Below are 57,671 nucleotides of genomic sequence, written 5' to 3'. Positions count from 1 at the left end.
CTTGTATTTTTGGCTGCACTGGGAGCGCCACTGGCCGTGGAAGGATGACACCTTGCCACCGCCCCTGGCCGGCGAGCCGTTGATCAGCATCCTGATCCCGTGCTTCAACGAAGGCGATAACGTCGCCGACACCATTCACGCGGCGCTGGGCCAGCATTATCCGAACATCGAAGTCATCGCCATCAACGACGGCTCCAAGGACAACACTGCCCAGATGCTCGATCAGCTGGCGGCTGAAGACCCGCGCCTGCGCGTCTTGCACCTGGCAGAAAACCAGGGCAAGGCCGTGGCCCTGCGCATGGGCGCCATCGCGGCGCGCAGCGAATACCTGGTGTGCATCGACGGTGACGCGCTGCTGGCGCCGAACACCTGTGCTTACCTGGTGGCGCCGATGCTGGACAACGCCCGCCTCGGCGCGGTGACCGGCAACCCACGCATCCGCACCCGCTCGACCCTGGTGGGCCGAGTCCAGGTTGGCGAGTTCTCCTCGATCATCGGCCTGATCAAGCGCACTCAACGGGTGTTCGGGCGGATCTTCACCGTGTCCGGCGTCATCGTCGCGTTCCGGCGTACCGCCCTGCACCGGGTTGGCTACTGGAGCCCGGACATGATCACCGAAGACATCGACATCAGCTGGAAGCTGCAACTGGATCACTGGAGCATCTTCTACGAGCCGCGCGCGCTGTGCTGGATCCTCATGCCCGAAACCCTGCGTGGCCTGTGGCGGCAACGGTTGCGCTGGGCCCAGGGTGGCGCGGAAGTGCTGTTCAAGAACATCCGTGGCATCTGGCAATACCGCCACCGCTACCTGTGGCCGCTGTTGTTCGAATATTGCCTGTCCACCGGTTGGGCGTTCACGTTCTTGCTGTCGGTGATTTTCTGGGGCGCCGGCAAATTCGTCGAGATGCCTGCGGCCATCGCCGTGGATCACCTGATGCCGCCGGCCTTCACCGGGTTGCTGCTGGCGGTGGTGTGCCTGCTGCAGTTCGCGGTGAGCATCCTGATCGATCGGCGCTACGAAAAAGGCCTGTGGCACATCATGTTCTGGGTGGTCTGGTATCCGTTGGTGTTCTGGCTGATCAGCCTCTTCACCACCCTGGTGAGTTTTCCAAAAGTGCTGTTCGGGCAGCATCAGAAGCGTGCGCGCTGGGTCAGTCCGGATCGCGGTATCAAACCGTTCGATGATCAGGAAGAGGAAGTGATCCGATGAAAATTATCAGGACCCGGCAACGGCCTTTTCTGGTGCTCATCGATGCGTTTTTTACCGTGCTGGCGTGGGTGGGGCTGTTGTATTTGCTGGCCAATGGGCTGTGGCCGCTGTTCGCGAGCCAGGCCGGTTCGCGCCCGGGAGGGTCCCTGTTCGATACCCTGGGGACCTTGCAGGTCTATGGCTGGATCGCGTTGGTCAACGCGGTGCTATTGATTACCTGGGCGCGTTACCAACAGCGCAAAAGCCGCAGCTTCGCCCAGCGTCGGTTGCCGGCCCCGGTAGTGAATGACCAGGGCTTGAGCGCCAGTTTCAAGTTGACCGACGAGCGCCTGGACACGCTGCGCCAGCCTGGCTCGAAGATCATCCATAACAACCAGGACGGCGACATCAGCCACGTCGTGGCGCATTTCCACTTGCTCAGCCCCGACTTGCAACCACCTCCCTTGGCACCGCTGGAGCGGCCCCGCGTGATTCACCTGCCGGCCGATCAGTCCGTGCATTGACGCCATCGCGAGCAGGCTCGCTCCCACAGGGGATTTGGGGGATGTGAGATGGGTCTACGACGAGAAGTCCCGGATCAGCCGCCATGCCTCGTCCACCGGCAACGGTTGTTTCATGCGCTGGGCCAACGCCGCCATGGCCCTGCCTTCATCACAGGCCACGGCGGCGGCAACGAGGCCGTCCTTGCCCAGCAGGGCGATAAAGGGCGGATGCTCGGGCGTGCCCTTGAATTCCACTTCGTCCCAGTGCTCGGCGTGGCCAAGATAGTCGTAGCGTTTGCCAAAGTGATAGGTCCAGAAAAACGGCACGTCCAGATAGTGCTCGTCGCCGCCGAGCATGTTCGCAGCGGCAATGCGCGCCTGTTGCTGGGCCAGGCACCAATGCTCGATGCGCTGGGGCTGGCCGTTGAGGGGGAAGGTGGCGATATCACCGACAGCCCATAAGCCGTCAGTCACTCGCATGCCCGCGTCGACGGACAGTGACTGGTCCTGTTCCCGTGGCAAGCCGGCAAAGGCCTCGGTAGCCGGGCGCACCCCGACGCCAATGATCACCAGGTCCGCGGCAACGCGCTGACCGTTAGCCAGCACCACGGCTTCGACCTTGCCCGCGCCCTCGATACGCGCCGCTTCGCCGCCGGTGTGGTACACCACACCATTGGCCCGGTGTCGGGCCAGGATGGCCTGGCCAACGCTCTCGCTCAATTGTGCGGCGAACGGCACCGGATGCCGGGCCAGGACGGTGACGTCCAGCTCGCGCTTGCGCAGGGACGAGGCCACCTCCATGGCGATGAAACTGTCGCCGATGATCACCGCCTGTTGCCCGGGCCGGGCCGTGTCGAGAATCTGCCGGGCGTGGGCGATCGAACGCAGCACGAAGACCTGTGGCAAATCGATACCGGGCAACGCCGGCGTCTTGGGTACCCCGCCAGTGGCAATCAGCGCGGCGTCGTAGTCCAGATGCCGGCCATCGGCGAGCTGGATTTGCCGAGCGTCGGGGTCCAAATGGGTGACCTCGCCATGGAGCCTTTCGATGCGTTGCTGGGTGAAATAGGTTTCATCGCGCAGCGGCGCCGTCTCGTTGACCGCCATGTCGCCGGCCAATACATACTTGCTCAGCACCGTACGGTCGTAGCCGGCTTCGGCCTCGCGGTCGATCATCAGGATTCGTCCGCCAAAACCTTTCTCGCGCAAGGCCGCCGCGCAAGCCGTGCCGGCAGCACCGGCGCCGATGATGACAAACGTGCGCGGGTCATCGGCCGGCGGGACTTTATCGGTTGGCAGTGGTTGGTCGTCGACCCAGACGTCACCGTCCCGGACCTCGACGTGATAGCGCGCCAGGCTGTCGAGGGCTGGCGGTTCACACAGTGCGCCGTCTTCAGCCCGGAACGCGGCCTTGTGCCACGGGCAAATCAACCTTCCATGGCACACCGCGCCCTTGGCCAGTGGTGCGCCGGCATGCGGGCATTTGCCCTGGAAGGCGCGTACCTGTACGCCGGAGCGCAACAGCAGGATGGACGTGTCGTCGATTTTGACTTCGAGGCCGCGGTCTTCACGAACGTCGGCGAAACGGGCGACTTGATGCAGAGACATGGTCATTCTCCGGCAGGCGTTTCCCTTTGGAGTCCCAGGGCCGGAACGAGTTTCAGCGTAATTGTCACTGCACCCTTGGCGAAGCTGCGGCTATAGTTCGCAAGCCGTCCATGGCCAGACACGCACAAGGTGCCCAGGTATGACCCGATTGAACTCTCTTTCCCCTTGGCTGGCGGCCGTCGCCCTGGTGCTGTGCGCACAAGGAGTTGTCCAGGCCGAGGAGCGTTTTACCCTCAGCATCCCCGGTGTGTCGGACGACCGCCTCTTCACGGCGGCAGCAGCCAGTGATGCCAACACCTGTGGTGGCAAGAACATTTCTCCGGCCTTGAGCTGGAACGCCGGCCCGCCCGGCACCCTCAGCTACGCCATCGTCATGTTGGACCCGGACGGTCAAAGGGGCCAAGGTGTCGACCACTGGATCCACTACGGCATCAAGGCCACAACGCGGCAGATTCCGGCGGGCGCCGGTACCAAGTCCTCCTTGGAAGGCATGAGCGGTATCAACAGCAAGAACACCCACGGCTACATCGGTCCTTGCCCGCCTGTCGGCGACAGCGCTCACCACTACCTGATCCAGCTTTTCGCCCTGGACCTGCCGCCGGAAGCCCTGCCAGCCGACCTCACCCGCGTCCAACTGATGGAAAAAATCAAAGGCCACGTCCTGCGCAACAGCAGCGTAGTGCGCCGCTATCACCGCTGACTCGAACAGCACAAACCCCCTGTGGCCAGGGAGCTTGCTCCCGCTGGGCGTGAAGCAGCCCCCCACAGTGGCGCTGACGCCCCGACGCAACATTGGCATCACGCGCCAAAAGCGAGCACTATCGAGCCCCTGTTCACTCATGCCGGAGGATGGCGATGACGCAGAAACCCGACGGCATCGCCCGCCTCCTGAACTGCCCCACCAAGGGCGACGAGATACGCCGGGCCATCGCCCAGAGCCGCAAGGATTTCCTGCCTGTCGACGAGGCCGAAGACGCCGAGCCAGGCCAGCCACCGGTTCAACCGGTGGACCATGATCGCGACGACTGAGCCGTCGCCCTCTCTCAAACTTATTGTTCAACTCTGCCTATGACTGCCACCCCTGTTCTACCCGGTGACCGATTCAGCCGATCCGATTACAAGACCCTGGGCCTGGCCGCCTTGGGAGGCGCGCTGGAGATCTACGATTTCATCATCTTCGTCTTCTTCGCCCTGACCCTCAGCCAGTTGTTCTTCCCGCCGGAAATGCCCGATTGGCTGCGCTTGCTGCAAAGCTTCGGGATTTTCGCCACCGGCTACCTGGCCCGGCCCCTGGGCGGCATTCTCATGGCGCACTTCGCCGATCGCCTGGGACGCAAGCGCGTGTTCAGCCTGAGCATCCTGATGATGGCCTTGCCGTGCCTGCTCATCGGCGTGATGCCGACCTACGCGCAAATCGGTTATTTCGCGCCGTTGTTGCTGCTGGCACTGCGCATCCTGCAGGGCGCGGCGGTGGGTGGTGAGGTGCCCAGCGCCTGGGTGTTCGTGGCCGAACATGCACCGCTGCACCATCGCGGCTATGCCCTGGGTTTCCTCCAGGCCGGCCTGACCTTCGGCTACTTGCTGGGCGCCTTGACCGCAACGGCGCTGGCGCGGATCTACACGCCGGCAGAGATTCTCGATTACGCCTGGCGCCTGCCGTTCCTGTTGGGTGGGGTCTTCGGCGTGATCGGCGTCTGGCTGCGTCGCTGGCTGAGCGAAACGCCGATCTTCATGGCCCTGCAAGCCAATCGCGAAGGCGCTGCGGAACTGCCGTTGCGCACGGTCCTGCGCGACCATCGCCAGGCCTTATTGCCTGCCGCGATCCTGACCTGTGTGCTGACCTCGGCCGTGGTGGTGTTCGTGGTCATCACCCCGACCGTGATGCAAAAAAGCTTCGGCATGACCCCCAGCCATACGTTCGCCCTGAGCAGCCTGGGCATCGTCTTCCTGAACATCGGCTGTGTCCTGGCCGGCCTCATCGTCGACCGCATCGGCGCCTGGCGCACCGTCATGCTCTACAGCCTGCTGCTGCCTGTGGGCATTGCCGTGCTCTACGCCAGCCTGATCAGCGGCAGCGCCTGGCTGGGCCTGGCCTACGCCGTGGCGGGCCTGGGTTGCGGCGTGGTTGGTGCGGTGCCTTCGGTCATGGTTAGCCTGTTCCCGCCGAAGATCCGCGTGTCCGGCATCTCGCTCACCTACAACATCGCCTATGCCCTGTGGGCCAGCATGACGCCGCTGATGCTGATCGCCTTGGTGCCGTGGAGCCCATGGGTGTGCGTAGTCTATTGCGGTGTGATGGGCGCGGTGGGCGTGGCCGCGGCGGCGTATTTTCCCGGGCGGCATGGGAAGGCTGCGCAGCCGTCATTGGCCTGTGAGTCCTGACCCGGCTGTTTAAAGACGCTCGCGCAAAAAATCCACAAAGGCCCGGGTTCGTGCCGAGCGTCGTCGATCTTGACTGAACACGGCGCTGATGGGCAGCGCCAGTGGCTGGTAATCGGCAAGCACGGTGCAGACGGTTCCCTGGCGAACATCGGCCGCGAACAACCACTGCGGTGACAGCGAAACGCCCAGCCCCGACAGCACCATTTCCCGGATTGCCTCGCTGCTGTTGCAGGTGACGTTGCCCTTGATCGTGACGCTGTACTGGCGGCCATCCAGGTCGAACCGCCAGACGTCGTAATGCTCCAGCAGCGTGAACGCCAAACAGTTATGGCCGGCCAGATCAGCCGGTGCGAGGGGCGTGCCATGCTGTTGCAGATAGGCGGGGGAGGCGTACACCCGGCGCGGGCTGTCGCCGAGGGAGATCGCTACCAGCCCTTCGCTTTTCACCACGCCAATGCGAATGGCCAGGTCGATGTTCTCCTTCAATACATCCTCGTTCTGATCGCTTAGCCTCAAGTCGATCCGAAGCTGTGGGTGACGCGCGAGGAACTCGCCCACCAAGGGTGCAATGCACAAGCGGCCGAAACTGACGGGCGCCGCCACGCGCAGAAGGCCGGCGATCTGTTCCTGCCCACTGGCGAAACTGAGCCGTGCGGCGTCCAGGCTGGCGAGTATGTCCTTGCTTTCGGCGTAGAAGCGCTGCCCCTGGTCGGTCAGCGCGAGATGGCGGGTGCTGCGGGCGAACAGCGCCCCGCCCAGATGTTGCTCCAACGCACGGATCTGCTTGCTCACCGCCGGTTGGCCCAGGTTCAGTTCCCTGGCGACGGCCGAGAACGAGCCGCGCTCCACCACCCGCACGAACACCTGCATTGCGTCGAACAGATCCATCAGGATTTGATCTCTGTCTGGAATAAATCCTATCCATTGTTGCTCACTTATCGGAATGCGTCTTCCCTCGCACTATGAGCCTGCCCACTCATTGGAGGTTTACCGTCATGAACAACACCATGTCCGCCGCCGTTGCCGAAACCGCTCAGGCTGCGCTGATTGTCCGTTCCATCTCCCGGCCCATTCCCGGCAAAGGTCAGGTATTGATCAAGGTGCATGCCGCCGGAATCAACCCGCTGGACACCAAGATCGCGGCGGGAGGCGGGGCCCACGCACGCCAGCCGCTGCCCGCCGTGTTGGGGATTGACCTGGCCGGAACGGTGGTTGAACGGGGAGAGGGCGTGAATGACTTCGCGCCTGGCGACGAGGTGTTCGGCATGGCCGGCGGGATCGGCGGGGCCCAAGGCGCGCTGGCCGAATACATCGCGGTCGATGCCCGCCTGATTGCGCCCAAGCCTCGCTCACTGAGCATGCGCGAAGCGGCCGCCTTGCCGCTGGCATTCATTACGGCCTGGGAAGGCTTGGTCGATCGGGCCAACGTTCGGGCCGGGCAACAGGTGCTGATTCATGGCGGGGCGGGCGGCGTCGGTCAAATGGCCGTGCAAATCGCCAAGGCCCGGGGCGCCGAGGTCTACGCCACGGGCTCGGCCGACAGCCAGGCTTTCATCCGCGAACTGGGCGCGTCAGCCATCGACTATCGAACCCAGGACACTGACAGCTACGTGCGCCAATACACCGATGGCGAAGGCTTCGACATCGTCTACGACACCGTGGGCGGCCCGACCCTGGATGCGTCCTTCAACGCGGTAAAGACCTACACCGGCCATGTGCTCAGTTGTCTCGGCTGGGGCCAACACAGCCTCGCGCCGTTGTCGTTCCGAGGGGCGAGCTATTCCGGGGTGTTTACGTTGATGCCGCTGCTGACTGGCAAGGGGCGAGAGCATCATGGTCAGATCTTGCGGGAGGCCGCCGCTCTGGTGGAGTCAGGGCAACTGCGGATCAAGCTGGATCAGCGCCGGTTTGGCCTGGAGCAAGTCAATGAGGCCTTTGCCCAGGTAGCCGAGGGGCGTGGGGCGGGGAAAACGGTAGTGGACATTGGGATTGAGTGAGACGGGACCGCACTCCGTCAGGGCCAAACAACTTGAGCGCTCATTCAAACCCCGTAGAATGCAGCCGCCATTATGCCGCTACCTCTCAAGGACGAATTCAAACATGCGAGTTTTTACCCTCTTGCTGGCTCTCTGCCTTATGGCAGGTTGCGCTTCCAAGCCCGACTACTACATTTCCCCTGCGCCGGTGGCGATCCCCGAGACCGCCACCTATTGGATCGACACGTTCAACGTTGAAGTCGTCGGCAAAAACGAACGCTTTCTGCCCGACGAAAAAGTCCGTGACCAGTTGCACACCGACCTGATCGTCCGTCTGCTCGACGGCAATCGCTATGCCTCCAGCAAGGAAACCGCTGACTATCTGCTGGACGTCAACGCCGTCTATGCGCGCCGTATTCAGGACACCCAAGGTGGTTTCATGAACAAGATCGTCGCTGACGGTACGTATCTGGCCAGTGTCGATTTCAATTATCAGGTCAAGGTGAGGAAGGCCGATGTCGAGGTGCTGCACTTTGCCCAGGCCCGCCAGGGGCTGATGCCGGGTGGGGCAATCGGGCAACTTGAGGTCCTGAAAGGCATGACGGGGGCGCTGACGAACAGAGGCAACTCCAATGTCGAAGACTATTACACCGGCCATTTGAGCGGATTCATCGCCGATGATCTGCGGGGCATTCCGTCCCGCTGACAATACCTGCTGCAACGGGCTGGCCACTTTGGGGGTGGCCAGCCCGGTTTTTTTCAGCGCGCCAAAAAAATTTCCTGGTCGTTAACCCGAACCTCGTGTGCCTTGCGTCTGACCCTGTGTAGGAATCATTCATTCACGAGGTTCAGCCCATGTTCCGTCCACTTCCCTTTATGCGTCCTGCTGCCCAGGGCTTCGCCGTGACTTTGCTGGTGGCGTTGGCCGGTTGTGGGTTGTCTTCCCGGGAGGCTGCCAAGCCCTCCGAGCCGGTAGCCGTGGCGCCCAGTGTTGTGCCGCAAGGCGAGATCGCCGAAGTGCGCCAGTCGACGGTCAAGCGCATGCTCATGAAGCCGGCAGCGATGCCCGCTCCTAGCGTGGCGAACGATGCCATCGCCGGGGGGTACCGTGCCGAGCCGCGTGAACAGTACGAAAAACTGCCGGACAACCCGATTCACAGCGTGGCCGAAACGCCGGTCTCGACCTTCAGCGTGGATGTCGACACCGGCAGCTATGCCAATGTGCGACGTTTGCTCAATCAAGGCAGCCTGCCCCCCGAAGGTGCCGTGCGGCTGGAGGAAATGGTCAATTATTTTCCGTATAGCTATGCCCTGCCCACTGACGGCTCACCCTTTGGCGTGACCACCGAGGTGGCCCCATCGCCGTGGAACCCTCACACCCGCTTGCTGCGCATCGGCATCAAGGCCAGCGACCGCGCCGTGGCGGATCTGGCGCCGGCCAACCTGGTCTTCCTGGTGGACGTTTCCGGATCCATGGACCGTCGCGAAGGGCTGCCGCTGGTCAAGAGCACGCTGAAGCTGCTGGTGGACCAACTGCGTGACCAGGACCGGGTGTCCCTGGTGGTCTATGCCGGTGAATCCCGGGTGGTGCTCAAGCCCACCTCGGGGCGCGACAAGGTGACCATCCGCAACGCCATCGATCAACTCGACGCCGGTGGTTCCACCGCGGGCGCCTCGGGTATCGAACTGGCCTACCAGATGGCTCGGGAAAGCTTTATCGACAAAGGCATCAACCGGATCCTGCTGGCCACCGATGGCGACTTCAACGTCGGTGTCAGTGATTTCGACAGCCTCAAGCAGATGGCGGTGGACCAGCGTAAAAGCGGCGTCTCCCTGACGACGCTGGGCTTCGGTGTGGATAACTACAATGAACACCTGATGGAGCAATTGGCTGACGCCGGTGACGGCAACTACGCCTACATCGACAACCTGCTCGAAGCGCGCAAGGTCTTGGTGGACCAGCTCAGTTCCACCCTGGCGGTGGTGGCGCGGGATGTGAAGTTGCAGGTGGAGTTCAACCCCGCCCAGGTCAGTGAGTATCGCCTGCTCGGTTATGAAAACCGCGCGTTGAAGCGTGAGGACTTCAACAACGACAAGGTCGACGCGGGCGAGATCGGTGCCGGGCATACGGTGACGGCCTTGTATGAAATTGTCCCGAAGGGCCAGCCGGGCTGGTTGGAGCCGCTGCGCTATGCCAGCACGCCCCAGTCGGAGGGTAAATCAGGCGAATTGGCGATGTTGCGCGTACGCTACAAACCCGCTGAGGGCGGTAGCAGTCGATTGATCGAGCATCCGATTGCGGGCGTGCAGGACGAAGACAAGGCCAGCGATGACCTGCGCTTCTCGGCCGCCGTGGCGGCCTTCGCCCAACAGCTCAAGGGGGACGGGCGCTACACTGGGACGATGAGCTTGAAGGACACCGCGCAATTGGCTCGCTCGGCGCGTGGTGATGATCCGTTTGGGCTGCGTGCCGAGTTTGTGCAGTTGGTGGAGCTTGCCCAGAGCCTCGAGCCTGCGGCCAAGCGCTGATCCTGGCCACGACGGGGATCAAATGTGGGAGCTGGCTTGCCTGTGAAGGCGGCGTGTCAGGCACAGCAGTTTCGCCTGACACGCCGCCTTCGCGGGCAAGCCCGGCTCCCACAGAGTCCTCTGCAATCTGCAAGACCGTGTTCTACATCGAAAGGAGTTCGTCACCGACATGCCCGCTGCGCTTGATTCTCCCAGCGACGAATCGCTGCTGGCCCGCTACCGCAATGGCGATGGGGCTTCTTTCGAAGTCCTCTACGCCCGCCATCGGCAAGGGCTTTACCGGTTCCTGGTGTCCTTGAGCAACAAGGCCGAACTGGCCGAAGAAGTGTTCCAGGACACTTGGCTCAGCCTGATTCGCAGCACCACCCAGCCACAAGGCCGGGCGAGTTTTCGTACCTGGTTGTTCCAGATTGCCCGCAACCGCTTGATCGACCACTGGCGCAAGCAGGGTGTCCACAACCCGTTGCACGACAGCTACGACGAGCAGCTTCACGTCCAACCCGACGACACCAGCAGCCCTGAGCAACAGCTGAGCCTGAGTCGCGATCAGGCGCGTCTCGACGCCGCGTTGCAGGCCTTGCCCGAAGATCAGCGGGAAGTCTTCCTGCTGCGCCTGCACGGCGACCTGGAGCTGCCACAGATTGCCGCCTTGACCGGCGCCCCGCTGGAAACGGTCAAGAGCCGCTTGCGTTACGCCCAGCAGAAATTGCATCGACTGCTGGCCGAGGAGGTACCCGCATGATCGACCCTAAACACACCCCGGCCCCCGATGATGAAATGCTGATCGAGCATTTCCGCCAGCACGCCAGCGCCGAGCCGCCGGCCTCCCTGGACGCCTTCATCCTGGCCGCCGCCCGCCGTGAAGCCCCGACGCCCGCGCCAAGCCTGTGGCAGCGCTGGCTACAGGCCTGCCAACGGCCGCGCTGGCAAATGGCATTCGCCACGGTCGCCGGCGTGGCGCTGATGATCGGCCTGGTGCTGCGTTCGCCCGTGCCTCACGAGGAACTGTCCGCACCCGCTTCGATGGAGTTTTCCGCCGATCGGCAAGCGCCCGCCGTTGCCGCTGCACCACCGCCGGCCATGCCCGCCCCCGCACCGATCACCCGCATGGCGCCCCAGGGCGAACTGGCCCGCGCCCCGGCAAGCCCGATGCAATCGTTGGCGGAAAAGCCTGCGGCGAAAATGAGCAAATCGGCGCCCGCTGCACTGCCATCGCTGGAGCAGGGCCTGATGGAAATCCTGCGTTTGCGCGAGGTGGGTGAGAGCAAGGCGGCTGATGAGAAACTGCTGGCGCTGCATAAGCGCTTTCCCGAGGAGGACTTGCCTGCGCGGTTGGAGGCGTTGCGCAAGCGTTGAGTAAGATCAGCGCCCACAAAAAAGCCCCAGGTCTTGCGACCTGAGGCTTTTGATTCTGAAGATGGTGCACCAGGCGGGATTCGAACCCACGACCCCTGCCTTCGGAGGGCAGTACTCTATCCAGCTGAGCTACTGGTGCGACGCGGGCGCCATGATACTCATATGCATCGCGGGCGTCCATGCTGCTGATTTGCCGGTGTTTTCATAAGGCTGGGCGGGCATCGGCTACGCTGATCAGAAAAAGCGGGCAAATTCGGTTTTTTCGTTCTTTTTTTCGAACAGCCTATTGTCCTTCACCCCTATCGGCCCTAGGATTCGTTTGAGATTTCAAACGCTCTTGTCTGGGTGCTGAACCGCACGTCTGTGCTTTTGTGCGTTATTTCTGTGCTTCAGCCCGGTGAATGATTTCCCTGACGGCAGCCCCCGAGGCGCCTTTCTACAAATCTAATACGCTCCGCGTGCGCGCGGTGCTGTTAAGGAAAGCCGACATGCAGCTTAAAGACACCCAGTTGTTCCGCCAGCAAGCCTTCATCGATGGCGCTTGGGTCGATGCGGACAATGGTCAGACAATCAAGGTCACCAACCCGGCGACGGGCGAAGTGTTGGGCACTGTGCCGAAGATGGGCGCCGCCGAAACCCGTCGGGCGATTGAAGCCGCCGACAAGGCGCTGCCTGCCTGGCGTGCACTGACCGCCAAGGAGCGCGCCAACAAGCTGCGCCGCTGGTACGAATTGCTGATCGAAAACCAGGACGACCTCGGTCGCCTGATGACCCTGGAACAAGGCAAGCCACTGGCCGAAGCCAAGGGCGAAATCGTCTACGCCGCCTCGTTCATCGAATGGTTCGCCGAGGAAGCCAAGCGCATCTACGGTGACGTGATTCCCGGCCACCAACCCGACAAGCGCCTGATCGTGATCAAGCAGCCGATCGGCGTGACCGCGGCCATTACCCCGTGGAACTTCCCGGCCGCGATGATCACCCGCAAGGCCGGCCCAGCCCTGGCTGCCGGTTGCACCATGGTCATCAAGCCAGCGTCGCAAACCCCGTTCTCGGCCCTGGCCCTGGTGGAACTGGCGCACCGTGCCGGCATTCCGCAAGGCGTGTTGAGCGTCGTTACCGGCAGCGCCGGCGACATCGGTGGCGAGCTGACCAGCAACCCGATCGTGCGTAAGCTGTCCTTCACCGGCTCGACCGAGATCGGTCGCCAGTTGATGGCCGAATGTGCCAAGGACATCAAGAAAGTCTCCCTGGAACTGGGCGGCAACGCGCCGTTCATCGTGTTCGACGACGCGGACCTGGATAAGGCCGTCGAAGGCGCGATCATTTCCAAATACCGCAACAACGGCCAGACCTGCGTTTGCGCCAACCGTCTGTACATCCAGGATTCGGTGTACGACGCGTTCGCCGAAAAACTCAAGGCTGCGGTCGCCAAGCTCAAGATCGGCAACGGTCTGGATGATGGCACCACCACCGGTCCCTTGATCGACGGCAAAGCGGTCGCCAAGGTGCAGGAACACATCGCTGATGCCGTCAGCAAAGGCGCGACCGTGCTCTCGGGCGGCAAGGCGATGGAAGGCAATTTCTTCGAGCCGACCATCCTGACCAACGTACCGAAGAACGCCGCCGTGGCGAAGGAAGAAACCTTCGGCCCGCTGGCGCCGCTGTTCCGTTTCAAAGACGAAGCCGAAGTGATCGCGATGTCCAACGACACCGAGTTCGGCCTGGCTTCGTACTTCTATGCCCGCGACCTGGGCCGTGTGTTCCGTGTGGCCGAAGCCCTGGAGTACGGCATGGTCGGCGTCAACACCGGGTTGATTTCCAACGAAGTCGCGCCATTCGGCGGCATCAAGGCTTCGGGCCTGGGCCGTGAAGGCTCCAAGTACGGCATCGAGGATTACCTGGAAATCAAATACCTCTGCCTGGGTATCTGATCTGCTTCAAGCGCAAAGGGCACGAGAGCGCTGTCCCTTTGCGCGTTTCACCCGTTCTGTTTCTTGTGGCCGGAACGCTGCGGCAGTCGATCATCGCATGCTGTCGCAGTTGCCTCCCCGCCATGTATTCCTTGAGCCACGCCGACCGATGAGCGGCGAATGAGGACTGTAATGAGCAAGACTAACGCTGACTTGATGGCCCGCCGTACCGCCGCTGTTCCACGCGGTGTTGGCCAGATTCACCCGATCTTTGCCGAATCGGCGAAGAACGCCACGGTAACCGACGTTGAAGGTCGTGAATTCATCGACTTCGCCGGCGGCATCGCGGTGCTGAACACCGGTCACGTGCACCCGAAAATCATCGCCGCCGTGACCGCACAGTTGAACAAGCTGACCCACACCTGCTTCCAGGTCCTGGCCTACGAGCCGTACGTGGAACTGTGCGAAAAAATCAACGCCAAGGTGCCGGGTGATTTCGCCAAGAAAACCCTGCTGGTGACCACCGGTTCGGAAGCGGTGGAAAACGCCGTGAAAATCGCCCGCGCCGCCACGGGCCGTGCCGGTGTGATCGCGTTCACCGGCGCCTATCACGGTCGTACCATGATGACCTTGGGCCTGACCGGTAAAGTCGTGCCGTACTCGGCCGGCATGGGCTTGATGCCCGGCGGCATCTTCCGCGCGCTGTACCCGAACGAACTGCACGGCGTGAGCATCGACGACTCCATCGCCAGCATCGAGCGTATCTTCAAGAACGACGCCGAGCCGCGTGACATCGCGGCAATCATCATCGAGCCGGTGCAGGGCGAGGGTGGTTTCTACGTAGCGCCGAAGGAATTCATGAAGCGCCTGCGCGCTTTGTGCGACCAGCACGGCATCCTGCTGATCGCTGACGAAGTGCAGACCGGCGCCGGCCGTACCGGCACTTTCTTCGCCATGGAACAGATGGGCGTTGCCGCCGACCTGACCACCTTCGCCAAGTCCATCGCTGGCGGCTTCCCGTTGGCCGGTGTGTGCGGCAAGGCCGAGTATATGGATGCCATCGCACCGGGTGGCCTGGGTGGCACCTACGCCGGTAGCCCGATCGCCTGTGCGGCGGCGCTGGCGGTGATGGAAGTGTTCGAAGAAGAACACCTGTTGGACCGCTGCAAGGCTGTGGGCGAGCGTCTGGTGACCGGCCTGAAGGCGATCCAGAAGAAGTACCCGGTCATCGGTGAAGTGCGTGCCCTGGGCGCGATGATCGCCGTGGAGCTGTTCGAAAACGGCGACACCCACAAGCCGAATGCGGCAGCGGTAGCCCAAGTCGTGGCCAAGGCGCGCGACAAGGGTCTGATCCTGCTGTCCTGCGGCACCTATGGCAACGTTCTGCGGGTGCTGGTGCCGCTGACCGCGCCGGACGAGCAACTGGACAAAGGCCTGGCGATCCTCGAAGAGTGCTTCTCCGAACTCTGAGTCCTGGTTGTGCGCTGATCCACAAAAACCCGCCTTCTGGCGGGTTTTTTCATAATCGGCGAAGCTGCCTGTGGATTTTGAGCTGTCTGGAACGGCCACCAACGTCTAAGGTGCAAGTATGGCAAGGGAGCATGCTGCATGACTGCTGTGGATTTACCCGCTGTACCCCGTGTGTTGATCGCCGAGGCCGATCCGGCGTCCCGCGAGCTGCTTGAGCAGGTGTTGGCGGGTGTGCGCTGCGATGCTCGGGTGGACACCTGTGGCGACGGCAAGCAGGCTTTGGATTTGCTGGCGAAACATCCCTACGACCTGGTAATCGCCGATTGGGAGCTGCCGGGGGTTGATGGCCTGGCGATTCTGCGTGGCCTTCGCCAGCAGCATCGCACGCCGCCGTTGCCGTTCATCCTGATGAGCCGGCGCAACGACAGCGCCAGCGTGCGTGAGGTCTTGCCGCTGGCACCGACCGCGTATCTGACCAAGCCCTTGAACCGGGAAAACCTGACCCAGCGTTTGCAGGGGTTGTTGGTGGGCGGTGAAGAAACCTCCAACGATGCGCCGGTTCCGGGGCCGGGGTTGACCCTGATAACTTTTCTGGAGCGTCGGCGTGATCTGTCCGAAGGCGCGCCGCTGATGACCGATGTGCAGGTGGCGGTCAAGCGCTGTCTCAACCCCACAGGCCTGGATCTGAAACTGCTGGAAGAAGAGATCCGCACCGACCCGCAAATCGCTGGGGTACTGATTGCGGCGGCCAACAGCGCTGCCCAGCATCAGGGCGGCGGCCCGGTGCAGACCGTGGCCCAGGCGCTGCACCAGCTCGGCACCGGGCAAAGCATGAACCTGATCCTCGGCCTGACCCTCAAGCGCTGCGCCCGGCTCACCGTTCCCTGTCTGGCGGACTATGCCAAGCGCTACTGGGAATTATCGCTGCACACCGCCGAGTACGCCCGGATCCTGGCGCGGCTGCTGGATCTGGAACCGGAGCGTTGTTACTGCGCGGGGCTGTTGCATCGCCTGGGCGATCTGGCGCTGCTGCGTTGCCTGGAAGAATGGACGCAGGCGGGTGGCGAATTGGATGAGTTGGAGGAAGTCGGGAACGCCCTCGATCAATACGGCGCCGGCTTCGGCTCGGCGCTGCGCACTCGCTGGCGCCTGCCGCTGGAGTTGCGTGAATTGATCGCGGCGGCCTATAGCCTGGGTGGTGGGGTGTATTCCCGCGAGGCGCTGGTGATGAACATGGCGGCGCAGATGGCGCACCTGCCCGCCCATGAAGGCCTTGAAGAACTCGCTCGTAGCCGTACGGCGCGGTTGCTGAAGATCGGCTTGCCGGAGTTGACGCGGTTGCGCCGTTAGTAGCACCAGCACCTAACCCCTGTGGGAGCGGGCTTTGTGGGAGCAAAGCTTGCTCGCGATGCAGGCAACTCGGGTTCAAGTGGACACCGAGGCGCTGCTATCGCGGGCAAGCCTTGCTCCCACAGTTGATCAGTGGCGGGACAACTCAATCAAGCCGCGATGATACGGTTCTTACCCTTGCGCTTGGCTTCGTACATGGCTGCGTCGGCGCGGGCGAACAGGCTGTCGAGGGACTGGTCTTCGGGGGTAATGCCGGTCAGGCCCTGGCTGACGGTAATGCCGAAATTCTGTTCACCGCAGCGGAACATCAGGCGCTGGATTTCCCGTTGCAACCGCTCGGCCACTTGCAGCGCCATGTCCGGGGGGCAGCCGGGGAACACCGCGGCGAACTCTTCGCCGCCGATCCGCCCGAACAGGTCACCGCGCCGGAGCACGGACCGCCCGCTTTCGGCGATTCTCTGCAACACGGTATCGCCTTCCTGATGGCCGTAGGTGTCGTTGATCACCTTGAAGTCATCGATGTCCAGCAACAGGAACGCCATGGGCATGCCTTGTAGCCGTGCCTGCTCGAACTCACGGTGGGCACATTCGAAAAAATGTCGGCGATTGCTGCTTTGGGTCAGCACGTCGGTGGTCGCCAGGCGCTGCAGTTCGCTTTCCAGCAGCTTCTTTTCGGTGATGTCTTCGGCAATGCCCACCACAATCACCGGTTGCCCTGGCTCGGCCTTGCGGTTGATGAAGCATTTGTCGCTCAGCCAGCGGACCTGGCCGTCGCCGGCGATGATGCGGTATTCGCGGTCTTCGACGGCACCCTTGACCAATACTTCGGCCAGGCTGCGTTCGGCGTACTCCAGATCGTCGGGGTAGATTGCGTCGCGCCATTCGTTGAAGTCAGCCAGGACCAGGCCAGCGGGGCGGCCGAAGATCCGCTCGTAGGCGGGGCTGACATACAGCACTTGGCGGGTTTCCCAGTTGAACGCCCACAGCACGGCATTGACGCTGACCAGCAACGAGCTGAACAACTGCTCACGCTCGCTCAGGCGCGCCACTTCACCCTGGGCATGCATCAGCGCCATGAGCGTCTGGGCTGCCTCGGGCCAATGAGGTAGAGAGTAATCCTGTAGGTTCTTGTCGACCATCGGCACAAATCTCAAAGAGCATGCACTGCTGTTGGTTCGCACGCGCTTTCTCCAAAACCCGCCTGGATGGCGAAGTGCTCTTTGAGATAGGGGATTTGGGGCGAAGTTCCTTTTCAGGCGACGAAGGGCGGGGGATTTAGCGAGTTGAATTATGGGGGCTGAACCTGTGGCGAGGGGATTTATCCCCGCTGGGCTGCGAAGCAGCCCTGAAACCTGATGGCGCGGTGTGTCAGGATCACTTGAATCGACTGTATTGGGGCTGCTGCGCAGCCCAGCGGGGATAAATCCCCTCGCCACAGGAGCCCTTCACCACAGTGATCTTGTCAGGCCTTGGCAGGCCGTAGCGAGTAGGTCTTGAGCTGGTCGGCAAACTCGCGCAAGGACTGGATGCCGCTGGCCTCGGCTTCGCTGACCCATTCCTTGATGGCGGCGAGCATGTCGTGGCCGTTGCTGCTGGTCTTGACCCAGATCTGCTGCAAGGCCAGGCGTTTCTCGTAGATCACCTTCAGCGCCTGGCTGTGTTCGAGCATGTTCTGGATGCGCACATGGTGACGGTCATCCAGCAGGCTGGTTTCCCGCGACAGCAGGCGTTTGGCCCGGTGGAACTGGTGACGCACCGAGTGATCGACCTTCTCCAGTTCCTGCTTGACCAGCGGTGCGATGACCAGCCGGCGGTACTGCGCCATGATCTGGAAACGGTTGTTGAGAATCGCCATGGCCGTGTCCATGTCCAGGTGGCCCTTGCCTTCGACCCGGTGGGCGATCGGCGCAACCCGCTGGACCTTGGCCAGGCGCAGGAAACTGAACACCCGGATCCAGGCCCAGCCCAGGTCGAATTCCCATTTGCGGACCGACAGTTTGGCCGAGTTGGGGTAGGTGTGGTGGTTGTTGTGCAGTTCTTCGCCGCCGATCAGGATGCCCCAGGGCAACAGGTTGGTCGCCGCGTCGCGGCATTCGAAGTTGCGGTAGCCCACGGCATGGCCCAGGCCATTGACCACGCCGGCGGCCCACACGGGAATCCACATCATCTGGATGGCCCAGATAGTGATGCCGATGGTGCCGAACAACAGCAGGTCGATGATGCCCATGATCGCCACACCCAGCAGCGGGAAGCGGCTGTAGAGGTTGCGCTCGATCCAATCGTCGGGGCAGTTCTTGCCGTAGATGCGCAGGGTTTCCGGGTTTTCCGCTTCGGCGCGATACAGCTCGGCGCCTTTGCGCAGCACGGTGGACAAGCCTTTTATGACCGGGCTGTGAGGGTCGTCGACGGTTTCGCATTTGGCGTGGTGCTTGCGGTGGATGGCGGTCCACTCGCGGGTGTTCTGTGCCGTGGTCAGCCACAGCCAGAAACGGAAGAAATGTTTGAGGCCGGCGTTGAGCTCCAGGGAGCGATGCGCCGAATAACGGTGCAGGTAGACCGTGACGGCAATGATCGTGACGTGGGTCAGCAGCAGGGTGACTGCCACCAGTGACCAGGCCGACAAGCCAAGAAAACCTTCGTACCACATAGGCTGTAGGGCCCTCGATAAAGATAGAAACTGCCGTTGCATTATCACCAGCCCTACAGATAAAACCAGTCGGCCTTTCAGATAAGAGTGGCTGGATGTTTCTTCCTCTATAATCCCCACCTCTCTGTAGGGACATGGATGGCCGAATGCCTGCCTATCAACGCAGTGCCATGCGCGTAGCGCTGCTCTACCTCGTGTTGTCAGTCGTCTGGCTGCAGCTGATTGGTTATTTATTGAGCAGTTTCTTCGATCAATTCGCTGACAGGCAACGCTGGCTGCTGATCAATGGCTATGCCTGGGTCCTGCTCAGCGCCGGGTTGATCTTCCTGGCGCGGGCGCGGATCTCGCGTTTTTTCGCCAAGGGCGAGCACGGCGCCGATCGAGAGCGCCTGCGCCAGGCGGCCGCCGTCTTCGATTGCACCCGCGAAGGGGTGTTGGTGACCGACCGCCACGGCCTGATCGTGCACGTGAACCGGGCCTTCATGGCGATCACCGGTTATGTCCGGGACGAAGTGCTGGGCCAGCGCCCCAACCTGTTCAAGTCTGGTCGCCATGGGCCGGATTTCTATCGCAACATGTTTACTTCCCTGGACAGCCAGGGCGAGTGGAGCGGCGAGATCTGGAATCGGCGTAAAAGCGGTGAGATCTACCCGCAATGGCAGACGATCCGTGTCATTCGCGACGACAACGGCCAGATCAGCCATTACGTCGCGGTGTTTTCCGACATCAGCGCCATCAAGGATTCCGAGCACGAACTGGCCTACCTGGCTCATCACGACCCGCTGACAGGCTTGCCCAACCGCCTGCTGTTTTCCGATCGCACCGAGCAGGCCCTGGCGTCGGCGCAGTTGCACAAGCGTGGCTGTGCCCTGTTGCTGCTGGACCTGGATCACTTCAAGAACATCAATGACAGCCTGGGTCACAACGTGGGCGATGAATTGCTCAAAGGCGTGGCCGAGCGGTTTCGCGGGCTTTTTGCGCCGGGCGTGACCCTGGCCCGGCTCGGGGGCGACGAATTTGCGGTGCTGGTGGAAAATTGCTCGCAGCCAGGCCAGGCTGCGGCGTTGGCCCGGCGCATCCTCGACGCGTTGAAAGAGCCCCTGCGGTTCGGTGACCACGCATTGTTCATCAATGCCAGCATCGGCATCAGCCTGTTTCCCGGCGATGCCCTGAGCGCCGGGCAACTGCTGCGCAATGCCGATTCGGCGTTGTTCAAGGCCAAGAGCGCCGGACGCGACGGCTACGCCTTGTACACCGAAGAACTCACCGCCCACGCCCAGCAGCGGGTCGAGATTGCCTTCGAACTGCGGCGCGCGCTGCAGCAACAGGAGTTGCGCGTTCACTACCAGCCGGTCCACGAACTGGCGACCAGTCGTCTGATTGGTGTCGAGGCGCTGGTGCGATGGGAGCATCCCACGCGGGGGCTGGTGTCGCCGGCCGAGTTCATTCCCATCGCTGAACGTACCGGCCTGATTGCCCAGGTCGATGCCTGGGTCATGGACCAGGCCTGCCGGCAGATGTGCCAGTGGCAGCAGGCCGGCGTGGCGCTGTCGTTTGTCGCTGTCAACGTATCGAGTCGGTTGTTTGCCCGTCGTGAGTTGTATGACCAGGTCGCCCAGGTGTTGCATGACACGGGCCTGGATCCGGGTTGCCTGGAACTGGAAGTGACGGAAAGCGCGGTAATGGAAGACCCGGAGGTGGCGCTGGAGCAGATGCATCGCCTGCGGGAGCTGGGCGTGCGCCTGGCCATCGACGATTTTGGCACGGGCTATTCGTCGTTGCTGCGGCTCAAGCGTTTGCCGGTGCAGAAGCTGAAGATTGATCAGGGTTTTGTCGCGGGGTTGCCGTGGGATGAGGATGACGCGGCGATCGTCCGGGTGATCATCGCGCTGGCCCACAGCATGGGCATGCAGGTTCACGCCGAGGGCATCGAGCAGCGTGAGCAGGCGGCATTTTTGCTTGGCCAGGCGTGTGAGTTGGGGCAGGGTTACTGGTTTGGCCGGCCCGTGGCGGCGGCGCAGTTGGATTGGGGGCGGGCGCCGGTTATTGCTTGATCGTCAGGGGTATTGATGTTGGTCGAGTGTATATCCGTTGCTGCGGTAACGGCGGCTTAGGGTTCCGCCCTTACGGCGGGTCACTTTTTTCAGACGGACGCCAAAAAAGTAACCAAAAAGGCTTTGCCCCACCACTCGGCACCTCGCTTAGGCTCGGTGTGCCCTCACTCGGCCAGCGTGGTTAACGGGGCGCCGAGATCAACGTCCACCACAAGGCGGCCTAGTAGCCGACCTGGTTCTCCCGGTCGTACACCCCTCAGATCTGTTTGAGCAGGACCTGTGGGAGCAAAGCTTGCTCGCGAGGCGGCCTGACAGCCGACCTATCTCTCCAGCCGTATCCCAATCCAACTGTGGGAGCGAGCCTGCTCGCGAAGGCGTCTGTTCAGTTGGCATTGATAGGGACTGATGCACCGCTATCGCAAGCTCGCTCCCACAGTTGTTTTGAGTTGACTGTGATATCCGCGACAACCCAATTCCCCCTGTGGGAGCGAGCTTGCTCGCGATGGCGCCGGTTCAGCTTGCATCAAAGCACTCCGAAGTTTTCAGGAGCCAACACCGCTTCGCTTGCACAGTCGAGAGAGGTGGCAGCTATGCATAGGTGTGCAAGACCGGTCGGAGTACCCGGCAGACCCGAAGGTCTCCCATACACAGCTGCCATAACGGTTCGCGAGCATAAAAAATGCTCGATGAATAGCCATCGACAATTGTGTCCTCCGCCGGACTTGCACGTCCGTGTCACCGTTTTTTGCGATGACGAACCCAGGTTAGCGGTGCAAAACCAGGGTGCCTAGTTCACGAACAGCCCTACGTCTTGAAGGAAATATCCGAGGGGTTGGCAGGGAAAAGCCCCCAGTCACCCCTGCCGTAGGACATCGGCTACTTTCTGTAATTTTGGTTATATAAAAATTCTTAAATAGTCTTTTTAAGAATATCTGCAGTTATCTAGTATTGCTCCCACGCCGCAAGCAGTGCCGCCCACTGCCAGGCATTCATTCAAAGGAGCAGCAGCATGAGCGCATCTCTACGTAGCGTTGACGGCCAGGACGAAGCAACCATCTTGCGCGAGATCCAGAGCGCATTGCGCGATCTGCGTTTTGGGGCGGTGGAAATCACCGTGCACAACGCCCAGGTGGTCCAGATCGAGCGCAAGGAAAAATTCCGGCTGCAGCAGCCGAGTCATAAGCCGTCTTGAAAATAAGAATTCCAGGAGCTTTCACCATGTCGTCCATTCGTCGTTATGCCCTGGCCGCGCTGGCCAGTGCTGTTTTTGCAGGTTCCGCCGTCGCCAAGGATTACGAGTTGCTCAACGTGTCCTACGACCCGACGCGTGAGCTTTACCAGGATTACAACGCCGAATTCGTCAATTTCTGGAAGAAAGCGCACCCGGACGACAGCGTGAAGATCCAGCAGTCTCACGGTGGCTCGGGTAAGCAAGGTCGGGCGGTGATCGATGGTCTGCGGGCCGACGTGGTGACCCTGGCCCTGGCCGGTGACATCGATGAAATCGCCAAGCTGGGCAAGTCCCTGCCGGCGGACTGGCAAACACGCCTGCCGGAAGCCAGCACGCCCTACACGTCCACCATCGTGTTCCTGGTGCGCAAGGGCAACCCCAAGGGCATCAAGGATTGGGGCGACCTGATCAAGAACGACGTGTCGGTCATCACCCCGAACCCGAAGACTTCCGGCGGTGCGCGCTGGAACTTCCTCGCCGCCTGGGCCTATGGCCTGAAGGCCAATGGGGGTGACGAAGCCAAGGCCAAGGAATACGTGCAGGCGCTGTTCAAGCATGTGCCGATTCTCGACACTGGCGCCCGTGGCTCGACCATTACCTTCGTCAACAACGGTCAGGGCGACGTGTTGCTGGCCTGGGAAAACGAAGCCTTCCTGGCGTTGAAAGAGGACGGTGGTGCGGACAAGTTCGACATCGTCGTGCCGTCGCTGTCGATCCTCGCCGAACCACCCGTGGCGGTGGTGGACAAGAACGCCGAGAAAAAGGGCAATGCCGAGATCGCCGAGGCGTACCTCAAGCACCTGTACAGCCCGGCCGGCCAGGAGATCGCCGCGAAAAACTACTATCGCCCGCGTGACAAGGACGTGGCCGCCAAGTACGCCCGGCAATTTCCGAAGGTGGAGCTGGTGACCATCGACAAGGACTTCGGCGGCTGGAAAAGCGCCCAGCCGAAATTTTTCAACGATGGCGGCGTGTTCGACCAGATCTATCAGGCGCAGTAAGCTGGGCAGGCCATAAATGGGCCCTGACTACTGTTGCAATGGTGTTTACTCAAGGCTTGAAGAATTCTGTGTGGCGAGGGAGCTTGCTCCCGCTTGAGTGCGAAGCGCTCACAAAAATGGGGCTGCTGCGCAGCCCAGCGGGAGCAAGCTCCCTCGCCACGGATTCATTCTCCAGTGAACCGCATTGCAATGACCGTCGGGGCTTTGCTGTTCTCAACCAAGGACCTTTATGTCGCGTCGCATATCCCCCGTCATACCCGGCTTCGGGCTGACGCTGGGCTACACCCTGGTGTACCTCAGCCTGATTGTGCTCATACCCCTGGCGGCGATGTTCGTGCATGCCGCCCAACTCACCTGGGAACAGTTCTGGGCGATCATTTCGGCGCCGCGTGTGCTGGCGGCCTTGAAACTCAGTTTCGGCACCGCGCTGTACGCCGCGATCATCAACGGCGTGATCGGCACGCTGCTGGCCTGGGTGCTGGTGCGCTACACCTTCCCCGGCCGCAAGATCATCGACGCGATGATCGACCTGCCGTTCGCGTTGCCCACCGCTGTGGCCGGTATTGCCCTGACGGCGTTGTATGCGCCGACCGGCCTGGTCGGCCAGTTCGCCACTGACCTGGGCTTCAAGATCGCCTACACCCCGCTGGGCATCACCCTGGCGCTGACCTTCGTGACGCTGCCGTTCGTGGTGCGTACGGTGCAGCCGGTGCTCGCCGATATTCCCCGTGAAGTCGAAGAGGCCGCCGCCTGCCTCGGCGCCAAACCATGGCAGGTGTTCCGCCACATCCTCGTGCCGGCGTTGTTGCCGGCCTGGTTGACCGGCTTCGCCCTGGCCTTTGCCCGTGGCGTGGGCGAGTACGGTTCGGTGATTTTCATCGCCGGCAACATGCCGATGAAAACCGAGATCCTGCCGCTGCTGATCATGGTCAAGCTCGACCAATACGACTACACCGGCGCCACCTCCATCGGCGTGCTGATGCTGGTGGTTTCCTTCGTCCTGTTGCTGCTGATCAACCTGTTGCAGCGGCGCATCGAAACCCCATAAGGAGGCGCGAACATGTCCCAATCGTCTATTTCCGCAGCCTCCACCAACGCCGCTCGCCGCGGCAGTGCGACGTCGCGGCGCGTGCTGATCGGCCTTGGCTGGCTGATTTTCGCGCTGTTTCTGCTGTTGCCGCTGTTCATCGTGGTGTCCCAGGGCCTGAAGCTCGGGCTGGGGGCATTTTTCACGGCGATCTTCGAACCCGACGCACTGTCGGCGTTGAAACTCACGGTGGTTGCGGTGCTGATCTCGGTGCCGCTGAACCTGGTGTTCGGCGTCAGTGCCGCGTGGTGCGTTAGCAAATATTCATTCCGTGGCAAGAGCATGCTGGTGACGCTGATCGACCTGCCGTTCTCGGTGTCGCCGGTGATCGCGGGCCTGGTCTACGTGCTGATGTTCGGCGCCCAGGGCCTGTTCGGGCCGTGGCTGTCGGATCACGACATCCAGATCGTGTTTGCGCTGCCGGGCATCGTCCTGGCGACCATCTTCGTCACCGTACCGTTCGTGGCTCGTGAGCTGATCCCGCTGATGCAGGAACAAGGCACCCAGGAAGAGGAGGCCGCGCGCCTGCTGGGCGCCAATGGCTGGCAGATGTTCTGGCATGTCACTGTGCCGAACATCAAGTGGGGCCTGATCTATGGCGTGGTGCTGTGTACCGCCCGGGCCATGGGCGAGTTCGGCGCGGTGTCGGTGGTGTCCGGGCACATTCGCGGGGTGACCAACACCCTGCCGCTGCACGTCGAGATCCTCTACAACGAATACAACCACGTGGCCGCGTTCGCTGTGGCGAGCCTGTTGCTGATCCTGGCGCTCTTCATCCTGCTGCTCAAGCAGTGGAGCGAAAACCGAATCAACCGCCTGCGCGCCAGCGCCGCGGAGGAATAAGTCATGTCGATCGAAGTCCGTAACGTCAGCAAGAATTTCCACGCCTTCAAGGCCCTGGACGAGATCAGCCTGGATATCCAGAGCGGCGAGCTGGTGGCGCTGCTGGGTCCGTCGGGCTGCGGCAAGACCACTCTGCTGCGGATCATCGCCGGCCTCGAGACCCCGGACCAAGGCAGCATCGTGTTCCACGGCGAGGACGTGTCCGGCCACGACGTGCGTGATCGCAACGTCGGTTTCGTGTTCCAGCACTACGCCTTGTTCCGCCACATGACGGTGTTCGACAACGTGGCCTTCGGCTTGCGCATGAAGCCCAAGCCCCAGCGTCCGAACGAAAGCCAGATCGCGACCAAGGTCCATGAGCTGTTGAACATGGTGCAACTGGACTGGCTCGCCGACCGCTACCCGGAGCAGTTGTCCGGCGGCCAGCGCCAGCGTATCGCCCTGGCCCGCGCCTTGGCGGTGGAGCCCAAGGTGCTGCTGCTGGATGAGCCGTTCGGTGCCCTCGACGCCAAGGTCCGCAAGGAACTGCGCCGCTGGCTGGCGCGGCTGCACGAGGACATCAACCTGACCTCGGTGTTCGTGACTCACGACCAGGAAGAGGCCATGGAAGTCGCCGACCGGATCGTGGTGATGAACAAAGGCGTGATCGAGCAGATCGGCTCGCCCGGCGACGTCTACGAAAACCCGGCCAGCGACTTTGTGTACCACTTCCTCGGCGACTCGAACCGCCTGCACTTGGGTGAGGACCGGCATGTGCTGTTTCGCCCTCACGAAGTTTCGCTGTCGCGCTCGGAGCTGGAAGACCACCACGCCGCCGAAGTGCGTGACATCCGTCCGCTCGGCGCCACCACTCGGGTGACCCTGAAGGTAGAAGGCCAGAGCGAGCTGATCGAAGCGGAAGTGGTGAAGGACCATGACAGCCTGGTGGGCCTGGCGAAGGGCGAGACGCTGTTCTTCAAGCCGAAGGTCTGGCAGAAAGTCGCCAACCTCTAAAAGCAAAAGCATCGTCGGAACGCCGCCCGGAGCAAGCTCGCTCCCACAGGGGATTTGTGTGTGACGCAGATCCATTGTGGGAGCGAGCTTGCTCGCGATGGCGTCCTCACTGGCCCCTGATCAGAATCTGAATAACCCCGTCCACCCTTGTTTCGATTGGTTCTACGCCAACGCCTTTTCCCCGCCAAAACCCTACCTAGACTCTGACTTGCCAGGAGGCAGTAAGAGTCCAATGACGGACCGGTGTTATCTCCTGGCGCCTGATGCCAAGGAGATGAGTATGAGAACGGAAGTCAGTCGGCATGGCCCGCTTGGCTGTGCATTGTTAGGCGTCTTGCTGGCTCCGGCCGCCAGCGCCGCCCCTTCGTTGTCCCCCCAGATACCCTTCGATGTCACGGTGACCAACCCCGTTTCGCTGGTCAGCCTGCAAGCCAATTTCGATGAGCTGTCGTGGCAGACCTTCATTGCCCTGAACTGGCCAGCGCTGGATAACGGCGATCCCAATACCGGCAGCCCCATCGGCAAGCAGGATGGCGCCACGGTGTGGGAAAGCTGGAAAGAGAGCTACCAGATTTTCCGCGCCAAGGGCCAGGCCCCGTTGCCCTGGAATGCCCAGGCGACCCTGCCCGAAGCGTGCAAGTCGCTTAAACCCGGTCGCCTGTTGCAGCAAATGGGCAAGGTGCCCGATGTGCTGGATGAATTTATCCAGCCCTTCGAGAGCGGCCCGCTGGTGGACCAGAACGGCACCTACACGCGCAACGAAATCGTGGTCAACCAATCGATGTTCAACGGCATCGTTGACAACGGCCTGTACAGCATCGAAGGCCAGCAGAAGTTCTTCGCCGCCAATGCGAACAACACCGTGGCCTTCAGCTGCGGTTCCACCGAGACCAAACAGGTCGGCGCGGTGATGGTGAAGGCGTCGTGGAAAGTGCTGGGCCCCAACGACAATCGCCAGGACTTTCACACCGTCGATGCGCTGGTCTACACCCCGGGGAACGACGACCCGAGCCATGGGCCGATTGTCGCGGAGTCGTGCTTGTCCGAGCCAGTCGGGTTGGTGGGATTGCACATGGTCCATAAGACAACCAGCGCCGCGCAATGGGTCTGGTCAACCTTTGAGCATGTGAAAAACGTGCCGGAAAAAACCACGCCCGTTGCCCAGCGGACGGGGCCTTATCTGTTCTACAACGCGGCCAGCAAAAGCGACATAAACCAGCCGCCGCCACGGCCATGGAACCCGGCGGTCAAGGCGACGCCCTCGCAGATCGTGCGCGACGTGCCGCTCACCGAGGCCACCAAAAAACTGAACGCTACGTATCAAGGCCTGTTGCGTACGGTGAACCCGCAGAGCGTCTGGGCGAACTATCAACTGATCAGTACCCAGTGGCCATCAGACCCGCCCAAGAACTGCCAGATATCGGCCGCCAACCCCCTGGGCAGTCCTGCGCCCTCGTTCCTGGCCAACGCCACGCTGGAGACCTACATCCAGGGCACCGTGCCCCAGGCGTCTTCCAGTTGCATGGCTTGCCACGGCAATGCGGCCACCCATGTCACCGAGTCGCCGCGTACCAGCTTCGCGGATTTCACCTATTTGCTCGAACGCGCACAGTCCACCAGTGGACAAGGAGCCAAGCAATGAGCAGCAATCTGGATAATTTCGTAGGCCTGTCTTCGGCCCTTATTGGCATCTCGACGGATCGTTTGGCACCGCAGATCGACCCGGTCGGTTTGCCGCCGATCTTTCTCGATTACGTCACTGCGCGAGTTCCTTCCGATGTGCTCAACGCGCTCTTGACTCAATACACCACCCTGGTGGCTGAGCACTTCCCGCCCGACCAGATCGCCCAGCAGATACTGAAATTCAACATGCAACCGACGATTCCACATACGGTACTCGCCGCGCGCTCGATCATGAAACTGTGGTTGTTGGGCGTCTGGTATCAACCGTTCGATATGGCGCCTTTCAAGAAAGATGATTCGGCGGTGGTGTCCGATCAGGCCTACATCCACAGCTGGGCCTGGAAAATCGCCCAGGCTCACCCGATGGGCTACAGCGAATCGTTTTTTGGGTATTGGAACAGCGCGCCCTCCAGCCTTGAAGATTTGACCGGCGTATCCGCTAACGGACAGCAAGGAGCGTTGTCATGAGTACCGAACAAGCCGAAGTGGTGATCGTTGGCGCAGGTCTGGCCGGTAGCATCATTGCCTATCAGTTGGGCATGGCCGGTATTGATGTGCTGGTACTCGAGTCGGGGCCGGAGATACCGGTCAATCGTGCCCAGTATCTGGAGCGTTTTTATACCGCGACACTGAAAACCCCTGAGTCCCCTTATCCCCCAAGCACGACACTGGACCCACATCTCAAGGGGCCGGCCGAACTGAACGCGCCACGGGCGACCATTGCCGATCTGCTCAATGGTAATTGGAACAATCCGGCGGTCAGCTACTTGGTACAAAAAGGCCCGCTGCCCTTTACGAGCACGTACGAACGGGTGGGTGGCGGCACGACATGGCATTGGGTCGGAACCTGCCTGCGCATGGTGCCGAACGATTTTCGCCTGCGGTCCAAGTATGGCGTCGGGGTGGATTGGCCGATCGGTTATGACGATCTGCAAAGCGCCTATTGCCGGGCGGAAGCGGAAATCGGCGTGTCGGCCAACGTCGCCGACCAAGCCTATCTGGGCATGACCTTTCCTGAGGGTTATGCATTCCCGATGCGCAGCATTCCGTTGTCGCTGGTCGATGGCAGCTTTGTCACGGCTGTCACGGGGAAGACGTTCGATAGCTTGCCGCTGGTGGTCAGCCCGACGCCGGCCGGGCGCAACTCTCAACCTTATGCCGGTCGCCGGGTATGCGCCGGCAATACCAACTGCACGCCGATCTGCCCAATCCAGGCCAAGTACGACGCCACCGTGACCATGAACAAAGCGTTGAACACTGGCAAGGTCCGAGTGCTTTATCGAACCGTGGCCAGCAAAGTAACCGTGGGCACTGACAGCAATATCAATGGCATCGAGTTCAAGCAGTATCAATTGGAAGATGGCCCCGTCACTGGAACCGGTGTGGCAATAGGACAACGTTATGTGATCGCCGCCCATGCGATCGAAACACCGAAGCTGCTACTGCACTCCGGCGTGGCCAACAGCAGCGGGCAAGTGGGTCGCGGCCTGGCTGACCATCCCATTTATCTGGCGTGGGGGTTGATGCCCGAGGGCAAGGCGATTTTCCCCTACCGGGGACCGCTATCGACGGCTGGCATCGAAAGCCTGCGCGACGGTGCCTTTCGCAGCGATCGTGCGGCGTGGCGTATCGAGATTGGCAACGAAGGTTGGAACTGGCCGGCCGGTGATCCCTACACCACGGTCGCCGACTTTATCGACGGGAAGAACAATGGCGGCGCCAACCCGAGCAATAAATTGCTATCCGGAACGGCGTTGGTACATAAACTCAACGACGTCTTCACCCGCCAGTTCCGGATCGGTTTCCTGGTCGAGCAGGTCGAGGACGATCCCGACCACGCCCAATGCTACATCGTGCCCTCGACCCAATACACGGACCGGCTCGGCATCCCTCGGCCGGAAATCCACTACAACCTGTCCGAGTACACCATGAAGGGTTTCCAGCAGGCGAAAGTACTGGCGACGCGCATTATCGAGGAGCTGCTCGGTGCCCAGGAGTTGACGGGCATCATCGGACCTGGATGTTTTACGTACGACAAGGTGCCCTACAGCTTCCAGGGCGCCGGCCACCTGATGGGGACTTATCGCATGGGCGATGACCCCACCAAGTCTGTGGTGGACAAGTACCAGCGCAGTTGGGACCACAAGAACCTGTTTCTGGTGGGCGATGGCGTGTTCCCCAGCACCGGCACCTCAAACCCGAGCCTGACGATTGCGGCGCTGTCGTTCCAGGCCGGGGATACGCTGGCCAATGACCTGCGGGCGGTGACGATGCAGGTCCAATCCACCATCGCCTGGCAGGGCACTGGCGTGCAGGTCAACGGGTTGGTACCGCGCCTGGTGCGCTATGTCAGTGGGCTATGGTGTGCCAGTCCGCAGGGCGGCAATGTCGATGGAAATGGCGGTTCGAGGCACATCGACTACAGCAGCTATGCCTTGCCCGGTGCCGCCGAAGGTGCCTTGATCGGTCGCGTGGGCAATGATGGCAAGCCGTTCCTGGTGGGTGATCTGGGGCAGGTTCCGGGCGACCAGCAAGGGGAACTGCAACTGTGCATCAACGATGACCTGACCGGGCAGCACGGGTCTGGCTTGAAAGATAACACCGGCGCGCTGACGATACGGGTCGAGTTTGGTGCGCTGTAAGGCTTGAGCGGTAACGGTCCAACTCCTGCGGGAGCGAACCTGTGGGAGCAAGGCTTGCCCGCGATGCAAACACCTCGGTGTAACTGATAGACCGAGGCGATGCCATCGCGGGCAAGCCTTGCTCCCACAGGTTCGCTCCAACAAGGGGGGCAGGCGGGGTATGGCGTTGTTTTCAGGCGGCCGAGCGCTGGTTGCGCAACGCCACCGGCCCGACGCGTTCTTCGATGGCCCGTTTCAGTTCGCCGCGAAGCCCCAGCAGGAAGCCCGCTTCCACCACCACGAACAGCGGCCCGACGATCAGCCCGGTGAGGTCGTCGACGAACGCCGGCTTGCGGCCTTCGTAGTAGTGGCCGACAAACTGGATCACCCAGCCCACCACGAACATCCCCAGGCCACTGCCCAGCCACACCAGGGTGCTTTGCGCGGCGAGTACCTGGCCCAGCCATAGCGCCAGGCCCAGCAGCACCGTCATCAGCGCCCCCAGGCGCAACTCCAGGCGCAGGTAGAACCAGGCACTGGCCACCGCTACCAGCAGCGCTGGCGACACGAGGACCGCGCCCACTGGCCAACCTGGGCGTGACAGCAGCACGGCGACGGCAACGAAGATCAGCGGAATCCCGATGAAATGGCTGGCGATGTTGCGCGGGTCGCGGTGATAGGCAGCGTATTGACTGAGATGGTCGACGAGGCTTTTCATTGTTGTTCCTCCTGAGGTGATGCCTGCATGATGCCCAGGTACCACAAGGCGTTCTGTCAGTTAGCCGACACTTGTCCCGGAGTTTCCATGAATTCGCATCCCTGGCACTCACACCTGATGGCCAGCCACTGGTACAGCCATCTGCCTGCTGAGTTACAGAATAGTCTGCTGGGCATGGCGCGGGTGCGCCGCCTGCCGCCGGGGCATCGGCTGTTCCAGCGCGGCGACCCACCGTGCGGGCTGTATGCCGTGCTGGAAGGCGCGGTGCGCGTCGGTGCAGTGAACGAACAGGGCAAGGAGGCATTGCTGAGCGTGGTGGAGGCGCCCCACTGGTTCGGTGAAATCTGCCTGTTCGATGGCCAGCCGCGCACTCATGATGCGGTGGTTGTCGGTCAATGTACGCTGCTGCACGTGCCCCAGGCGTCGTTGCTGGCATTGCTGCAAGACCAGCCGATCTACTGGCGGCATCTGGCATTGTTGATGAGCCACAAACTGCGCCTGACCTTCATCAACCTCGAGCACCTGAGCCTGATGCCCGCCCCGTCCCGCCTGGCCCACCGCCTGTTGATGATCGCCGAAGGCTACGGCGAAATCGAACCGCCGCGGCGGGTCCTGCAACTGCCCCAGGAACAACTGGCGCTGATGCTTGCGCTGTCACGCCAGACCACCAACCAGATCCTCAAGGACCTGCAGGCCCAAGGCATCCTGCACCTGGGTTACGGCGAGATCGAAATCCTCGACATCGAGCGGTTGCGGGCCCTGACCACCATCTGAGTCCGGCCTGAATCCTGTGGGAGCGAGCCTGCTCGCGATAGGGCCAGCCCAGGCACCGCAAGCCCCTAGCGCAACCCATCCCGAAACTGCCCCGGCGTCATCCCGGTCCAGCGCTTGAATGCGCGGCTGAAGCTGCTGGCGTCGGCAAAGCCCAGTAGATAACTGACTTCGCTCAGCGAGCAGTTCGGATCCCGCAGGTGCAGCAGTGCCAGATTCTCCCGGCACTCGTTGAGCAGTGTGTCGAACCGGCAGCCTTCGTCGGCCAGGTGCCGTTGCAGGCTGCGCAGGCTCAGGTGCATGGCCTGGGCGATGCGTTCGGCGCTGGGCTCGCCTTCGGGCAGTTGGGCTTCGATGGCCGCGCGTACCTTGCGTTCCCAAGTCAGTGGCTTGAGCTGGGCGAGGGTGCGCTCGAGCACCGTTTCGTTGTGTTCAGCCAGTTCCGGGTTGGCATCGTCCAGATGGCTGTCGAAGTCGCTGAGGTTGAACTCCAGGCAATCCTGGTCGGCACCGAAATGCACCGGCGAGCGGAATACCTTGTGCCAGGGGCTGGGGTCCGCCGGTTCCGGGCGCCGCAGGTACACCGCCAGTGGTGCGTAATCACGGCCGAGACGGTTACGACAGGTGCGCACGTAAATCGCTGTGAACGCGTCGATGGCTTCAAAGGCCGGTGCCGGTCGGCCCGGCGGCACCTCGAGGCTAAAGCGATAACGGTCCTCTGCGCGGATCAGTTGGAGGGTCAGGGCATCGCTGACTACCGGGTGATAGCGCACGATCCGCTCGAACACTTCCCGCAGGCTGCCGCTGGCCACCAGAGCGTAACCCAGCGCGTGAAAGGTGGTGGGGCTGACGAAGCGCGACACCCGCAGGCCGATGGCCGGGTCGCCGCTGGCCTGCACGGCCAATGCCCACAAACGCGTGGTGGCCGAGAGCGGATAACGGGCGTTCGGGTCGTCCATCCATTGCGGGTCGAGGCCGGCTTCTACGCACAGGGCATGGCTGTCCAGGCCCAGCGCATCGAGCTGTTTGCGCAGGGCGCGGGTCCAGCTGGCGAGGGAGGTCGGTTCAGTCATGACGATTGGCGCTTGCGGTCAACAGGTTGGCGTCTACGGCTACCATCCCAGGGGACAACGCCCGGCAGGATGAGCACATCTCTAATAGAGGATGTAAGCCATGCACGGCACTTGCGCAAGCCCCGAGCGATTGAATGCACAACAACGATCGGCCCATATTCGCCAGGTGGTCCTGGCCCGGGGCGAGGAGTTGCGTCGGTGCTATCCGATCCTGCGCCACCAGGATGCATTGGGCGCGGGCATCCTGGCATTCGCCCTGGTCGGGATGATCGGTTCGGCGCTGCTCTACATCAACGGTTACCTGGCCGGGTGGGCGTGCCTGTTGCTCAACGCGTTTTTCGCGTCCCTGACCCACGAGCTGGAACACGACCTGATCCACAGCATGTATTTTCGCAAGCAGCGCCTGCCCCACAACCTGATGATGGGTTTGGTCTGGCTGGCGCGGCCGAGCACCATCAACCCGTGGATCCGCCGCCACCTGCACCTCAACCATCACAAGGTGTCCGGCAGCGAAGCCGACATGGAGGAGCGGGCTATCACCAACGGCGAACCCTGGGGGCTGGCGCGGTTGCTGATGGTCGGCGATAACATGATGTCGGCCTTCATCCGCCTGCTGCGGGCCAAGACCTGGACGCACAAGCGCAGCATTCTCAAGCGCACGCTGAAGGTGTATTTCCCGCTGGCGTTGCTGCATTGGGGCGCCTGGTATGTGTTTCTCGGTTTTCATGGGGCCAACGGCATCGCCAGTCTGCTGGGGACTTCAATTGACTGGTCGGCCACCACACTGGCGACGATGCAGGTAATCGACATCGCCGCGGTGGTGATCATCGGGCCGAACGTGTTGCGCACCTTTTGCCTGCATTTTGTCAGCTCGAACATGCACTACTACGGCGACATTGAGCCGGGCAATGTGATCCAGCAGACCCAGGTGCTCAACCCTTGGTGGTTGTGGCCGTTGCAGGCGTTCTGCTTCAACTTCGGCAGCAGCCATGGCATTCATCATTTCGTGGTGAAGGAGCCGTTCTACATTCGCCAACTGACGGTGCCGGTGGCGCATAAGGTGATGCGCGAGATGGGTGTGCGGTTCAATGACTTTGGCACATTCGGGCGGGCGAATCGGTTTGTGCGGGAAGAGGGGGTGGTGCGGGAGGAAGGGGATGCGGTGCGGGTCTGATCGATACCGGTTCGAGCGGTGAAACGCGAAACCTGTGGCGAGGGAGCTTGCTCCCGCTGGACGCGAAGCGGCCCAGGTTTTTGGGGCTGCTGCGCAGCCCAGCGGGAGCAAGCTCCCTCGCCACAATGGTATGCGTTAAGACTGGGAACAGGTCAGAACTGGTAACTCACCGTCGCCGCCACATTGCGCTCTTCACCCATGTAGCAATAGCTCAGGCTGGCGCACGAAGCGACGTAGGTTTCGTTGGTCAGGTTGTTCGCGTTCAGGCGCACATCCACGCCCTTCAAGCCGACCTTGCCCAGGTCATACCCCACCGAGGCATCGAACAATGTGTAGGACGGCACCTTCATGGTGTTCTCCGCATCGGCCCAGCTGTAGCCGACATAGCGCACGCCGCCACCGAGGCGCAGGCCGTCGAGGGAACCGCTGTCGAACCTGTAGTCAGCCCAGACCGAAGCCATGTGACGCGGGGCCTGGGTCGGTGAGTTGCCCTTGTTTTCGATGATGTCGGTGGGCGTGCTGAGGGTGCTGACCATCGATTTCGAATATTCGATGTCGGTGAAGGTGTAGCTGCCCAGCACTTTGAATTGTTCGGTCAACTGCAGGTGCGCTTCCAGTTCCAGGCCCTGGGAGCGCACGGCACCGACGGCGCGGTAGAAGTTTTCCTGAGGCAACTTGGTCGCCAGGTTTTCCTGGTCGATACGAAACAGCGAGGCCGTGTACAAATCATCCGTGCCCGGTGGCTGGTACTTCAGGCCCAGTTCCCATTGTTTGCCGTCGGTGGGCGGCAGCGGGTTGCCGGCGCTGTCGGCGTAGGAGTTCGGGTTGAACGACTCGGAGTAGCTGATGTACGGCGCCATGCCGTTGTCGAACAGGTACAACGCCCCGGCGCGGCCCGTGAGCTTGGTGCGTTTGTCATTGATCTCGGTGCCTTCCGGGCGGCCGAATTCGGCGATGCGGTTTTCATCCGAGGTTTGGACCCAGTCCTGGCGCAGGCCGAGGGAGAAGCGCCATTTATCCATTTCGATCAGGTCTTGCAGGTACACGCCGGTCTGCTCCAGGCGTCGCAGGTAGCTAGTGGGGCTGAAGTAGGTGATGGCCGAGTTGCCGTAGACCGGGTCAAAGGCGTTGATTGGCGCCAGGCTGCCGCTGGTCCAGTCGACCACGGTTTTGCGCCGCTGGTAGTCGGCGCCCATCAGCACGGTGTGCTTGGTCGCGCCGGTAAAGAATTCGGCTTGCAGCATGTTGTCGACGATGAAGGAATGGAGCTTTTCTTCGGCGCCGGTGTAATAGCGGTTCAGCTCGTTGCTGGTGGGCGTGGTCCAGCCATAGGCGTAGACCTGATCGTTGGTGACCTGGGAGTCCAGGTAGCGGAAGTTCTGTCGGGCGGTGAAGACATCGTTGAAACGGTGCTCGAACTGGTAGCCGAACGACTGCTGGTCGCGTTCGTAACCGTCGACGCCAGGCTCGCCTTCGAAGAAGTTTTCGGAGATCCGCCGGCCGTTGCGCTGATGCAAGGTGCCATCGGCCGGCATGCCACCGTGGTAGCCGCCGTCGGGGTCATGCTGCAGGTAGGCCTGGAGCGTCAGCGAGGTGTCCTCGCTGAAATCAATGTTCACCGTGGGCGCGAGGGCGAAGCGTTTTTCCTTGTTGTGGTCGAACTGGGTGTCGGAGGTGTCCGCCAGGCCGATCAGGCGATAGGTGATGCGTTTGTCGTCATCCACGGGGCCGGTGAAGTCGAAGCCCATGCCGCGTTGGCCCTGGGTGCCGACCGTGGCCTGGATTTGGTGATAGGCCTCGTACTGTGGCTTCTTGCTGGTGAGCGCCACCAGGCCGCCGGGCGAACTGCGACCGTAGAGCACCGAGGACGGGCCCTTGAGAATGTCGACCCGCTCCAGGAAGTACGGATCGACCTGCATGGAGCTGTAGGTGCCGCTGTCGCCCATGGACTTGAGGCCGTCGAGGTAGATGTTATCCACCGAGCCGTCGTTGAAGCCGCGCATCGCCACGTAGTCGTAGCGGTGGGTCGCGCCGTAGGGGTTGGTCAGCACGCCGGGGGTGTAGCGCATGGCCTGGGACACGGTTTGCGCGCCCTGGTCGTCCATTTGCTCGCGGGTGACCACGGACACGCTCTGGGAGGTTTCGCGCAGGGCGGTGCTGGTCTTGGTGGCGACCTGGCTGTGGGTGGCGTTGTAACCTTCCATGCTGCCCAGGGCGTTACCCAATGCGAAGCCCTTGATGTCGGTGGTCGGCAGTTCCATCGTGCTGCCAGTGGTCTGGGTTTGCAGCACGTAGCTGCTGCCATCCTGGCTGACGGCAACCAGTCCCGAGCCGCTGAGCAGTTGGCTCAGGGCTTGGTCCGGCGAGTACTCACCCTTGAGCCCCGGGGACTGCACGCCACCGGTTTGCGTTGGCGTGCTTGCCAGGGTGATCCCGGCCTGGCGGGCGAACTGATTCAGTACGTCGCTCAGTGGGCCGGGGGCGATGTTGTAGCTCTGACGGCTGGCGGTCACGCCGCTTTGTGCGGCGAGCGCGAGCATCGGCACGACGCTGACCCCCAGCGCAGTGGAGAACAGCGCGGCATGAATAGCCTGGCGCAACAGGCCCGGTTGCACAGAGAAGCCGAAGGGGTTCTTGAGAAGCAAGCGCTCAGTCATTGTAGGTTCCGTTGGAGTCGCTGAAGGCAGATAAGGGGTGCTTACTGTCCTAGCCGGACGCCGGCCTGAAACCCGCCAAAAAAAATCAAGCCAGGCGCTGCACCGTGATCCACCAACGGGTTCGATAACGGATCTGCACGGGGAGCGTGCGTGGCAGGACGGCAAGCAATTTGTCGATGTCCTCCAAACGGAAAACCCCCGACAAGCGCAAGTCGGCAACCGACGCCGCGCAGTTCAAATAGCCTGGGCGGTAGCGTCCTACTTCGTTGAGAAAGTCTTCCAGGCGCATGTCGCGTGTGACGATCAAGCCGTCGGCCCAGGCACCTGCGTCCATGTCCAGCGGCGGCACCAGGGTCGCTGTCGATGCGCTGATCAGGTAGCTTTGCCCGGCCTCGACCTGGAGGGGGGTGCCATCGCTGTTTGGGTGCGAACGGATAACCACCCGGCCGCGGGTGACGCTCAAGCGTGTGCAGTCGCTGTCCTGGCGCACGACGAAGCGTCCTTCCAGGCCTTCGAACAGGCCATGCCGGCTTTGTACCCGCAGCGGGCGCCCCGGGTCGCGACCACAGGTGACCATGATTTCGCCGCGGGCCAGGGTAATCAGGCGCTGCCGGGCGCTGAAATCCAGGTTGGCGGCGCTGTGGGTATTGAGCTCGAGCCGCGTGCCGTCCGGCAGTTGGAAGCCTCGTCGTTCACCCGTGACGGTAACGAAATCGGCATTCCACGGCTGCCAGCCCAGGTCCTTGCCCAGCCATGCCGCGCCGCCCACCAGTGCGACGCCCGACAGCAATTTCATTGCCTGGCGACGACTGAGGCGCTGGGCGCTTTTTTCCAGGGTGTCCAGGGCGATATGGGCACCGGGCACTGCCCGCAGGTTGGAGGTCAATTCGCTGTGCAGCGATTGCACCCGTTGCCAGGCCAGTTCGTGTTCCGGGTGGGCGGCGCGCCAGGTGTCGCATTGTTGGCGCAAGGTCGGGTGAGCGGTGTGATTGCGCAGGCGTAGCAGCCAGTTTATCGCCTGCCTGACCACCTGTTGCGACGGGCCGTTGCGTCGGCTCTGCAAGTGCTCCGCCGGCTCAGCTTTCATAGCGCAGCACATAGCAGTGGTACAGCGCATCGGCGACGTAGCGCTCCACCGAGCGCAACGAGATGCCCATCTGTTCGGCAATCTGCTTGTACGTCAGGCCTTCGCACTGGGCCAACAGAAAGGCCCTGCGTACTTTCGGCTTGAGGCCTTCGAGCATTCTGGCAATGGCTTCGAGCAGTTCCAGAATCAGGGCCTGGGCTTCAGCGCCAGGGGTTTCGGCTTCCGGCAAGTGAGCTATGGTTTGGAGGTAGGCGCGTTCGATTTCTTCTCGCCGCCAATGGTCGATCACCAGACCTTGGGCGATGGTGCGCAGAAAGGCGCGTGGGGCGCGAAGCTCCAGGCGTTCGCTACGCTGCAACAGGCGCACGAAGGTGTCTTGGGCCAGGTCCGCCGCATCGGCGGCATTGCCCAGCCGGGTGCGCAGCCACGTATTAAGCCAGCCGTGATGACGGCTGTAGAGCGCCTGTACTGCAAACTCGGGAGATGACATGGACGCAACGGCCTGGATGTTACAAATGATAATAGGTCGCATTGTCATCAGGCGTTGGCGAATTTGCAACCACCGTTCGCCCGCCGTGTCCTCCCGTCGGCTATTTCTTCGAATCCCTAATTATTTGTACAGGTTTGCCGACAGACTTGTACGTGTGCACCAAAGTGGAGCGGGTTGATAACCGCTCGCACTGTTACATGGAACGTTGCAATCCTGGAATGCACCCCCACTCCTTGCATAAGAAGCCTCATCAATGAATCTAAAGTTCAGCCACAAAATCCTTCTTGCCGCCTCTGGTGTGGTGGTCCTGGCTTTTGCCCTGTTCACGCTCTACAACGATTATTTGCAGCGCAATACCATCGGCAGCAGCCTTGAGTCGTCCATCGAGCAATCCGGCGACCTGACGGCCAGCAGCATCCAGAACTGGATGAGTGGCCGGATACTGGTGCTGGAAAACCTGGCGCAAAACATCGCGCACCAAGGTGCTGCTGCCGATCTGCCAGGGCTGGTCGATCAGCCAGCGCTGACGTCGAACTTCCAGTTCACTTATGTGGGCCAGGCCAACGGTGTCTTCACCCAACGTCCGGACGCCAAAATGCCTGACGGCTACGACCCGCGTCAGCGGCCTTGGTACAAACAGGCGGTGACCGCCGATAAAACCATGCTGACCCCGCCTTACCTGGCGGCGGTGGGTGGCCTGGTGGTGACCGTTGCCCTGCCGGTGAAGCACAACGGCCAATTGCTCGGCGTGGTAGGCGGCGACTTGAGCCTGGAAACCCTGGTGAAAATCATCAACTCCGTGGATTTCGGTGGTATTGGCCATGCGTTCCTGGTCAGCGGTGACGGTCAGGTGATCGTCAGCCCGGATAAAGACCAGGTGATGAAGAACCTCAAGGACATCTACCCCGGTACCCCGGTGCGCATTGGCAAGGGTATCCAGGACGTTGAGCTGAACGGGCAGGACCGTATCCTTTCGTTCACGCCAGTGACTGGCTTGCCGAACGCCGAGTGGTACATCGGCCTGTCGATCGACAAGGCCAAGGCCTACGCGCCGTTGAGCCAGTTCCGTACGTCTGCGCTGATTGCGATGTTTGTCGCGGTGGCGGCCATTGCGTTGCTGCTGAGCCTGCTGATCCAGGTACTGATGCGTCCGTTGACCACCATGGGCCGCGCCATGCAGGACATCGCCCAGGGCGAAGGCGACCTGACCCGGCGCCTGGTGGTGCAGGGCAAGGATGAGTTCGCGGTGCTGGGTGGTTCGTTCAACCAGTTCGTGGAGCGGATTCACGCGTCGATCTCGGAAGTGTCTTCCGCCACCCGCCAGGTACATGACCTGTCGCAGCGGGTGATGACCTCGTCCAATGCGTCGCTCGTCGGCTCGGATGAGCAGAGCGCCCGCACCAACAGCGTGGCTGCGGCCATCAACGAGTTGGGCGCCGCGACCCAGGAAATCGCCCGCAATGCCGCAGATGCCTCGCAACATGCCAGCGGTGCCAGCGAACAGGCCGATGATGGTCGCCAAGTGGTGGAAAAAACCATCCAGGCCATGACTGAGTTGTCGCAGAAGATCAGTCTTTCGTGCACCCAGATCGAAACCCTGAACGCCAGCACCGACAACATCGGCCACATCCTCGACGTGATCAAGGGCATCTCCCAGCAAACCAACCTGCTGGCCCTGAACGCGGCCATCGAAGCGGCCCGTGCCGGTGAAGCCGGCCGTGGTTTTGCGGTGGTGGCCGATGAAGTGCGCAACCTGGCGCACCGCACCCAGGAGTCGGCGGAAGAAATCCACAAGATGATCACCTCGCTGCAGGTCGGCTCCCGTGAAGCGGTGACCACGATGAACGCCAGCCAGACCTCCAGCGAAGAAAGCGTGGAAGTGGCCAACCAGGCCGGCCTGCGACTGGTCAGCGTGACGCAGCGCATCGGTGAGATCGACGGTATGAACCAGTCGGTGGCTGCCGCGACCGAAGAACAGACCGCGGTGGTTGAAACCCTCAACATGGACGTCAGCCACATCAATCTGCTGAACCAGCAAAGCGTGGCCAACCTCAATGAAACCCTGAAGGATTGCGATGCCTTGTCGCAACAGGCCAATCGACTGAAGCAACTGGTGGACAGCTTCAAGATCTGACCCAGTCGCAAGCCGACCCACCGCCATCGCGAGCAAGCTCGCTCCCACAAGGGACTGGCGGTGGGTCGGTATTTTGCATTCACCCCGGAACCAAAACTGTGGGAGCGAGCTTGCTCGCGATGGCGGCCATCCAGTCAACATCGCCGGCACAGACCCACCGCTTTCGCGAGCAAGCCCGCTTCCACAAGGGGGTGGCGCTTACTTGAACATCCCCTGCACATTCCCCATCGCCTCATCGGCGAAGCCCTGGAGGAAATCCCTGAAGCCCGACGGCGTATGGGCGTCGGTGTGGTCGGCGATGATGGTCCAGGTGGCGCGGCAGCGGTTGTCCGCCAGGGGTTCGACGCGCATGGCCGCCCACAGGTTGTCGATGCCCAGGGTGTTGTAGATCAGCGTCCAGGTCATGTGCATGGCCTGGTCGTCACGGCTGTTGAGCTGTTCCACCACCAGGTTCTGCCCATCGCGGAAGAATTTCTTGCGCAGGGACCTCACACCCTCGCCGGTCATTTCGATGTGCTCCAGCGCCGGGATGAAACGGTTGAATCCGCCAAAATCACCCACCACGTCCCAGACGCGCGCCGCGTCGGCCGCGACCTCCACCGAGGTTTCGACCTGGCAGGCTTGGGGGTTTTTGATCAGGGTGTCGGGTTGAAATGCACTCATGGTCTTGCTCCTTGCTTTGGGTTGAGGGTGTTTCAGATGAAGTCGATGGCCTTGAGGTACTCGGCGCCGCGACGCAGCAGGGCCGGGGATTTTTCCGGGTAGCTGGCGCCCATCTGCCGCACGCCGGCGCGGGCGTTGTCATGGCTGATCAACGAGATATCGCCGATGTCTTCCTCGAAGCCGTTGAGGTAGAAACCCAGCACGCCAAACAACGCGTTGTCGGCGTCGACCCGAGCCAATTGCCGTTGCCACTCGGCGACGCTGACCAGCGAAAACTCCCGGCCGCTGTCGCGAAACGACGCGACATAAGCATCCCAGCTCAAAGGCTGTGGGTTGTGCAGGTTGAACACCGCTTGCGTCGGCTGGTAACGGCTGGCATGGAAGGCGATGAAGCGGGCCAGGAAATCCACCGGCATCAGGTCGAAATTGAGGGACAGCTCCGGCACCTGGCCGAGCTGGATCGAGCCTTTGAGCATCAGCATCAAGCGATTTTTGTGGGGCTGGCAGACCCCGGTCAGGCTGTTGAAACTGATGTTTCCGGGACGGAACAGATTGACCCACACCCCGCGATCCCGGGCGCGTTGCAGGATCCGTTCGCCGACCCATTTGGACAGGTTGTAGCCGTTCTTGATGTAGATCGGCGGCGTCTCGGCGGCAGGCTGTTCCAGCACCTGGCCGTCGGCGTCCAGGGCACTGGACGCGGAAAGCGTGGAGACGAAATTGAAGATCTTCTTGCTGCGCCCTTCACACAGGCGCAGGCATTCGAAGATCGGCTCCACGTTGTCCCGCGCCAGGGACTCGTAGTCGAGTACATGGTTGACGTGGGCGGCGTTGTGCACCAGCGCGCCGAAGGTACGGTCGATGCGGGCGTAGACGTCATCCGGCAAACCCAACTGCGGTTGGGTGATGTCGGCGGCGTAAACGCTGACGCGGTCCAGGTCCAGGTGGGTCAGGTGATTGTCCTGAAGGGCCTGGGAGAAGCGCTCGGCCGCGCTGTGTTCAGCGCTCGCACGCACCAGGCACGCGACTTCGGTGGCGCCCCAGGCCAGCAGTGCTTCGACGATGTGCACCCCGAGAAAGCTGTTGGCGCCGGTCACCACCACCTTGTGTACATCGCCGCATTGGCTGACGGGCAGCGGATCGAGGTTGAGTTCGGCCTCGGCATCGATGAAGGCCTGGGGGCTGAGGATCGATGCACTGTTTTGATCAGGATCGTTTAGCAACTTGGCCAAGGTCATCAGCGTCGGCGCTTCGATAAAGCGGTTGATCGACAGGCTGCGACCGAACGTCTGGCGGATGCTTAGCAGCAGTCGCGACAACAGGATCGAATGCCCACCCAGGTTGAAGAAGCTTTCGTCGGTGGCGATGTCCTCGACGGGTAGTTCAAGCAGCTCGGCCCACAGTTGCTGCAGTTGTGTCTCGAGGGCGTTCTGTGGCTGGCGGCGCTGGCCGTCGACCTGCACTTGCACCGCCATGGCGAGCAAGGCCCGGCGATCGACCTTGCCGTTGCTGGTGTACGGCAGGCTCGGCAACTCGACGTAGGCGGCCGGGTGCATGTAGCTGGGCAAGCTGTTCTGCACATGCTCGCGCAATGCCTGGAGGGCGTCGCCGGAGTGCTCGGGATGAACCAGGAACGCCAGGATCCGTCGCCGCTCATCGACCCCCACTGCCACTTGGCGAAACAACTGGCTATCGCGCAGGCAGTGCTCGATTTCCTCGGGCTCGACCCGAAAACCGCGGATCTTCACCTGGTTATCGCGCCGGCCACACAGTTCGATGCCGTTGTCGGTCCACTGGCCGATATCACCCGTGCGATAGACCCGCAGCGTGTGCCCGGTGGGCAGTGTCAGGTCGAGGTAGCGCGTCGCGGTCAGCGTCGGGTCGTTCAGATAGCCCAGCCCGACGCCGGGGCCGGCGATGTACAGCTCGCCGGGGACACCTTGGGAAACCGGTTGCAACTGTTCGTCCAGGATCAGCACCCGGCCATTGGCGATGGGCACGCCGAGGTTGCGGTTGTTGTCGCCGACGCCGAACTGTCGTGTGGTCGCCAGCACCGTGGTTTCGGTGGGGCCGTAGATGTTGTGGAACTGGCATTGTGGTGCGAGCTGTTCGATCACGAACGGCTCGCAGACATCGCCACCGGTGATCAGGTGCGCCAGGCCCAACGGTGTATCAAGGGGCATGACGCTCAGCAGTGCAGGCGGCAGAAAGGCGTGGCTGATGTGCTGCTGGTGAATCAACGCGACCAGTTGCTGCGGATCGCGGCGCTGGTCTTCGCTGGGCACCACCAGCAGTGCACCGTGGATGAAGGTCGGGAGGATATCCAGCAGCGACGCATCAAAGTTGATGGTGGAAAACTGCAACGCCCGGCTGTCGCGCTGCAACCCGACGTAGTCGCCGTACCAGGCACAGAAGTGACTGAGGTTGCGGTGGCTGAGCAACACGCCCTTGGGCTGGCCGGTGGTGCCGGAGGTGTAGATCGCCACGGCCGGTTCGTTGCTGTCCACCGTGCGGCGGATCAACGAGGCCGGGATGCCTGGCGTGGGCGCTGGCAGTTGATGGACATTCAGCGTTGGCAGCGAGAGGTCGCCGAGGTCGCTGTCGCCGTCGTGCAGCAGCAGGTCCGCCTGGGCATTTTCCAGGATGAAGCGCCGACGTTGCGCCGGGTGCTGCGGGTCCAGCGGCAGGTACACCGCCCCGCAGCCCAGCACCGCCAGGATCGCCGCATACAGGTGTGCGGACTTGGGCAGGCAGACACCGATCACCTTGTGGGAGGAAGGCTTGCCCCCGATGAACGATGACGCGGTTGGGTTGAGAACCTCGGTGTCCTCATCGCGGGCAAGCCTTGCTCCCACAGGTTCTCCAGCAGATCCTTTCTCATGTTCTGCTCGGTGCAGTATTTCCAGCATCGGTTGCTGCAACCTCAGCGCCTGGCGGCGCAAGGATTTGTAATCGATGAGTTGTCCATCGACCCACAGGGCTGGTTGCGTCGCGTCGTCGAGCATGCGCTGTTCGATGCTGTGCATCACCGGCACATCGGCGGCGGCCAGCAGCCAGGGCACCGGTGGCCGATTGAGGCCGTGCTCGAACGCCAGCGGCTCCAGCGCATCGAGCCCGAGCAGGGGCTGCTCGACAGCGTCAGCGTGCACCGTCGGCCAATGATCGAAGCAGGTGTCATCCCGGGATAACTGGCTGACCAGCCGTGCCCCGGTCTCGACCACTGTCGCCAGGGTACGCAACCGCAGGGACTGACCGTTGCCATCGCCTTGCGGCGCAATCACCTCCTGGCACAGCAGCCGCTGCGCGCCGTCGCGGAATATCACCACCGGTTGTGGCAATACTTCGCCGGGTAGCGTGCGCAGCACCACGCGCACTTGGAGGCATGAGCGGGCTTCAACGGCAGGCGGTGTCGTACCGTCGTCGATCAACAGATCGACCGCGCCGTGGCCGGCCGGCGATTGCCAATCCACCACACCGTGACCGTGCAGCTCCAGTTCCCGGGCCAGTTCGGCCATGGCCTGGCTGGTGCCAGGCACTGCAATTTCGAGGCGTTTCATCGAAAGGTCCTCATGGAGTCAGGTAATCAGCGAGGGCGTCGCGTACGCAGGGGGACGCGAGCATCGAGCTGCTGCGGAAAAAGCGCGTGATGTTGCCCACCAACGGGTGAAAACGATTGATGGGGTAGGCCAACGCACTGGCGTCTTCACGCAACGACTGGCGTACCGATTCGTCGACGGGCAGGTGCGCGATCAGCTCGAAATCGAACGCTTGCTGCAGGTCGCTCGCCAGGTACTGGACGATGAAACCGGGCATCAAGCGCGCAATCGCCGCGCGGTCCTCTTCGGGCGCGGTGCGCCAGTAGATCTGTACCAGTCGCGTCCAGAAACCGGAGTGCCGGCCCTCGTCGAGCAAGTGATCGGCCATCAGCCCCTTGATCGAGGCCTTGACCGAGTCGTCCCGGGCGAAGGCCGCCACTTCGTTGGTCACGGTGTTCTCGGCGATGGCGATGCAGATCAGCTCCACGGCGCTGAGCAAATGCTCCGGCGCCCGGGCCAGGGTCGCCGGTATCGCGCGGCTGAGTTCGATCTGCCCAGGCAACGCGATCGGTGCGATGCCGGTCATGTCGATGGTCTGCTGCATGAAGTCCATCGCCACCAGCGCGTGGTAATCCTCGTCCACCACCACGGTCATCGCGTCGTAGCGGCAGGCGAATGGGAATTCGATGCCGAAGCGGTTCTTGGCGATGCGGCGGGCGGTGTGGTCCACCAGTTCGGTCTCGAAAATCACCACGTCGTTGATGAACTTGTAGAGGCTCTGCACCAGCACAAAGTCGCGCAATTGCGGACAGTGGCTGAGGAAGGTCTGGCTGTGCACCAGCGGCTGGCGGCTCATGGGAAAGATCAGCTTGTCGTCGTCTTCGACCCGGCGCCGTGGCCGGGTACGGATCGTCGCGCGGCTTTCCCAGGCGTCGGCGAAGGATTGGTATTCGACGGCGTTCATGGCGTCACCTGTGCAACCGGCTGGGCCATGCTCTGGCGCAAGCCGTCCCACAAGGCTGCGCGGCTGTGGACAGCGGCGAGCGCGGCGGCCAGTACCTCGGTTTCGCGTTGCGGGTCGCCATCGATCAGCCGGGCCAACAATTTTTCTGCCGCTGGGCCATGGTCTTCGGAATCGACTTCGATGTGCCGCTGCAGGTAATAACGAAAGGTCGGTGCCTGATCCAGGCCAATGCCCCAAGCGTCGAGCATGCGTTGGAACATCTGCGGGATGACACTCTCGCGACCGTGCACGAAGGCGGCGGCCACGCTGTGGGCCGGGGCGTGCAGGGCGGTGTGCAAGGTCTGGCGGACGAACCGTGCCGCCGCCGGTTCGACCTCGACGCTGTCCAGCGCAGTCTCGGGGCCGACGCCTTCCTGTTGCAGGGTGATGAATTGCTCGATCGCGCGGGTATCGGCACCGATTTCCCGCATGGCGTCCAGGTACAGTTCGAAATGGCTGCAATAACCTGCGCCGGGGCGGTCATCCGACTCTTCCCCCAGCACGATTTCATTGATCAAGCGTGCCGCGTGCGGGTCGGCCGGCGGCAGCCAGGGCAGGTGGACACAAGTGAGCTCGCGTTGCAGCCGCTTGGTCAGCGACATGAAGTCCCAAACGGCAAAGACATGGCTTTCCATAAAGCGGCGTAACAGATCGATTGATGTAATCTCGGAAAAAACAGGGTGTTGGCCAAGTTCGTGCTTTTTCAAAGATAGTTGTTCTTTGGATGGCTGCATTGGAACGTCCTCATCAATGATGTTTTGTCCGGAAGGCTGCTCGTTATTTAATTAAGGCGAGCGGGTGCCTGAACCGGAATCCATGAATTGCTCTACGGGCTTAAGCATTCTCTTCTAAGCGTTTTGGTGGCTTGCATTGCCCGTGTTTAAAGGGGTTTGTGCAAGCCTGAAGGGCCGTCAGTAACGCGGCGAATAAAAAACTAATACATGGAGTAAGTAAGCGGCAAGTATTTTTTTAATTATTTAAAGTTGTGGTTTTATTAGGTGCGAAGAAGGCTCTTAAAACTTTTTATCTAAGTTTTATTGGCGCGAAGAAGCTCCTTCCGATTTAGGAGTATCAGAATCGAATAGTTCGAGTGAATGCCTCACTCGGAGCACTTCAGGGATCGGGGAGTTAAGAAGTTTTATGTTATGGGCAGGACGTCGGTCGGACATCCGATCATCCCGCCGGTTGGACGACGCTCCTTGCGTATTGGCTTCGATTCGTCTGGCCTCAGCCAGGCGTTGACTTCTTCAGGTCTGTTTTGAATCGACAAGCGCAAGAGTGAGCCCAAATCGATGGCAGTGCCATTGAACTGATGGGGCGACAAGTCGCGGCCACGGCCAGGCCGCGCCGCGCAGGCGACAAGTGAGTCGGAAGGATATGTAAGAAGTTTTTACACCGGCCGGACCGCCGAGGAGGGATCAAAGCTTCGACGACTGTTCCAGATACCGGCGCATGGTGACAGAGGCTTTTTCCAGGTGCCGCTCCAGCAATACGACGGCTTTATCGATGTCCTTGGTACGCGCGGCGTCGAGCAGCGCGCGATGATCGTCCTGGCTCAACTTGCCCAGCCCCATGGATGACAGATGAAAGCGCAGGAAGCGCTCTTCTTCATTGAGCTCGCGCTCGATCAGGTCCAGCAGCTTGCTGTTGGGTGCCTTGTGATAAAGCGACATGTGGAACAGCCGGTTGAGCTTGCCGATCTCGGCGTGTTCGGTTTGCGTTTCCAGCTGTTCGATGTACTGGGCGGCCAGTGCCAGGTCGTTGTCATCGAGCAGCGGGATGGACAGGCGCAAGGCGAACGATTCCAGGACCGAGCGCAGGGCGTAGGTTTCTACCGCGTTGTTGGTGATCAACGGTGCCACCACGGCGCCCTTGTGCTGAACCACATTGAGCAGTGACTGCGCTTCGAGCTGGCGCAATGCCTCGCGCACCGGCATGCGGCTCACGCCGAACAGGTCGGCCAGTTCCTGCTGGCGCAGGGCAGTGCCGCAAGGCAGGCGTCCATCGAGGATGGCCTCGCGCAGAGACTCTTCGATGATCGAGCGTGCCTGGTCAGCCGGGATGGGCCCGTTGACCTGGATAGTGCTAAGCGGTTTGGGCTTCTGTGTCACGACAACACCTGACTGGTAGTAACGAAAATTGGATCCAAGCCAACGTTAGTTACAGATTGCCAAGCCGTCAAAATCTCGCGGCCCCAGTTCCTGAACTAAAGTTTAGTCTGCTTGTGGTGATTGCAACCTGCCATTGTCTTTTACCGGGCCAGGCTTCACCATCCAACGAATTTCCAACGGCCCTTTTCGGACGTATTCCCTTGGCTGCACCTTTCCCTGTTCTCAGGTCCTTGCGCTGGCTGTGTTCGGCATTGTTGCTGGCCGGCCTGATGCTGGGTGGCTTGCAGGCTGACTGGGACTTTGCGCAGATCAGCCGACGGGCGCAAGCGTTATATGGTCCCTTGGGCGAAGGTCAGCAACGGATTGACGCATGGCAGCAACTGTTGGCGACCCAGAAACAGATCCCGGAACTGGAACAGCTCAAGGTGGTGAACCTGTTTTTCAACAAACAGGTGCGCTACGTGGAAGACATCGACCTGTGGCGCGAGGTCGACTACTGGGAGACCCCGATCCAGGCCCTGTGGAAGGGCGCTGGCGATTGTGAAGACTACGCCATCGCCAAGTATTTCAGCCTGCGTCATCTCGGGGTCTCCAGTGACAAGCTGCGCATCACCTACGTCAAGGCCTTGCGGCAGAACCGTGCGCACATGGTGCTCACCTATTACGCCACGCCCGAGGCGATGCCGCTGGTGCTCGACAGCCTGATCGACGGCATCCTGCCGGCCAGCCAGCGAACCGACTTGCTCCCGGTCTACTCTTTCAATGCCGAAGGGCTGTGGCTGCCGGGCGCCAAGGGCAACAAGAAAGTGGGTGACACCAAGCGCCTGTCCCGGTGGCAGGATGTGTTGAAGAAAATGCAGGCCGAAGGTTTTCCGGTCGAGACGACTAACTAGGAGCGCGCGCTCAGATGTCCTTGTTCAAACAGCTGTTGATCGCTATCTGTCTGTTCCTGGTGGTTGCCTTCAGCGGCAGCTTCATGGTCAGCCTGGAGAGCTCGCGGGCCCAGTACGTCAACCAGTTGCGCTCCCATGCCCAGGACGCGGCCACGGCGCTGGCGTTGTCGTTGACGCCGAACATCGACGACCCGGCGATGGTGGAGTTGATGGTCAGTTCGATCTTCGACAGCGGCTACTACGCGACCATCCGTGTGGTCGACGTGGCCACCGACAAGACCCTGGTCGAGCGCACCGGCACGCCGGACGCCGGCAGCGTGCCGCAATGGTTCGTCAAGCTGATCGGCCTGGAACCGGCCGGAGGCGATGCCATCGTCAGCCGCGGCTGGGAACAGGCGGCGCGGGTTGAAGTGGTCAGCCACCCGATGTTCGCCCTCGCCAAGCTGTGGCAGAGTGCGTTGGGCAGCCTGGGTTGGCTTTTGCTGTGTGGCGCCGTGAGCGCGGTGCTGGGGGCCTTGCTGCTGCGTCGCCAGCTCAAGCCGCTGGACTACATGGTGCATCAGTCCCATGCCATCGCCCGTCGCGAGTTCCTGAGCCTGCCGGAGCTGCCGCGCACGCCGGAACTGCGCCGCGTGGTGCAGGCGATGAACCAGATGGTCGAGAAGCTCAAGGCGCTGTTCCAGGAACAGGCCGAGCGCAGCGAGAAACTGCGGGTCGAATCCTACCAGGACAACCTCACGGGCCTGGCCAACCGGCGCTATTTCGAAATGCAGCTCAATGCCCGGGTGAGCAACCCGGAGCAGGCCAGCTCCGGTTATCTGTTGTTGCTGCGGGTCAAGGACCTGGCCGGTTTGAACCAGCGCTTGGGCGGGCAGCGCACCGACCAGTTGCTCCAGGCGGTGGGTGAGCAATTGCTGCGTGAATGCGCGCGGTATCCGGAAACCCACAACCTGGTCACGCGTATTCGCGGCGGAGAATTCGCGGTGCTGGCGCCTGGGCTGGTGCGCGAGGAAGCGCTGCAACTGGCGCAGAGCCTTGAAACTGCGTTGGCGAGCCTGCATGCGACCGGCGCGACGGATGTGGCGTCGGTGGCCTCCATCGGGCTGGCGCCGTTCGTCCATGGCGACTCGCCGCAAGCGGTGCTCCAGCTGGGCGACCAGGCCCTGGCCCAGGCCGAAAGCCAGGGCGAACCGGGTTGGGCCTGCCTGGACCACAGCGCGTCGGCCAGTGTCGGTGATGATCACCATGCCTGGCACAATTTGCTCGACCAGGCCCTGAGTCATCAGCGCTTCGAGCTGTACTTCCAGCCGGTGGTGGCCGCCCAGGACACCCAGGTGGTGCTGCATTACAAAGTGCTGTCGCGGTTGCTCGACGAGCAGGGCCAGACCATCCCCGCCGGACGGTTCCTGCCCTGGCTGGAGCGCTTTGGCTGGACCGCACGCCTGGACCGCTTGATGCTCGAGCAAGTGCTCAAGCAAATGGCCGGGCACGAGCAATCCTTGGCGTTGAACCTGTCCTCGGCGACCTTGGCCGATCCGCAGGCGTTGAACAAGATCTTTGAAATCCTGCGGGCGCATTCCAACCTTGGGTCGCGCTTGACCCTGGAGATTGGTGAAGAGCAACTGCCGGAGCAAGCGGTGCTGGAGCAGTTGACTCGGCGTCTGCGTGAGCTTGGTTTCTCCCTGAGCCTGCAGCGTTTTGGTGGGCGGTTCAGCATGATCGGTAACTTGTCGCGGTTGGGGTTGGCTTACCTGAAGATCGATGGCAGCTATATTCGTGCGATTGACCAGGAGAGCGATAAGCGCTTGTTCATCGAGGCGATTCAGCGGGCGGCTCACAGTATTGACCTGCCGTTGATTGCTGAGCGGGTTGAGACGGAGGGGGAGTTGGCGGTGATTCGGGAGATGGGGTTGTTTGGGGTTCAGGGGCAGTTGGTTGGGGAGCCTAAGCGTTGGGATTGAGACTTCTGAGCGAGTACATATCCATTTCTGCGGTAACGGCGGCTTATGGTTCCGCTCTTACAGCGGGTCACTTTCGAAAAGCGCGAAAGTAACCAAAGCGCTCATGCCCCACCACTCGGCACCTCGCCTAGGCTCGGTGTGCCCTCACTCCGGCATTGCTCCGTGGGCCCGCCGCGAAGGGCCATCCATGGCCCAGCGCGGCTATCCCGGCATCCATGCCGGGATGCCCACTCCACAATGCCTGCGTTCGGCCAGCGTGGTTAACGGGGCGCCGAGATCAACGTCCACCGCGAGGCGGCCTGGTAGCCGACCTGGCTCTCCCGGTCGTACACCCGTCAGATCTGTTTGAGCAGGACTTGTGGGAGCAAAGCTTGCTCGCGAAGCGACGGCACATCCAGCATTGATGCAAGCAGACCCACCGCCATCGCGAGCAAGCTTTGCTCCCACAGGGACCGGCGGTGGACACTGATCTTATAAACGACCAAAAACCTATGTGGGAGCGAGCTTGCTCGCGATAGCGGTGGTTCAGTCACATGGATGCTGGGCTTGCCGGCCTCTTCGCGAGCAAGCCCGCTCCCACAGGGAAAACGCAGTCCCTCCAAGAACCAGGTCGGCTACCAGGCCGCCTCGCGGTGGACGTTGATCTCGGCGCCCCGTTAACCACGCTGGCCGAACGCAGGCATTGCGCAGTGGGCACCTCGGCATGGATGCCGAGGTAGCCGCGCTGGGCCATGGATGGCCCTTCGCGGCGGCCCACGGAGCAATGCCGGAGTGAGGGCATGCCGAGCCTAGGCGAGGTGCCGAGTGGTGGGGCAGAAGCGTTTTGCTTACTTTTGCGCTTCTCAAAAGTGAGCCGCCGTCAGGGCGGAACCCTAAGTGGCCGTTACCGCAGAAACGGATATACACCCCCCTCTAAAAGTAAGGTCCTAGGAGATTTCCTTCGAGTTGTAGCGAAGTTGGTGAACTTGTCGGGCGTCTGCCTCGTGGCTAGTCTGGGGTTGTCACTGAAAAAAACGGTGACACTGGCGTGCAAGCCGGTTAAAAGACGACGCGCAAGCGCTTTATGGCGGTTGTGCGTGGGAGATTTCTTCGTGAGAAGGATTCTGCCGGGGTTCCGTCTGCCCGGTCTTGCACACCTGCGTACAACTGCCACCTCATTTGCGTGCAAGCGAAGGGTGTCGGTTCCACTTCTACAGATGGAGCTTCACGACATGTTCAAAGTAACTCCGAATCCGCCAGAAAACTCTGGCAACAACTCCAGCAAATCCTCTAAATCAAAAAAACTCGACGAAGCCGCCGAGCGCGCCCTTGACTACTACCTCAACCCCAAACCCAAACCCACCGATGAAGCCTCGGGAAAAACCCAAACCGCCCAACTTTTCATGGTCTCCCCGGACATCGACACCGAAACCCTCCTGGCCAATGCCTCCGAAGACTTGCTGTCCATCAGCGCCATCGCCGCCGACCTGGCTGATGACGTCGACGGCTCACGCCGCAGCGTGATCCTGGCGATCAGTCGAATGGCCGATGGGGTGCATCTGTTGGTGGAGCGGGCGATGGATCGGCTGGAGGTTCTAGCGGCGGGCTGACAGACCTGCGGTGAATTGAAGATTGCCATCGCGAGCAAGCTCGCTCCCACAGTTGATCGGTGTTGATCTCAAAACTTCAAATCGACACAAAACCAATGTGGGAGCGAGCTTGCTCGCGATGAGGGCCGTCCCGACACCGATGAAACCAGGCCTAGATCAACCCTTTCTCATCATCATCGATCAACCGGCTCAACCCACCCAAGGCTTCCCGGGCCTGGTTGCGGTCCATCAGCTTGGCCTGGGCCGCCGGTGGCAGGTCGGTGACGCGGATGACGCCTTTGCTGGTCAGCACCTGGATCAAGTCATCGAGTACCCGGATCATCTCCAGGTCGCTTTGCTTGAGCTGCTTGAGGCTGTTTTCCACTGCCTGGTTGGCGAACCAGTCCTGGATCTCGTGGTTGTCGGCCGGCAAGGTTTCGGTGGCCTCGGCGTAAGCGGTGGCTTCTACGCGCACCAGCAGGCCTTGTGCATCGCGTTGCACATAAAACATCGGGCATCCCTCATGTATGAAGCGGCGTCATGCTGGGCAGCATAGGCCAACTGTGGGGGAGTATGAACACTTATCCCGTGGCGAGGGAGCTTGCTCCCGCTGGGCTGCGCAGCAGCCCCTAAAAACAGGGCCGCTTCGCGCCCCTGCGGGAGCAAGCTCCCTCGCCACGGGTGTCAGGTTCAGCTGTTGTTGTGATCGACCTTGATGGTCGGGTCGCTGCCGGCGATCAACGAGTTCAGGTTCACGTTCGACCAGTTGTTGCCTTCGAGCTTGATCGTCACGTCCGGCGTCGCTGCGCCGCCGTTGGCCGCATTGAACTGGCCGGAAGTGCTGACCTGCAGTGACGACACGCCATCGACCGTGCTGATTTTCAGGAAGTGGTCGATGGTGCTGCCGGTTTCGCCCTGCAATAGATCCCGCAGGTCGATCCGGTCACCTTCGCTGGCCTTGAAGTCCTTGATCACGTCGGTGCCGGTGTCGCCGGACTTCCAGACAAAGGTATCGCCGCCCAGGCCACCGATCAGGGTGTCATTGCCCTGGCCGCCGATCAGTGTGTCGTTACCCGTACCACCGAGCAGGATGTCATTGCCCTTGCCACCGTTGAGTGTGTCATTGCCGCCCTGGCCGAAAATGATGTCGTTGCCGGCACCGCCCAGCAGGGTGTCATTGCCATCGTGGGCACCGGACACATCGAACGCGGTGTAGTGCTCGGTGATGTACTGGTGCACGTTGCTGGTGGTGACCTTGCTGACGTCCACGCCGCTCTGTTGGGCGACGAAGGCCTGGATGGCCTGGTAGCCCTCGCCAGCAACGCCGTTGAAGCTCACCAGGTCGCCGAACAGGATGTCGTTGCCGTCGCCGCCGTTGACCGTATCGGAGCCCGGCAGGGTCGCTTCGGTGTGGCCGATGATCGAGTTGGCCAGGTTGTTCGGGTCGATGTTGGTCTGTGGTGTCGAGTCCGAATCGTAGGGCTTGAGGTCGTTCAGGGTCACATCGCTGTTCAGGCCGATGGCTTCGACGGTGCTCAAGCCTTTGAGCAGCGTGAAGCTGTCGGTCGAGCCCGCCGCCGAATCGACATAGTTCCAGTAATCGCCATAACCGGTGCCGCCCTGTTTCGACACTTCAAAGGTGCCATTGCCCTCGGCATGCACCGTACCCACATAGCTGTCGGTCCATTTCTTGCCGCTTTTGGTCGACAGGTACATCTCGCCGTTTTCGTAGATGGTGTACTTGTGCGTGCTGTCGATCGTCTGGGTGTAGTACTTGCCGACGCTGTAATTGGCCGCGCTCAGGACGTCATCGAGCTTGACGCTGCCGTAAAGCGTTGGGTTGCCCTGTTCTTCGGTCTGGTAGTAGGTCGGCTTGCCGTCGGTAATGAAGTACGTGAGGTTCTTCGCCCCGGTATTGTTCAGGGCTTCGGTACTCTTGAAGAAGTTCGCCGTGGTCTTGAACACGTCTTCATAGTTGGTACCGCCACCGGACACCATCGAGTCGAGCAGGCCCTTGAGCAGGGTCAAGGCGTTCGGGTCGTTGAGGTTGACCGAGACCGTGTTGTTCACCTGGCTATCGAAGTCTGCCAGGAAAATATTCACCGTCCCGGAGTTGCTGCCCAGGCTCTGCTTGAGGGTGTTGAACACCGAAGTCAGCGAGGCCTTGGCCGCTTCGATGGACGAGTCGCTCATGCTGCCAGAGCTGTCGACCATGAAGGCGATGTTGTAGTTGACCCCCGGCACCACGGTCAGCCCGCCGATGTCGGCGACCACGATGTCGTTGCCGTCGGTGCCGGTGACGTTGTCGCTGCCCGACGTGGCGGTGATGGCGTTATAGGTGGCCGGGTACACGGTGACCGGAATCTGCGCCGTGCTCGTTGCCGAGCCGCCGAGGGCTTCGGTGGAGGTCGAGGTCACGGTCAGGTTGAACTGGCCGTTGTAGTAGGTCGGTGGGGTCAGGGTCAGGCTGCCCAGGTTCCAGCCGGTGACCGAGGCTTCGCCGTTGCTGCCCACGGTCGCGGTATGGCCCGCGCCGTCGCTCAGTACGCTGCCTTCCGGCATGCCGCCAATCTTCACGCTCAGGCTTTCGGAGCCGTCGGTGTCGGTCAGGGCGGTGGTGATCTTCGACAGGTGCACGCTGGTGCCTTCGGCGCCTTCGTTGAGCTTGAAGCCGTCGTAGTAGCCTTCGCCGTTGGTGCCGTGCAGGTCGGAGACGGTCACGCCAGAATTTGCCAGGTCGGTCACGCCGGTATAGAGCGGCACGCCGGCACTGCTCAGGTCGACCGGTGTGCTGCCGTTGACCGACAGGTTCACGTCATAGCTGCCCGGGCCGGTCTGGTTGTGGTGGTAGATGTCCAGGGTGTAGTAGCCGCTGGTGGTCGGCGTGAACGAACCGTTCAACTGGCCGCCCGCACCCCACGTGGTTGCCGCGGCGGTTTTACCGCCGATGGTGACCAGCAGGCTGTCATCGCCCGTGCCGCTGAAGGTGTAGGTCTTGCCGGCTTCGAGGAAAATCAGGCCCGAGGTTTTCGATGCAGTGCCCGGGTTGACGTTGCTGTCGGACTGCACGTTGGTCACGTTGGTGCTGCTGTTCGGCGTGCCAGCGGCGTCGATCACCGACTTGAGCGTGCCAGACGGCGCGCCGCTGCCATCGGTGCCCAGGCCCGACAGACCGGTCCAGACTTCCTTGATCAGACCGGTGGAGGTCACGTTGTTGCCGGCCACGTTGAGGTTTGGTGCGTCGGCGACTGGCGTGATGTCGATCTTCACGGTGCCGGTATTGCCCAGCGTCTGACCGTCGGTTGGCTGGAAGCTGATTTGCGCGTAATCGGCCTTTTGATCGCCCACGCCGGCCGGGTTGCCGTTGGCACCGGATTCGTTGGCATCGGGGGTAAAACGCAGCTTGCCGGCGTCGATGTCAGCCTTGGTGAAGGTCTGGTTGTTGGCCACGTCCTTCCAGGTTGCGCCGTCCAGGTACTGCAACTTGCCGTCGCTCGGCAGCCCGGTGATTTTGACACCCTGGCTGGCGGCGGCGCTGTCCACGTCGCTGATGCCGAACGTCGACCAGCCGAGGACCAGCGAGGTGTCTTCGGTACCGGTCACCGCGCCACCGGTGGCCACTGGCGCATCGTTGACCCCGACCACGTTCACGGTGGTGGTGGCGGTGTTGGAGTAGCTCGCGCCGTCGGTCACCGTCACGGTGATGATGCGCGGTACGGTGCTCGGATCTTCGCTGTTGTTGATGAAGCTGATGTTCTTGATCTGCTGCATGTAGTCGGCCAGCGTCGCATTGCCCGACAGCGTCAGGACGACTTTGCCGTCGGTGCTATTGGCGTTGATGCTGATGCCGTTGACGCTATTGCCCAGGTTCAGATGATCGCCAGGCTGACGGTTGGTCAGCACGATGGTGGCGCCGGTCAGCATGGTGCTGTCCGGGTCGGTGATTTTCAGGTCGGTGTCGGCGATGGACACGCCCGGGCCGGTGGTGCCTTCGGTGAAGGTCACCTGGTAATCGGCGCCGGTCTTGCCGCTGGAGTTGTTGGCGTCCAGGTCGAGTACCGGTGGCGCATCGTTGTCGATGATCGAGGTGCTGACGCTGCCGTTGGTGCCGCTGACTGCCAGGTGCTCGAAGTTGCCACCGGTGGCCGAGTCGATCTTGACCACGAAGTTTTCGGTGCCCTCGGTGATCTTGTCGTCCAGCGTTGCCACGTTGAAGGTGGCGCTGGTGGCGTTGGCCGGGATCTTCACGGTGTAGACACCGGTGAAGTCCGTGCCATCGGCGGCGGTGCCGCTGTAGACGATCTTGAGCGTCACTTCGGTTTGTGCCGGGTTCGTCAGGCTGACGGTATAGGTGGCCGCCTGGCCTTCGGTGACCGACGTGCTGCCGGTGATGCTGACGGTGGTGTTATCGACAGTGTCGCCCACGGCCGTCGACGCGCCGGTCTTATCGACAGCGATGGCTTCGAGGTTACCGCCGGAGGCCGATTTGATGGTCTCGGTGACGGACGGCGCGCCGGTGTAGACGTCGTTGCCGACGGCTACGTCCAACACGCCCGAGCTTGCACCGGCGGCGATGGTGATGGTTTTGCCGCTGTCCAGGGTCACGGTGACCGGACCGTTCTGCGCGGTGACGGGGTTGCCGTTGGCATCGGTCAGGGTCGCGGTGTAGGTGATGGTGCCGTTTTCATTCACGGTCGGTGTGGCGGTCAACGTCACGGTGGTGGTGTCGTTGACGTCGCTGACGACGGTGCTGACCGGCGCGGTGTTAGGCGCGATGGCTTCAAGGTTGCCACCAGTGGCGGTACTGATGCTTTCGGTGACGGTGGTCGGACCTTGGTAAACATCGTTGCCAACCGTGACATCCAATACACCCGAGCTTGCGCCCGCGGCGATGGTGATGGTCTTGCCGCTGTCGAGCGTGACAGTGACCGGACCATTTTGCGCGGTGACTGGGTTGCCATTGGCATCGGTCAGCGTCGCGGTGTAAGTGATGGTGCCGTTTTCGTTCACTGTCGGTGTGGCAGTGAGCGTCACGGTGGTGGTGTCGTTGACATCGCTGACGATGGTGCTGACTGGCGCCGTGTTCGGGGCGATGGCTTCCAGGTTGCCACCGGATGCCGAGGCAATCGACTCGGTCACGGTGGTTGGGCCTTGGTACACATCATTGCCGACGGCTACATCGAGCACGCCCGAGCTTGCGCCCGCAGCGATGGTGATGGTCTTGCCGCTGTCCAGGGTCACGGTGACCGGACCGTTCTGCGCGGTGACGGGGTTGCCGTTGGCATCGGTCAGCGTGGCGGTGTAAGTGATGGTGCCGTTTTCGTTCACAGTCGGTGTCGCGGTCAAGGTCACCGTGGTGGTGTCGTTGACGTCGCTGACGATGGTGCTGACCGGCGCGG

43 protein-coding genes, 1 tRNA gene and 1 pseudogene (1 of these 45 running past the window's edge) are annotated in these 57,671 nt (G+C 61.8%); 28 read left to right on the top strand and 17 right to left on the bottom strand.

Annotated elements, in window-relative coordinates; all coding sequences use genetic code 11:
* Together pgaC and pgaD are read left to right on the top strand one after the other, a co-directional pair.
* Positions 1-1,210, top strand: the 3' portion of a protein-coding gene (pgaC, locus tag Q7F16_RS29880; RefSeq protein ID WP_014335925.1) for a poly-beta-1,6-N-acetyl-D-glucosamine synthase. The gene continues 146 nt to the left of window position 1, outside the view; 1,210 of the gene's 1,356 nt are visible here — the last part of the coding sequence; its start codon lies off the left edge, out of view; the stop codon is at positions 1,208-1,210.
* Entirely contained in the window at positions 1,207-1,713 is a 507-nt protein-coding gene (pgaD, locus tag Q7F16_RS29875) for a poly-beta-1,6-N-acetyl-D-glucosamine biosynthesis protein PgaD (RefSeq protein WP_409557306.1), read from the top strand. Before pgaC ends, pgaD begins: the two co-directional genes overlap by 4 nt.
* A 54-nt stretch (positions 1,714-1,767) precedes the next feature.
* Here pgaD and Q7F16_RS29870 read toward each other — a convergent pair whose 3' ends face one another.
* Positions 1,768-3,300, bottom strand: coding sequence for an FAD-dependent oxidoreductase (locus tag Q7F16_RS29870; RefSeq protein ID WP_409557305.1), 1,533 nt, complete (start codon positions 3,298-3,300; stop codon positions 1,768-1,770).
* A gap of 139 nt (positions 3,301-3,439) precedes the next feature.
* On the opposite strand from Q7F16_RS29870, the gene Q7F16_RS29865 reads away from it, so the two are divergent.
* The 3 genes from Q7F16_RS29865 (at position 3,440) to Q7F16_RS29855 (ending at position 5,682) form a co-directional block, all read left to right on the top strand.
* Positions 3,440-4,000, top strand: a complete 561-nt coding sequence (locus tag Q7F16_RS29865; RefSeq protein WP_046065582.1) for a YbhB/YbcL family Raf kinase inhibitor-like protein — start codon at positions 3,440-3,442, stop codon at positions 3,998-4,000.
* Positions 4,001-4,155: 155 nt separating this feature from the next.
* Positions 4,156-4,329 carry a hypothetical protein gene (locus Q7F16_RS29860; protein WP_018606597.1) on the top strand — a complete coding sequence of 58 codons (174 nt, stop codon included), beginning with the start codon at positions 4,156-4,158 and terminating at the stop codon, positions 4,327-4,329.
* A 39-nt stretch (positions 4,330-4,368) separates the two neighbouring features.
* Positions 4,369-5,682, top strand: coding sequence for an MFS transporter (locus tag Q7F16_RS29855; protein ID WP_014335930.1), 1,314 nt, complete (start codon positions 4,369-4,371; stop codon positions 5,680-5,682).
* A gap of 9 nt (positions 5,683-5,691) precedes the next feature.
* Here Q7F16_RS29855 and Q7F16_RS29850 read toward each other — a convergent pair whose 3' ends face one another.
* On the bottom strand, positions 5,692-6,570 hold the full coding sequence (locus Q7F16_RS29850; protein WP_409557304.1) for a LysR family transcriptional regulator: 879 nt from the start codon (positions 6,568-6,570) through the stop codon (positions 5,692-5,694).
* Between the two features lie 107 nt (positions 6,571-6,677).
* On the opposite strand from Q7F16_RS29850, the gene Q7F16_RS29845 reads away from it, so the two are divergent.
* The 5 genes from Q7F16_RS29845 (at position 6,678) to Q7F16_RS29825 (ending at position 11,543) form a co-directional block, all read left to right on the top strand.
* Positions 6,678-7,679 (top strand): zinc-dependent alcohol dehydrogenase family protein, encoded by a 1,002-nt coding sequence (locus Q7F16_RS29845; protein WP_046065585.1) that lies wholly within the window; start codon positions 6,678-6,680, stop codon positions 7,677-7,679.
* A gap of 103 nt (positions 7,680-7,782) precedes the next feature.
* A complete protein-coding gene (locus Q7F16_RS29840; RefSeq protein WP_409557303.1) occupies positions 7,783-8,364 on the top strand; it encodes a hypothetical protein in 582 nt (193 codons plus the stop codon).
* Between the two features lie 149 nt (positions 8,365-8,513).
* Entirely contained in the window at positions 8,514-10,187 is a 1,674-nt protein-coding gene (locus tag Q7F16_RS29835) for a vWA domain-containing protein (protein ID WP_409557302.1), read from the top strand.
* Between the two features lie 169 nt (positions 10,188-10,356).
* Positions 10,357-10,929, top strand: coding sequence for an RNA polymerase sigma factor (locus Q7F16_RS29830; RefSeq protein WP_079301891.1), 573 nt, complete (start codon positions 10,357-10,359; stop codon positions 10,927-10,929).
* Positions 10,926-11,543 carry a hypothetical protein gene (locus Q7F16_RS29825; RefSeq protein ID WP_095963402.1) on the top strand — a complete coding sequence of 206 codons (618 nt, stop codon included), beginning with the start codon at positions 10,926-10,928 and terminating at the stop codon, positions 11,541-11,543. The genes Q7F16_RS29830 and Q7F16_RS29825 overlap by 4 nt, the downstream gene beginning before the upstream one ends.
* A gap of 62 nt (positions 11,544-11,605) precedes the next feature.
* Here the strand turns inward: Q7F16_RS29825 and Q7F16_RS29820 are convergent.
* Positions 11,606-11,682, bottom strand: a tRNA-Arg gene (locus tag Q7F16_RS29820).
* 349 nt (positions 11,683-12,031) lie between these two features.
* Between Q7F16_RS29820 and gabD the strand changes: the two genes are divergently transcribed.
* From gabD to Q7F16_RS29805, 3 genes are all read left to right on the top strand, one after another.
* Positions 12,032-13,474: an NADP-dependent succinate-semialdehyde dehydrogenase gene (gene gabD / locus Q7F16_RS29815; RefSeq protein WP_046065589.1), complete on the top strand. Its 1,443-nt coding sequence runs from the start codon at positions 12,032-12,034 to the stop codon at positions 13,472-13,474.
* A 171-nt stretch (positions 13,475-13,645) separates the two neighbouring features.
* On the top strand, positions 13,646-14,923 hold the full coding sequence (gene gabT, locus Q7F16_RS29810; RefSeq protein ID WP_046065590.1) for a 4-aminobutyrate--2-oxoglutarate transaminase: 1,278 nt from the start codon (positions 13,646-13,648) through the stop codon (positions 14,921-14,923).
* A 138-nt stretch (positions 14,924-15,061) separates the two neighbouring features.
* Positions 15,062-16,273 (top strand): HDOD domain-containing protein, encoded by a 1,212-nt coding sequence (locus Q7F16_RS29805; protein WP_046065591.1) that lies wholly within the window; start codon positions 15,062-15,064, stop codon positions 16,271-16,273.
* Positions 16,274-16,422: 149 nt separating this feature from the next.
* Here Q7F16_RS29805 and Q7F16_RS29800 read toward each other — a convergent pair whose 3' ends face one another.
* Together Q7F16_RS29800 and desA are read right to left on the bottom strand one after the other, a co-directional pair.
* Positions 16,423-17,412 carry a GGDEF domain-containing protein gene (locus Q7F16_RS29800; RefSeq protein ID WP_046065592.1) on the bottom strand — a complete coding sequence of 330 codons (990 nt, stop codon included), beginning with the start codon at positions 17,410-17,412 and terminating at the stop codon, positions 16,423-16,425.
* A 323-nt stretch (positions 17,413-17,735) separates the two neighbouring features.
* Complete coding sequence (gene desA / locus Q7F16_RS29795) at positions 17,736-18,920, bottom strand: delta-9 fatty acid desaturase DesA (RefSeq protein ID WP_409557301.1); 1,185 nt, start codon at positions 18,918-18,920, stop codon at positions 17,736-17,738.
* A gap of 146 nt (positions 18,921-19,066) precedes the next feature.
* On the opposite strand from desA, the gene dibA reads away from it, so the two are divergent.
* The 9 genes from dibA to Q7F16_RS29750 all read left to right on the top strand — a co-directional run bounded on the left by dibA (position 19,067) and on the right by Q7F16_RS29750 (position 30,454).
* Entirely contained in the window at positions 19,067-20,974 is a 1,908-nt protein-coding gene (gene dibA, locus Q7F16_RS29790; RefSeq protein ID WP_409557300.1) for a phosphodiesterase DibA, read from the top strand.
* A 1,009-nt stretch (positions 20,975-21,983) separates the two neighbouring features.
* A complete protein-coding gene (oscA, locus tag Q7F16_RS29785; RefSeq protein ID WP_003186967.1) occupies positions 21,984-22,166 on the top strand; it encodes a sulfur starvation response protein OscA in 183 nt (60 codons plus the stop codon).
* Positions 22,167-22,192: 26 nt separating this feature from the next.
* Entirely contained in the window at positions 22,193-23,206 is a 1,014-nt protein-coding gene (locus Q7F16_RS29780; protein ID WP_079301446.1) for a sulfate ABC transporter substrate-binding protein, read from the top strand.
* A gap of 229 nt (positions 23,207-23,435) precedes the next feature.
* The gene (cysT, locus tag Q7F16_RS29775) at positions 23,436-24,254 is read left to right on the top strand and encodes a sulfate ABC transporter permease subunit CysT (RefSeq protein ID WP_013692011.1); all 819 of its coding nucleotides are present in this window, start codon (positions 23,436-23,438) and stop codon (positions 24,252-24,254) included.
* A 12-nt stretch (positions 24,255-24,266) separates the two neighbouring features.
* Complete coding sequence (gene cysW / locus Q7F16_RS29770) at positions 24,267-25,136, top strand: sulfate ABC transporter permease subunit CysW (protein WP_003196505.1); 870 nt, start codon at positions 24,267-24,269, stop codon at positions 25,134-25,136.
* Positions 25,137-25,139: 3 nt separating this feature from the next.
* Complete coding sequence (locus Q7F16_RS29765) at positions 25,140-26,129, top strand: sulfate/molybdate ABC transporter ATP-binding protein (RefSeq protein WP_046065596.1); 990 nt, start codon at positions 25,140-25,142, stop codon at positions 26,127-26,129.
* Positions 26,130-26,409: 280 nt separating this feature from the next.
* On the top strand, positions 26,410-27,771 hold the full coding sequence (locus Q7F16_RS29760; RefSeq protein ID WP_409557299.1) for a cytochrome C: 1,362 nt from the start codon (positions 26,410-26,412) through the stop codon (positions 27,769-27,771).
* A complete protein-coding gene (locus tag Q7F16_RS29755; RefSeq protein WP_046065597.1) occupies positions 27,768-28,280 on the top strand; it encodes a hypothetical protein in 513 nt (170 codons plus the stop codon). Before Q7F16_RS29760 ends, Q7F16_RS29755 begins: the two co-directional genes overlap by 4 nt.
* Complete coding sequence (locus tag Q7F16_RS29750; RefSeq protein WP_409557298.1) at positions 28,277-30,454, top strand: GMC family oxidoreductase; 2,178 nt, start codon at positions 28,277-28,279, stop codon at positions 30,452-30,454. Before Q7F16_RS29755 ends, Q7F16_RS29750 begins: the two co-directional genes overlap by 4 nt.
* A 172-nt stretch (positions 30,455-30,626) precedes the next feature.
* On the opposite strand, the gene Q7F16_RS29745 is transcribed toward Q7F16_RS29750, so the two are convergent.
* Positions 30,627-31,151 carry an Mpo1 family 2-hydroxy fatty acid dioxygenase gene (locus Q7F16_RS29745; protein WP_409557297.1) on the bottom strand — a complete coding sequence of 175 codons (525 nt, stop codon included), beginning with the start codon at positions 31,149-31,151 and terminating at the stop codon, positions 30,627-30,629.
* 87 nt (positions 31,152-31,238) lie between these two features.
* On the opposite strand from Q7F16_RS29745, the gene Q7F16_RS29740 reads away from it, so the two are divergent.
* Positions 31,239-31,925 (top strand): Crp/Fnr family transcriptional regulator, encoded by a 687-nt coding sequence (locus tag Q7F16_RS29740; RefSeq protein WP_409557296.1) that lies wholly within the window; start codon positions 31,239-31,241, stop codon positions 31,923-31,925.
* Between the two features lie 65 nt (positions 31,926-31,990).
* Here the strand turns inward: Q7F16_RS29740 and Q7F16_RS29735 are convergent, their stop codons facing one another.
* Positions 31,991-32,995, bottom strand: a complete 1,005-nt coding sequence (locus tag Q7F16_RS29735; RefSeq protein ID WP_046065601.1) for an AraC family transcriptional regulator — start codon at positions 32,993-32,995, stop codon at positions 31,991-31,993.
* 100 nt (positions 32,996-33,095) lie between these two features.
* Between Q7F16_RS29735 and Q7F16_RS29730 the strand changes: the two genes are divergently transcribed.
* Positions 33,096-34,169: a fatty acid desaturase gene (locus Q7F16_RS29730; RefSeq protein ID WP_409557295.1), complete on the top strand. Its 1,074-nt coding sequence runs from the start codon at positions 33,096-33,098 to the stop codon at positions 34,167-34,169.
* Between the two features lie 152 nt (positions 34,170-34,321).
* Here the strand turns inward: Q7F16_RS29730 and Q7F16_RS29725 are convergent, their stop codons facing one another.
* The 3 genes from Q7F16_RS29725 to Q7F16_RS29715 form a co-directional block, all read right to left on the bottom strand.
* Positions 34,322-36,826, bottom strand: coding sequence for a TonB-dependent siderophore receptor (locus Q7F16_RS29725; RefSeq protein ID WP_409557294.1), 2,505 nt, complete (start codon positions 36,824-36,826; stop codon positions 34,322-34,324).
* A gap of 85 nt (positions 36,827-36,911) precedes the next feature.
* On the bottom strand, positions 36,912-37,913 hold the full coding sequence (locus Q7F16_RS29720) for a FecR domain-containing protein (RefSeq protein ID WP_409557293.1): 1,002 nt from the start codon (positions 37,911-37,913) through the stop codon (positions 36,912-36,914).
* Positions 37,903-38,403 (bottom strand): sigma-70 family RNA polymerase sigma factor, encoded by a 501-nt coding sequence (locus tag Q7F16_RS29715; protein ID WP_014335956.1) that lies wholly within the window; start codon positions 38,401-38,403, stop codon positions 37,903-37,905. The genes Q7F16_RS29720 and Q7F16_RS29715 overlap by 11 nt, the downstream gene beginning before the upstream one ends.
* A gap of 253 nt (positions 38,404-38,656) precedes the next feature.
* On the opposite strand from Q7F16_RS29715, the gene Q7F16_RS29710 reads away from it, so the two are divergent.
* Positions 38,657-40,537 carry a methyl-accepting chemotaxis protein gene (locus Q7F16_RS29710; RefSeq protein WP_079301455.1) on the top strand — a complete coding sequence of 627 codons (1,881 nt, stop codon included), beginning with the start codon at positions 38,657-38,659 and terminating at the stop codon, positions 40,535-40,537.
* Between the two features lie 198 nt (positions 40,538-40,735).
* On the opposite strand, the gene Q7F16_RS29705 is transcribed toward Q7F16_RS29710, so the two are convergent.
* The 5 genes from Q7F16_RS29705 to Q7F16_RS29685 all read right to left on the bottom strand — a co-directional run bounded on the left by Q7F16_RS29705 (position 40,736) and on the right by Q7F16_RS29685 (position 47,850).
* A complete protein-coding gene (locus Q7F16_RS29705) occupies positions 40,736-41,200 on the bottom strand; it encodes an SRPBCC family protein (protein WP_018613225.1) in 465 nt (154 codons plus the stop codon).
* A 32-nt stretch (positions 41,201-41,232) separates the two neighbouring features.
* Positions 41,233-44,757 carry a non-ribosomal peptide synthetase gene (locus Q7F16_RS29700; protein WP_409557292.1) on the bottom strand — a complete coding sequence of 1,175 codons (3,525 nt, stop codon included), beginning with the start codon at positions 44,755-44,757 and terminating at the stop codon, positions 41,233-41,235.
* A gap of 10 nt (positions 44,758-44,767) precedes the next feature.
* Positions 44,768-45,700: a diiron oxygenase gene (locus tag Q7F16_RS29695; RefSeq protein ID WP_409557291.1), complete on the bottom strand. Its 933-nt coding sequence runs from the start codon at positions 45,698-45,700 to the stop codon at positions 44,768-44,770.
* The gene (locus Q7F16_RS29690) at positions 45,697-46,473 is read right to left on the bottom strand and encodes a DUF3050 domain-containing protein (RefSeq protein ID WP_409557290.1); all 777 of its coding nucleotides are present in this window, start codon (positions 46,471-46,473) and stop codon (positions 45,697-45,699) included. Before Q7F16_RS29690 ends, Q7F16_RS29695 begins: the two co-directional genes overlap by 4 nt.
* A 684-nt stretch (positions 46,474-47,157) precedes the next feature.
* The gene (locus Q7F16_RS29685; protein WP_095974905.1) at positions 47,158-47,850 is read right to left on the bottom strand and encodes a GntR family transcriptional regulator; all 693 of its coding nucleotides are present in this window, start codon (positions 47,848-47,850) and stop codon (positions 47,158-47,160) included.
* A 269-nt stretch (positions 47,851-48,119) separates the two neighbouring features.
* Between Q7F16_RS29685 and lapG the strand changes: the two genes are divergently transcribed.
* The 3 genes from lapG (at position 48,120) to Q7F16_RS29670 (ending at position 52,293) form a co-directional block, all read left to right on the top strand.
* Complete coding sequence (gene lapG, locus Q7F16_RS29680; RefSeq protein WP_371856198.1) at positions 48,120-48,743, top strand: cysteine protease LapG; 624 nt, start codon at positions 48,120-48,122, stop codon at positions 48,741-48,743.
* Positions 48,744-48,757: 14 nt separating this feature from the next.
* Positions 48,758-50,704, top strand: a complete 1,947-nt coding sequence (gene lapD / locus Q7F16_RS29675) for a cyclic di-GMP receptor LapD (RefSeq protein ID WP_079301461.1) — start codon at positions 48,758-48,760, stop codon at positions 50,702-50,704.
* A 1,211-nt stretch (positions 50,705-51,915) separates the two neighbouring features.
* A complete protein-coding gene (locus tag Q7F16_RS29670; protein WP_409557289.1) occupies positions 51,916-52,293 on the top strand; it encodes a DUF6124 family protein in 378 nt (125 codons plus the stop codon).
* Between the two features lie 151 nt (positions 52,294-52,444).
* Here Q7F16_RS29670 and Q7F16_RS29665 read toward each other — a convergent pair whose 3' ends face one another.
* Positions 52,445-52,783 (bottom strand): hypothetical protein, encoded by a 339-nt coding sequence (locus tag Q7F16_RS29665; protein ID WP_014335964.1) that lies wholly within the window; start codon positions 52,781-52,783, stop codon positions 52,445-52,447.
* Between the two features lie 179 nt (positions 52,784-52,962).
* Positions 52,963-57,671, bottom strand: a pseudogene (locus Q7F16_RS29660) (LapA family giant adhesin); the annotation flags it as partial.

Source organism: Pseudomonas sp. Lb2C2 (assembly GCF_052112205.1).
In the GTDB taxonomy this organism is placed as follows: Bacteria; Pseudomonadota; Gammaproteobacteria; order Pseudomonadales; family Pseudomonadaceae; genus Aquipseudomonas; species Aquipseudomonas kilonensis.
This window is presented reverse-complemented; position numbering and strand designations above follow the sequence as displayed.

Bases quoted from the DNA above. Each gene is read 5' to 3' on its own strand.
- Q7F16_RS29855 (WP_014335930.1), top strand. From the start codon at position 4,369: ATGACTGCCACCCCTGTTCTACCCGGTGACCGATTCAGCCGATCCGAT.
- Q7F16_RS29745 (WP_409557297.1), bottom strand. From the start codon at position 31,151: ATGAAAAGCCTCGTCGACCATCTCAGTCAATACGCTGCCTATCACCGC.
- Q7F16_RS29870 (WP_409557305.1), bottom strand. From the start codon at position 3,300: ATGTCTCTGCATCAAGTCGCCCGTTTCGCCGACGTTCGTGAAGACCGC.
- Q7F16_RS29865 (WP_046065582.1), top strand. From the start codon at position 3,440: ATGACCCGATTGAACTCTCTTTCCCCTTGGCTGGCGGCCGTCGCCCTG.
- Q7F16_RS29765 (WP_046065596.1), top strand. From the start codon at position 25,140: ATGTCGATCGAAGTCCGTAACGTCAGCAAGAATTTCCACGCCTTCAAG.
- lapG (WP_371856198.1), top strand. From the start codon at position 48,120: ATGCTGGGTGGCTTGCAGGCTGACTGGGACTTTGCGCAGATCAGCCGA.
- Q7F16_RS29670 (WP_409557289.1), top strand. From the start codon at position 51,916: ATGTTCAAAGTAACTCCGAATCCGCCAGAAAACTCTGGCAACAACTCC.
- Q7F16_RS29665 (WP_014335964.1), bottom strand. From the start codon at position 52,783: ATGTTTTATGTGCAACGCGATGCACAAGGCCTGCTGGTGCGCGTAGAA.
- cysW (WP_003196505.1), top strand. From the start codon at position 24,267: ATGTCCCAATCGTCTATTTCCGCAGCCTCCACCAACGCCGCTCGCCGC.
- Q7F16_RS29830 (WP_079301891.1), top strand. From the start codon at position 10,357: ATGCCCGCTGCGCTTGATTCTCCCAGCGACGAATCGCTGCTGGCCCGC.
- Q7F16_RS29780 (WP_079301446.1), top strand. From the start codon at position 22,193: ATGTCGTCCATTCGTCGTTATGCCCTGGCCGCGCTGGCCAGTGCTGTT.
- dibA (WP_409557300.1), top strand. From the start codon at position 19,067: ATGCCTGCCTATCAACGCAGTGCCATGCGCGTAGCGCTGCTCTACCTC.
- oscA (WP_003186967.1), top strand. From the start codon at position 21,984: ATGAGCGCATCTCTACGTAGCGTTGACGGCCAGGACGAAGCAACCATC.
- gabT (WP_046065590.1), top strand. From the start codon at position 13,646: ATGAGCAAGACTAACGCTGACTTGATGGCCCGCCGTACCGCCGCTGTT.
- gabD (WP_046065589.1), top strand. From the start codon at position 12,032: ATGCAGCTTAAAGACACCCAGTTGTTCCGCCAGCAAGCCTTCATCGAT.
- Q7F16_RS29690 (WP_409557290.1), bottom strand. From the start codon at position 46,473: ATGCAGCCATCCAAAGAACAACTATCTTTGAAAAAGCACGAACTTGGC.
- Q7F16_RS29740 (WP_409557296.1), top strand. From the start codon at position 31,239: ATGAATTCGCATCCCTGGCACTCACACCTGATGGCCAGCCACTGGTAC.
- Q7F16_RS29700 (WP_409557292.1), bottom strand. From the start codon at position 44,757: ATGAAACGCCTCGAAATTGCAGTGCCTGGCACCAGCCAGGCCATGGCC.
- Q7F16_RS29835 (WP_409557302.1), top strand. From the start codon at position 8,514: ATGTTCCGTCCACTTCCCTTTATGCGTCCTGCTGCCCAGGGCTTCGCC.
- Q7F16_RS29800 (WP_046065592.1), bottom strand. From the start codon at position 17,412: ATGGTCGACAAGAACCTACAGGATTACTCTCTACCTCATTGGCCCGAG.
- Q7F16_RS29725 (WP_409557294.1), bottom strand. From the start codon at position 36,826: ATGACTGAGCGCTTGCTTCTCAAGAACCCCTTCGGCTTCTCTGTGCAA.
- Q7F16_RS29845 (WP_046065585.1), top strand. From the start codon at position 6,678: ATGAACAACACCATGTCCGCCGCCGTTGCCGAAACCGCTCAGGCTGCG.
- Q7F16_RS29850 (WP_409557304.1), bottom strand. From the start codon at position 6,570: ATGGATCTGTTCGACGCAATGCAGGTGTTCGTGCGGGTGGTGGAGCGC.
- Q7F16_RS29860 (WP_018606597.1), top strand. From the start codon at position 4,156: ATGACGCAGAAACCCGACGGCATCGCCCGCCTCCTGAACTGCCCCACC.
- Q7F16_RS29840 (WP_409557303.1), top strand. From the start codon at position 7,783: ATGCGAGTTTTTACCCTCTTGCTGGCTCTCTGCCTTATGGCAGGTTGC.
- Q7F16_RS29760 (WP_409557299.1), top strand. From the start codon at position 26,410: ATGAGAACGGAAGTCAGTCGGCATGGCCCGCTTGGCTGTGCATTGTTA.
- Q7F16_RS29805 (WP_046065591.1), top strand. From the start codon at position 15,062: ATGACTGCTGTGGATTTACCCGCTGTACCCCGTGTGTTGATCGCCGAG.
- desA (WP_409557301.1), bottom strand. From the start codon at position 18,920: ATGTGGTACGAAGGTTTTCTTGGCTTGTCGGCCTGGTCACTGGTGGCA.
- lapD (WP_079301461.1), top strand. From the start codon at position 48,758: ATGTCCTTGTTCAAACAGCTGTTGATCGCTATCTGTCTGTTCCTGGTG.
- Q7F16_RS29715 (WP_014335956.1), bottom strand. From the start codon at position 38,403: ATGTCATCTCCCGAGTTTGCAGTACAGGCGCTCTACAGCCGTCATCAC.
- Q7F16_RS29710 (WP_079301455.1), top strand. From the start codon at position 38,657: ATGAATCTAAAGTTCAGCCACAAAATCCTTCTTGCCGCCTCTGGTGTG.
- Q7F16_RS29705 (WP_018613225.1), bottom strand. From the start codon at position 41,200: ATGAGTGCATTTCAACCCGACACCCTGATCAAAAACCCCCAAGCCTGC.
- Q7F16_RS29695 (WP_409557291.1), bottom strand. From the start codon at position 45,700: ATGAACGCCGTCGAATACCAATCCTTCGCCGACGCCTGGGAAAGCCGC.
- Q7F16_RS29825 (WP_095963402.1), top strand. From the start codon at position 10,926: ATGATCGACCCTAAACACACCCCGGCCCCCGATGATGAAATGCTGATC.
- Q7F16_RS29755 (WP_046065597.1), top strand. From the start codon at position 27,768: ATGAGCAGCAATCTGGATAATTTCGTAGGCCTGTCTTCGGCCCTTATT.
- pgaD (WP_409557306.1), top strand. From the start codon at position 1,207: ATGAAAATTATCAGGACCCGGCAACGGCCTTTTCTGGTGCTCATCGAT.
- Q7F16_RS29720 (WP_409557293.1), bottom strand. From the start codon at position 37,913: ATGAAAGCTGAGCCGGCGGAGCACTTGCAGAGCCGACGCAACGGCCCG.
- cysT (WP_013692011.1), top strand. From the start codon at position 23,436: ATGTCGCGTCGCATATCCCCCGTCATACCCGGCTTCGGGCTGACGCTG.
- Q7F16_RS29735 (WP_046065601.1), bottom strand. From the start codon at position 32,995: ATGACTGAACCGACCTCCCTCGCCAGCTGGACCCGCGCCCTGCGCAAA.
- Q7F16_RS29730 (WP_409557295.1), top strand. From the start codon at position 33,096: ATGCACGGCACTTGCGCAAGCCCCGAGCGATTGAATGCACAACAACGA.
- Q7F16_RS29750 (WP_409557298.1), top strand. From the start codon at position 28,277: ATGAGTACCGAACAAGCCGAAGTGGTGATCGTTGGCGCAGGTCTGGCC.